The sequence below is a fragment of the Arundinibacter roseus genome (assembly GCF_004348825.1).
Classification (GTDB): Bacteria; Bacteroidota; Bacteroidia; order Cytophagales; family Spirosomataceae; genus Arundinibacter; species Arundinibacter roseus.
In genome coordinates, this window is the sequence record NZ_SMJU01000004.1 from 313,772 (window position 1) to 371,442 (window position 57,671).

Here is a 57,671-nt window from a genome sequence, read left to right on the forward strand (position 1 = left end):
CCGACGAAAAGTTTTTCAATAACTGTTTGGCAGAAATGGTAGGCGTGCCCGTGCCCAAAACCGTGTTGCTGCCTTCCAAAGAACGCCCAACGGACACGTCCGAAACCTCTTTTCGGAATCTCAAATTCCCGTTAGCCTGGGACGAAATGTTTGAGTATATCGGGTTTCCTGCCTACATGAAACCGCATTCGGGTGGTGGCTGGAAAAGTGTGTATAAGGTAAACGACGCCGAAGATCTTTGGACCAAGCACGACGAAACGGAGCAATTGGTGATGATGTTGCAGGAAGAAATTGTCTTTGACGACTATTTCCGCTGCTATTGCATTGGTCAAAAAGACGTTCGGATTATGCCTTACGAGCCCCGCAACCCACATCATCTGCGCTACGCCTCCGAAATGAAAGCAACCGGACCTGCCGCCAAAAAATTGCTGGAAACGATTCATGACTATACCATGCGGCTGAACAATGCGCTAGGTTATGATTTTAATACGGTTGAATTTGCCGTACGGGACGGTATTCCCATCGCCATCGATTTTTGCAATCCGGCTCCTGATGCTGACGTGTATTCGGTTGGCAAAGAAAATTTTGAGTGGGTGGTAGAAACAGCGGCGAATATGGCTATCGAACGGGCACAAAACCAGCAAATGGGCAAAAACAACCTGACGTGGGGATCGTTTGTACGCACATCGGCCATGAATTTGCCTTTGGGGAATCTGAGCAAAGGACCGGTTGAGAAAACCGAAAAGAAAGCGGCTGCGCCCAAAACTACCAAAAAGAAAGAACCAAAATCGTAACCTGCCGATCCTCATGCGCACCTTCACCTTAGGTATTGAAGAAGAGTTTCAAACCATCGACCCCGTTACCCGGAACCTACGCTCCCACATGTCGAAGCTTGTGGAGGGAGGTAAAATAACCCTCAAAGAGCGTGTTAAAGCAGAAATGCATCAGGCAGTGGTGGAGGTTGGCACCAACATTTGCCATAATATTCAGGAAGCGCGCGAAGAAGTAACCTACCTGCGCAAAATGATTCTGGATTTGGCAGCCGAGCAAAACCTGCAGGTGGCTGCTGCCGGAACGCACCCATTTGCCGATTGGGTAGATCAGCTCATTACGGAAGATCCGCGCTACGATGAACTCATCGACGAAATGCGGGACGTTGCGCGAGGAAATTTGATTTTTGGACTACATGTACATGTCGGAATCGAAACCCGCAACGAGGGAATTCAGATCATGAATGCGGTTCGCTATTTTTTGCCGCATATTTATGCGCTTTCGACCAATTCTCCGTTTTGGTGCGGACGCAATACCGGCTTCAAATCGTATCGTTCCAAGGTTTTTGATAAATTCCCCCGCACAGGCATTCCCGATTTTTTTGCGAGCTCCAACGAATACGACGAGTATATTAACCTGCTGGTAAAAACCAAGTGCATCGACAACGGTAAGAAAATTTGGTGGGACATTCGCCTGCATCCTTTTTTCAATACCATCGAATTTCGGATTTGCGACGTACCAATGCGCACGGACGAAACGATTTGTTTGGCAGCAATTATGCAGGCTTTGGTAGCTAAAATACATAAACTACAACAGCAAAATCTGAATTTCCGCCCCTATCGGCGCATTTTGATCAATGAGAACAAATGGCGCGCGGCTCGTTTTGGCATCCAAAGCAAATTGATTGATTTTGGAAAGCAGGAAGAAGTGGAGTTTAAACAACTAATGGATGAGTTGCTAGAATTTATTGATGATGTTCTTGATGAACTCGGCAGCCGAAAAGAGGTAGAGTACGTTCACAAAATTCTGGAAATGGGCTCCGGTGCAGACCGCCAATTGGCTGTTTTTGAAGCAACTAACGACATGAATGCCGTTGTAGATTATATCGTTTCTGAAACTAAGCTTGGCATAATATAGTTCTCTCCTATCAAGCTTTCAGATTTATACCTACTTCAATGGATCAATTACCTACCTTGCGCATTGCCATTCTCGACCTCTATAACGGGGTCGAGAATGAAGGCATGCGCTGTATAAAAAAAATAGTACACGAATTTGAGTCTCAGGAAAATTTCTCCGTCAATTGCCAGATTTTCGATGTGCGTCAACTGGCCGAAGTCCCCGATTTATCATTCGATATTTATATTTCGACCGGCGGTCCCGGCAGCCCAAAGCCCGAAGGCCACGCCTGGGAAAGAAAGTATTTCCGTTTTCTGGACTCCCTTTGGAAATACAACAAGGATCATCACAACCGGGTCAAAAAACATTTGTTTTTGATCTGTCATTCATTTCAGCTTGCCTGCGTTCACTGGCAAATCGGGTTGGTCGGCAAACGTCGCTCCAACTCTTTTGGTACTTTCCCAATTCATCAAACCCACTTTGCCGAGAACGAACCGCTTTTTAAAGGTTTGGAAGATCCTTTTTGGGCCGTAGATTCTCGTGATTATCAGGTCATTGAACCAAACAATCACGTTTTGGAGCATTTGGGAGCCAAGATTGTTTGTCTCGAAAAAATCCGTCCGCACGTACCTCTCGACCGCGCAGTGATGGGTATCCGTTTTTCCAATGAGATTTTTGGTACGCAGTTTCACCCCGAAGCCGATGCTGAGGGAATGTTGCGGTATTTTTTGAAGGATGAAAAAAAGCAGGCAATTATCAAGAATCATGGCGAAGCCAAATACTACGATATGATTGAGCACCTGAACGATCCGGATAAGATTCTGCTTACTGAAAAAACTATTTTACCCACGTTCCTCAAAATTGCCAGTCAACGAATTTACAGCGCGTCTCAGTCTGCGGTTTTTTAGAAATCAGCACCGATAGTAATCCTGAATAAGTGTAGACGGAATATGAATGAATTGATAAAGAGCAAACAACTTACTAATAGAATTTCGGTGCTTATTCAGTCCGCCAAAAGTGGCGTATTGCGTACGATCAATACAACGATGCTTCAGTTGTACTGGCAAATAGGTAAAACAATCCAGGAAGAACTCATCAGAACCGATAGAGCCGAGTATGGCAAACGAATAGTGACGACAGTGTCGTCAGAATTAGTATCTGCCTATGGCAGAGGATACGGAGATCGAAATCTTTGGCGAATCGACAGTATGCTTTTTGAGCGTACCGCTTTAAGCAAAAAAGGAGAAGATACCATTTATAATGATCTTGAAAAATTGAGAAACGAAAAAGAAATGACAGTTGAACTCTTTTTGAAGGATCCCTATATGCTTGATTTTTTGGGCTTAAACCAGATTTACAACGAACATGAATTAGAAAGTGCAATCTTGGTAGAATTACAACAGTTCATTTTAGAATTTGGAAATGATTTTGCCTTTTTGGCACGTCAAAAACGTATTACCATTGACCAGGAGGACTACTATATTGATTTACTTTTCTATCACCGAAAACTAAAAAGGTTAGTTGCTATCGAATTAAAATTAGGCAAATTCAAAGCAGAATATAAAGGGCAATTGGAATTATACTTACGTTGGTTAGACAAATACGAAAGGCAAGAAGGAGAGAATCAGCCGATTGGTTTGCTATTATGCTCCGAAAAAAGTGACAAAATGATAGAGTTGTTAGAATTAGACAAATCGGGGATTCATGTTGCTACCTATCTAACCGAAATGCTTCCAATAGAACAATTCAAGCAAAAACTGCTTCAATCAGTTGTCGTAGCACAACAACAATTAGGCACAAAAGGTAATGACACAGAAAATTAACAAAGTCCTATTCCCAATTTGCCCGTCAAAATTTTATGCATACATCAGCCCGTGCGGCCTATAATGCCGCTTTTACCAAAGAATCCTACGAATCTTTATTGGCAGAAATTGACCAGGATTTTCCGGGTCAACTCGACTTCCGACTTGCAGAAAGCCCGGTATTTGTCCCACAACCTCTCAAAGAAAAATTGGTAGAAGCCTGTGAATCATTCATTGATGTTATTACGAAAGATGATTTCAAACAACTGACCGAACGGGCGATTCCGGAAAATCAACGCGTGCCTAACGAAAATGCTCATAGCTCTTTTCTGGCAATTGATTTCGCTATCTGCAAAGATGAAACAGGCGATCTTTTTCCACAACTAATTGAACTACAAGGCTTTCCTTCCATTTTTGGCTATCAGGCCTATCTTTCGGAAAAGTATAAATCTGCGTTCCCTGTTCCCGAAGGTTTCTCATATGCCTTTGGAGTTTCTACCTATGAAGAATATGTAGAAGAATTTAGGAAGTTGATTCTGGGAAATGAAAATCTGGAGCAAGTCATTATTTTGGAGATTTTTCCTGAAAAACAAAAAACCCGAATCGATTTTGCCGTCACCGAACGTATGCTTGGCATTCAGGCGGTCTGCTATACGAAGTTAATTCGGGAAGGCAGGTCTCTTTTTTATGAGAAAGACGGACGGAAAATTCTGGTAAAAAGGATTTACAACCGCCTGATTTTTGATGAGTTGGTTCAATATCCTGAGTTGAAAACGAGCTATACATTTACGGATGAAGTCGATGTTACCTGGGTTGGTCATCCAAATTGGTTTTTCAGAATTAGTAAATTCACCCTGCCGTTTTTGACAAGCAGGTATGTACCGGAAACAAAATTTTTGAGTGATTATCAGCAGAACTTCCCCGCTGATTTAGAGAATTATGTAGTAAAACCGCTCTTCTCGTTTGCTGGTTCGGGGGTACAACTGCATGTTACTGAGCAGGATTTACGGGCAATTTCGGATCCTGAAAATTACATTTTGCAACGCAAGGTAACCTACGAACCAGTAATTGAAGCACCCGACGGCGGCGTAAAGTGTGAAATCAGAATGTTGTATATTTGGCCCGAATCCCAGGAACGCCCCCGTTTGTTGACGAGTTTGAGTCGGCTGAGCCGTGGCGAAATGATTGGGGTTCGATTCAACAAAGATTTTACGTGGGTAGGCGGCAGTGCCTGCTTTTACGAATCGTAGCCATTCTTTTTCGGTATGCATATTAGTCATCGACAACTTTTTTTTAACCATATTGCCCAAACATCAGACTTCCCCCTCGCGCTCGAAATCGAACGGGCCGAAGGGGTTTATCTTTTTGATACCGGCGGCAAAAAATATTTTGACCTCATTTCGGGTATAGCTGTCAGCAACGTCGGTCATCGTCATCCAAAAGTACTGGCAGCCATTCAGGATCAGCTGGACAAATACCTTCACCTCATGGTGTATGGCGAATACGTGCAAAGTCCACAGGTACAATTGGCTCAGGCGTTGGCCAAAACCCTCGAATTTTCGTGTAGCCTTCCGTCTCCCTTTGGGCAAATTGATCACGTCTATTTTACCAATTCGGGCACCGAAGCCGTGGAGGGTGCTATGAAACTCGCCAAACGGTTTACCAGGCGCTCAGAAATAATTTCCTGTTTTCAGGCATACCACGGCGCCACGCAGGGAGCTTTATCTCTTTCGGGAGAAGAATTTTTTAAACGAAACTTCCGGCCCCTACTTTCCGGCATTAGGCACATTCGTCATGGGCAACTGGTTGATTTAGAAAAAATTACATGCAGAACCGCAGCCGTGGTCATTGAGGTAATCGGTGGTGAAGCAGGAGTGCGCATTCCGGCAGAAGGGTATTTCAAAGCCCTGCGTCAGCGCTGCTCGGAAACTGGAACTTTGTTAATTTTTGATGAAATTCAAACCGGCTTTGGCCGCACCGGAACCTTTTGGGCTTTTGAATCTGCGGATGTATATCCTGATATACTTCTAACTGCCAAGGGTATGGGCGGCGGCATGCCGCTTGGGGCATTTATGGCTTCCTCTCAGGTCATGAGTGTTTTAAAAGAAAATCCGGTATTGGGTCATATCACAACTTTTGGCGGGCATCCGGTGTGCTGCGCAGCTTCGTTGGCGACGCTTACCATTCTTATCAACGAATCGCTCCCTGAAAAAGCAACTGCCAAAGGTGAGTTGATAAAATCTCTTTTGGTACATCCCAAAATTCACGAAGTACGCGGAAAAGGGCTGATGCTTGCTGCTGAAATGGACTCTTTTGCCGTGTTGAAACCGGCAATTGATCGCTGCATACAGGCGGGCGTTATCACCGATTGGTTTTTGTTTTGCGATAATTCCATGCGCCTTGCTCCTCCACTCACGATTTCTGAAAGCGAAATTCGGGAAGCAGTTTCCCTTTTACTCTCCGCTCTTGACTAACTTTCCCTGACCCAAACCATGCAAAAAACTACAATTCTGTCATTCGTTGGCCTTTTGGCGGTATATCTTATTGGTGCCTGGGCCATTCCTGTTATGGACATCGACGCTGCCCAATATGCAAGCATTGGCCGGGAAATGGCCCAAAACAACAATTTTCTTCAAGTACAACACCGAGGAATTGATTACTACCTTGATAAACCTCCGCTTTTGTTCTGGCTTTCGGCGCTGATGTTCAAACTTCTGGGTTTTTCTCATTTTGTATATCGAATTCTCCCGATCCTGTCTACGCTCCTTGGAATCTATGCCGTTTACAGATTCAGTAAATTGTATTATTCCCACCACACGAGTCTTGCAGCTGCGCTGATTATGGGGAGCTGTCAGGCTTTTTTTCTGATGAATCATGACGTGCGGACGGATACTTTGCTTACCAATGCGGTTATGCTTGCGATTTGGCAATTGGCGGAGTTTCGTAAAATAGGCGGTTGGCGATTTCTCGTAGGCGGTTTTTTCTGGATTGGTATTGCGATGCTAGCGAAAGGACCAATTGGCCTGATTGTTCCAGGCGCAGCGCTTTTTATTGATATAGTGTTAAAAAGAGACTGGAAAAATATTTTTCGCTGGGAATGGCTCCTGGGAATCCTCGTAACCGGACTTGTTCTACTACCCTATTGTGTAGGTCTATACCAACAGTATGGCAGTGAAGGAATCTATTTCTTTTTCTGGAAGCAGAGTTTTGGACGCATTACGGGTGAAAATAGCTGGGACAACAATGCCCCGCTCTGGTTTCAGGCGCAGAACTTCCTTTGGAGCTTTTTACCGTGGGTTTTGGTTTTTATCGCGGCGCTTTTTTCATCTTTTAAACTCCTTATCAAACAGAAATTTCTACTCAGCAACTCACAGGAAGCAATGTCTTTGGGCGGGTTCCTGCTTCCATTTCTTGCGCTGTCAACCTCACACTATCAGCTGCCACACTACACATTTGTGGTTTTTCCGCTTGCTGCCGTTCTTACCGCCCGCTTCCTGAATGAACTTGTAGCTCAGCCCGAAACCAAATCTTTTTTATGGACAAAATATGCGCTAATGTTTACAGCCACGGTTATGGGGCTAATCGTTTTGCTGCTCAGTGTTTGGGCATTTCCGTTGACACAGTTTTTGATATTACTCCCGGCAATTGCGTTGTTAATTTTTGTTGTCTTTCTTTTTCTGGAAAAACAGCCTGCATTTTCACAACTGGTTTTGGCTCCTTTTTGGGCAGCTTTGGCCTGTAATTTTGTAATGAATTCGCATATTTATCCTACCCTACTCACCTATCAAACGGGCTCAGTTTTGGGAATGGAACTTGCTCAAAAGCCGGATTTTCCTTTACAGAACTTTTACATGCTCGACCTTGATCCGCGAGGTGATTATTTTCTTTTTCCGCACGCACTTGATTTTTACACCGCTCGAAACACGCCTATTTTTACTGATACTCAGGAGATTTCCGAAGTAAAATCAACGAAAGATTCGGTTTGGGTGTATACTGATCAAAAAGGCTTAACTGCTTTAAAAACAACACCGTATAGAATTGAAACCATAAAAACGTATCAAAAATACCACGTAACGCTCTTGACTTTACCTTTCCTCAATCCAGAATTGAGGAATACCCGGACGCGGGAAGTTTTTTTACTCAAAGTCTATTGAAAAAGAATTTTTTACACACAAAAAAAGGGAACCTTGCAGTTCCCTTTTTTTGATTTCATCAGTATCTATTTCTTCGATGATTAGCCGATTTGCTCATTCAATTTCTGTTCGAGAACAGACTTGGGCACCGCGCCAACCACTTTATCAACCAATTGTCCACCTTTAAAGATCATCAGAGTTGGAATGCTGCGGATACCGAATCTTGCCGGAATCTGAGCGTTTACATCCACATCCATTTTTGCGATGACCGCTTTGCCTTCATATTCGCCGGCGAGCTGCTCCACAACAGGACCGATCATCTTACAGGGGCCACACCATTCGGCCCAAAAATCTACCAATACGGGTTTATCTCCCTGAATAAGTTCCTCAAAACTGTTGTCAGTAACTTCGAGTGCTTTTGCCATGATTCTAAATAATAAAATGTTGTATGTTTTGATAGATAAAGCCAAATTCCTGCGCAAAAGTTCCGGTATCTGTCTGTGCATATTTTAGTTGAGCCAAAACTCTACTCCATTCAATATTTTCAACCGGTCAAACAGTTCGTTGGAAGCCTCAACCCGAAACAAACGCGAAAGCAGCTGAACTTCTACCTGAGATTCCGGGTCAACGACCATGAGCGTCAGCGCACATTTGCCAGGATAATCTTTCACGGTATTGTGTAAACTCGTCACGAATTTCTGATCAATTGTTGCCAATGAACACCGCATTTTTACCTGACTACACATTTTTTCACGGATCTCTGTAAGTAACTGAATGTTCAGAATTTTAAATTCAAACTGATCTTCATTATAGTAGCGACTTTGAACTTTACCTTTGATATACAAGAAATTACCAACCTGAATATAATTTTTCATCCGAATCATATCGTCGCCGCCAAGTAGCATTTCGAGCGAACCACGGTAATCTTCCATTTTGAAAATCATAAACGGACTACCTTTCTTGGACGTCCGCTCCTGCACGCTTGTGACGATGCCCGCCACCGTAATTTCTTTTCCAAGGAATATCGGTTGTGTGCCTTCCTCCGGAACTTCGAGTACCTTATCAAGCGTACAAGTACAAAAGTTGTCCAATTCGAGTCGAAAGGTATCCAACGGATGTCCCGAGATATAAAAACCTACCACATCCTGCTCGAAACGTAATTTTTGCAAATCGTTCCAGGGTTCAATGTTCGGTGTTTTTGGTTTGGCCATTAGCGAATCATTCCCACCAAAATCGCCAAACAACGAGGATTGACTTGATGCCTGTTCGGCATGATAATTATTGGCAAACTTGATGAGTTTTTCGATGAAGTTATTATTCTCACCCGCCTCATGCTCAAAGTATTGCGCACGATGAATGTCTTCAAAGCAATCAAACCCGCCGGCATAGGCAAGGCTTTCAATCGTTTTTTTATTGACCGTTCTTAAATTTACCCGGGTAATAAAATCGAAAATATCGGTGAAAGGTCCTTTGTCATTACGTTCGGTGATGATAGACTCTACGGCCGCATCGCCGGTACCTTTGATGGCGGCTAGTCCAAACCGTATTTCTCCGCGCTTATTTACGTTAAATTGTCGGTCCGATTCATTAATATCCGGGCCAAGAACCGGTATGCCGATGCTTTTACACTCCTCCAAAAAGAACGTTATCTTTTCAATATTCCCCAGCGAACTCGTCAAAACCGCTGACATATATTCCGCCTTGTAGTGCGTTTTGAGGTAAGCCGTCTGATAAGCGACAAAAGCGTAGCAAGTGGAGTGCGATTTGTTAAACGCATAGGAAGCAAAAGCCTCCCAGTCAGTCCAGATTTTTTCCAGCTTTTTGGCATCCAAATTCCGTTCCGTTCCTCCCTTCATGAAATCGCCCTTCAATTTATTGAGCGTTTCAATCTGTTTTTTACCCATCGCCTTCCGCAGCGTATCGGCCTGTCCTTTGGTAAAACCGGCCAATTTTTGGGAAAGCAACATCACCTGCTCCTGATACACCGTAATGCCGTAGGTGTCGCCCAGGTACTCTTCCAGCTCGGGTAAGTCGTAGATAATTTCTTCGTGACCGTGTTTACGACGAATAAAGTTCGGAATATAGGCTAACGGCCCCGGCCGATAGAGGGCGTTCATGGCAATCAAATCCTCAAATCGGTCAGGAATCAGGTCGCGCATGTATTTTTTCATGCCGTCCGATTCAAACTGAAAAATCGCATTTGTTTCGCCGCGCTGAAAGAGTTCGTACACTTTCGGATCGTCGAGTGGAATGGAATCTATATCAATGACCGTCCCGTGATTTTGCTTAATCAGACGTAGCGCTTCCTTAATAATCGTCAGGTTTCGCAGGCCCAAAAAGTCCATTTTGATTACGCCCGCATCTTCAATGACTTTCCCCTGATACTGCGTGATCAGAAACTCAGATTCTTTGGAAGTACTCACCGGAATAATTTCCGTCAGATCGCTTGGCGCAATGATGATTCCCGCCGCATGTATACCCGTATTCCGGACGGTACCTTCGAGCCGCTGAGCCTCTTGCAACACCTTGGCCGACAAATCATTACCTTTGGCCAAAGCGCGCATTTTCTTTACATTGTCGAGCTCTTCGGGAGAAATTCCCTCTTTTTTTAATAAACTACCCTCTCCTTCCAGCGGCGCCGTAAAGATTCGGTTGAGCGTCATGCTGTATGAAGGTTTATCGGGCACCAATTTGGCCAGTGCATTAGCTTCTGCCAAAGGCAAATCCATTACCCGTGCCACGTCTTTTATAGACGATTTGGCGGCCATTGTACCATAGGTAACAATCTGCGCAACCTGATTATAGCCGTATTTCTTTACAACATAATCAATCACTTTTTGACGGCCTTCGTCATCAAAATCGGTATCAATATCAGGCAGTGAAATCCGGTCAGGATTCAGGAATCGCTCAAACAGCAAATCGTATTTAATGGGATCAATGTTTGTAATTCCCGTGCAGTAAGCAACCACCGAACCGGCCGCTGACCCACGGCCCGGCCCGATAAAAACGCCCATTTCGCGACCCGCTTCAATAAAATCAGCAACAATCAAAAAATAACCGGGAAAGCCCATGCTGCGGATTGTCTGCAATTCAAAGTTCAGTCGCTCTTCTATTTCAGCGGTAATGCTCCCGTATTTTTTGTGTGCACCCACAAATGTCAGGTGTTTGAGGTATTCCCACTGATTCAGAACGTCCGCAGTAAGTTCTTTTTTCCCCGACATTTCCGACAATGTATGCGTTTTAAACTCCTCTGGAATGGGAAAATTGGGAAGTAAAATATCTTTTTTCAGTTCCAGATTTTTGATTTTATCAACTATCTCGTTGGTATTGTCCAATGCCTCGGGCAGGTCATTGAACAACTGCATCATTTCTCCGGTACTTTTGAAATAAAACTGATCGCTGTAAAACGCGAAACGCGAACCTTTGGGGATCCCATTTTCGTCATCAAATTCTTTGGCCGATGGCGTGCTTTGTTTATCGCCCGTGTTGATACACAGCAAAATATCGTGCGCATTCCAATCATCGCGATCGACATAGTGCGAATCATTGGAGGCAATGATTTTCACATTGTATTTGCGGGCAAAGCGAACAAGCACCTCATTGACAACATGTTGCTCCCGCATGTCGTGGCGTTGCAGTTCAACATAATAATCTTCCCCAAACAAATCCAGCCACCACTTAAATTCCTTTTCAGCTTCCGCTTCGCCGTGTCGCAGAATGGCTTTTGGCACCGAAGCACCAATGCAGCAGGTTGTGGCGATGATTCCTTTATGATATTTTAGAATCAACTCTTTGTCAATTCTCGGATACTTGCCGTAAAGCCCCTCTATAAATCCCAGTGAACACAATTTTACCAGATTTTTATACCCGATTTCGTCCTTAGCCAGCAGTAATTGATGAAAGCGAACGTCTTTTTTCTCTTTGGTAAACTGCCGCTTGTGGCGATCTTCTACTACATAAAACTCACAGCCAACAATTGGTTTTACGCCTTGCTTGTTGCCTTCTGCCACAAATTCAAACACGCCAAACATATTTCCGTGGTCCGTAATGGCCACCGCAGGCATATGATCAGCTTTGGCTTTCTTGAAAAGTTTCTTGATATCGGCGGCTCCGTCAAGCAGCGAAAATTGGGTATGACAGTGTAAATGAGAGAATTGCATGAATTTTTTCTTAACAATATTTGAAAAAGTGGAGATTCTGAATGACTATTAATCAAGCCTATCGGCTTCATCATGAAAAATATAATTCAGAAAATCAGTGTATGGTTTTAGTAGCTGTATGCCTTTACTAACAGCCGTCACAAATTGCGGCGAAAGTACTTCTTTATCCGTAAAGGTATGCGAAAAGAATAGCTGCTTTCGGCGCAGAAGTTCAATTTCTGGATGCGAGCGATCATAACCTTTCGGCGAAGTCTTCATAGTTTCTCCATGAATTTCAGGAAAAAATTCCCGAAAAACAGGGTTTTCGATAATCTTCTTTAAATCCTGGGGATTGTAATCAATTTCCTGCCTAAACTTTGCCAAATGTTCCGGAGTCGGGCTCCACATGCCTGCCCCCAAAAACGTTTGGTTGCCCGGCTGCACGTGCAGGTAGTAATCTACCCGACCCGAATGCCGCCCGCCCGGTCCAATGCCCGCTGCAAACCACTTTTTGTAGGGCGATTTGTCTTTGGAAAAACGTACGTCCCGATTGATTCTGAAAATACAGTCCTTGGGTTTGGTAGCGCCCAAATCCTGAAACGTCTGAACCTCCTGAATGAGTTTTTCTACCAAATTTTCAAAATCACTCTTTGCGACTTCGTACCGCCTGCGGTTTTCCTGAAACCAATCCCGGCTATTGTTTTCAGCTAACTCCTGCAAAAAATGAAACGTGGTTGATGAGAGCATGTGGTGGCGTATGTTGGTTAGAAATCAACAGGTGAATGGTGAAAAAAGATTTTAAATGCAGAAAAATTTCCTTTTTCTGGTTCAATTTAGCGAATTTTGACCCCTCATTCAAACATGCCTTTACCATTTGTGTCCTGCAAATTGCGTATAATTTGGTAAAGCCCTGACAGGCAATTGCTGTCAATTGAAGGAATTTTCATTTTTTAATAATCCTGTTTTTAACTATAAAATAGCATGGCAAGAATTCTCACCGGAATTCAAAGTAGCGGGCGACCACATCTTGGCAACATCCTAGGGGCAATTGTACCAGCTATTGAACTTTCCAAAGATCCAGCCAATGAATCGTTTTTCTTCATTGCGGATTTGCATTCCCTGACTACCCTAAAAGATGGCCAAACCCGGTCGGAATACGTACGGGCAATTGCCGCAACATGGCTGGCTTTTGGATTCGATACCGCAAACAATACCTTTTGGAGGCAATCACGAGTGCAGGAACATACGGAGTTGGCCTGGTACCTCAACTGCTTCACGCCTTACCCGATGCTGGCAAATGCGCATTCGTTCAAAGATAAATCTGAAAGGCTGGCCGATGTAAACGCTGGTTTATTTACCTATCCGGTATTGCAGACCGCCGACATTCTGCTGTATGATGCCAATCTCGTGCCCGTTGGTAAAGATCAAAAGCAACACCTGGAAATGGCCAAAGATATTGCCCGAACTGTCAATGCTCAGGTTGGTGAAGAAATTCTGGTTTTGCCTGAATCCCGCATTGACGAGCGCCTGATGGTGATTCCTGGACTTGACGGGCAAAAAATGAGTAAATCCTATAATAATTACATTGATATTTTTCTTCCTGAGAAAGAATTATTGAAGGTAATTAAAAAGATTGTTTCAGATTCTACGCCACTTGAAGATCCAAAAAATCCGGATACGGACATAACTTTTCAGTTGTATTCGCTCATCGCATCGGAGGATGCAACTGCCGAGATGCGGGAAAATTATTTACGCGGCAATTACGGCTATGGGCACGCCAAAAAAGCACTTCATGAACTCATTTTGGAAAAATTCCGCGAACCCCGTGAAATTTTTGACTATTACATGAATCATGAGGAAGCTTTGGAGAAAATTTTGGTAGAAGGCGAAGAAAAAGCCCGGCAAGTAGCTCAGCAAACCATCGGACGAATGCGCCAAGCCCTTGGTTTTAGCTCATGAACGACCTGATTCAGCATAGCATCAGCCTGGATCAAACGCTATTCCTGTGGCTAAACAGCAAGCATACTGCATGGACAGATGTGGCTATGGGCTTGATTACCAATAAATTCACCTGGATTCCACTTTATGTTTTCATGATTTTTTCCTTGTGGCGGCAGTTTGGCAAAACTGCCGCTATACATGTACTTTTCCTGATTGGCGTAGTTGCGCTATCCGACCAAATTGCCTCCGGTTTTTTTAAACCTTTTTTCATGCGGCCCCGGCCCTGTCACGATCCGATGATCGGTTCGTTGGTACATTTGGTAAGCGGCTGTGGCGGTCCCTTTGGCTTTGTATCCTCGCATGCTTCAACAAGCTTTGGTTTGGCACTCGCGCTTAATTTACTACCTTCCAAACCGCTCTCATGGAGCAAATGGCTTTACCTTTGGGCGTTCATTTATTCATACAGTCGCATTTATACGGGTGTTCATTACCCGTTGGACATCGTGGGAGGCGCACTCGTTGGCGTTTTCTCCGCTTTATTTTTATATTTTCCTTTTAGTTACTTAAATAAACGAAATCAATCATTATCGGAGCGAAACCATTAATTAATTTAGGTTAACTATCGCTAATTCAATGGTTTTTTTTGTATTTTTGCGCAAATTTTACCTTTTCATGGCTGCACTTAATACCGTTAAAATATTCTCAGGAAGTTATTCCACCTATCTTGCGGATCTAATCGCCAAGGACTACGGCCGCCCACTTGGTGGCTACACCTGCCGGACGTTCAGCGATGGTGAAATTTCTCCCATTTTTGAAGAATCTGTTCGGGGATGTGATGTATTCATTATTCAGTCTACACCACCTCCGATGGACAATCTGTTGGAATTGCTCCTGATGGTGGATGCAGCCCGCCGTGCTTCTGCTCACTACGTGACGGTTGTTTTGCCCTATTTTGGGTATGCCCGTCAGGATCGGAAAGATAAGCCGCGCGTAGCAATCGCTGCAAAGTTGGTGGCCAATTTGCTATCAGCGTCAGGAGCAGATCGTTTGATGACAATTGACCTGCATGCTGGACAAATTCAGGGATTTTTTGACTTTCCGGTCGATCACCTGGAAGGTACCTCAGTTTTTGTTCCCTATCTCAAATCGTTGAATCTCGACAATTTGCTCATAGCTTCCCCGGATGTCGGCGGAGCCGCACGGGCCCGGAATTTCGCCAAATTCCTGAATGCGGATATGGTCATTTGCGACAAATACCGCAAACGCGCCAATGAAATTGCCTCTATGCAGGTCATTGGGGAAGTAGAAGGCGCAAACGTGGTATTGTTTGATGACCTGATTGATACCGGAGGTACGATGTGTAAAGCCGCTGAAATTATCCTTAAAAAAGGAGCTAAATCGGTACGGGCTATTTGTACGCACCCCGTGATGTCAGGCAATGCCTACGAAAATATTGAAAACTCGCTTCTCGAAGAACTCATCGTGACGGATACACTTCCTTTACATCGGGAAAGCGAAAAAATTAAAGTCTTATCGGTAGCGCCACTTTTTGCCAAGGCAATCGGCCGTATCCGTGATCATGAATCTATTAGTTCACTTTTTATAAATAATCAATAAGTAAATAATCATTTTTTTAAATTTTAGTACATATGAAAAAACTAGAGATTGTAGGGTATCGTAGAGCGAATCTCGGTAGAAACGAAGCGCAGGACCTCCGCGCAGAAGGCAATGTTCCGTCAGTATTATACGGTGGCAAAGATCAGGTACATTTTTATGCACCTGCCATGTTGTTTCGCCCACTGCTGACCACCCCCGATATTTTTGAAGTAACTCTCAATATAGAAGGCGAATTGTTTAAAGCTATATTGCAGGATTCTCAGTTTGATCCGGTCAATGATATGATCATTCACGCTGACTTTCTGGAAATTATAGATGGCAAGGAAATTAAAGTAGATGTACCCATTAAATTGACGGGAGCATCAACAGGAGTTTTCAAAGGTGGAAAACTTAATCAAAAATTGCGTAAATTGCGCGTAAAGGGTTTGTCAGAAAATATTCCTGACTATATTGAGGTTGATATTACAAGCCTTGATCTAGGTAAATCAGTGAAAGTTTCGGCGATTCAGGCAGAAGGATTCACTATTCTGAGCCAAATGAGTAACCCGGTTGCTTCCATCGAAATCCCACGGGCCCTTCGCGGACAGCTCAAAGCGTAGTAATAAAATATTTTTCATGGCTAATAGATACAAACGTGCCGACCATTGGTCGGCATTTTTGTTTTCAGGCATACAATTTTTGTCAGTTTCTGCGTAAATAAAATTGTCTTTTTATGCTCAAAGAGAGATTTGATCTGACATCCAGGCTTGCCCTTGTGACTGGTGCAAGCCAGGGAATTGGCCGGAGCATTGCCCTGGGATTGGCTGAATACGGTGCGGATGTGATTGTTTTATACCATTCCGGCAAAAAAAATGCGGAAAAGGTTGCCAAAGAAATCAAAGCATTAAATCAGAAAGCCTACCTTTTTCAGTCTGATTTGAGTAAAAATCAAGCGCCTGAAAAACTTTTTGCGAAATTAAAGAAGAAACATCTATTCCCGGATATTCTCGTCATTAATGCTTCGGTTCAGGTAGCCCGTCCCTGGGCTGACATGACCGAAAAGGATTTTTCGTATCAGGTCAATACCAATATTCGCGCGACGCTTCAACTGATGCAACTCTTTATGCCACACCTTTTGGAGCAACAGTGGGGGCGCATTGTAACGTTGGGTAGCGTGCAGGAATCACGGCCTCATCCAGCCATGATCGTATACGCTGCCACAAAAGCTGCCGTTGAAAATATGGTGAAAAATGTGGCGATACAAGTTGCCGACAAAGGTGTTACGGTTAATAATCTCGCACCCGGTGTAATTGGTACTCCCCGAATTGAAGAACCTGTACCGGAAATTGATGAAGAGATTCACCAGCGCATGACAATCCCGGCCGGTGGTATCGGTGAACCCGAAGATTGCGCAGCAGTGGCACTTTTGCTTTGTTCAGAAGCAGGAAGGTTTATTACCGGACAAACCATTTTTGTAGATGGTGGAATGAGTCTTTGATTCGCCGATCAGCTACATAAAAAGTCCCTGCTCGTTTTCACAAACAGGGACTCATTACATATCATTCTTAGTACTTACTTTCCTGTCACCCGAATAGAAATCCGGCGATTTTTAGCACGTCCTTCTTCGGTATCGTTACTTGCGACGGGATATTGGTCTCCATAGCCTTCTGATTCCAGACGTGACTCAGCAACACCTAAGTCTGTCAGAGCAGCTTTCACAGATTTTGCCCGATCTGCAGAAAGTTGAAGATTTTGGCTGGCGTTTCCGGTATTGTCGGTATATCCACCCAATTTAATAGTTACCTTCTCATGAGCTTTCAAAATTTCGGATACATTTTTGAGCTGCTCCTGCGACTCAGGCATAAGCGAAGCACTACCTGTTTCAAAAAGTAAACGGTCAAAGTCAAACCATGTATCCTTATCAACAGCTTTGTCGGAATTGATAAAATCGATCAAACTAACCTCAACCGGATTTCCGGAAGTGGCAATGTTCATTTTTAAACCATTTTCCAATTCCATCAGAGCAGTAGTCTGCATGCTGCCATCCAACGCTTTGTCCACGGTCACTTCAATAGTCTCGGTAGCAGTTGCAGTCGAAGCATCAGAAATTACGGCGATGTAGGGCGCAATGACCAATGAAACGATAGACATCAACTTAATTAAAATATTCATCGAAGGACCCGACGTATCTTTGAAAGGATCACCGACTGTATCACCTGTTACTGATGCTTTGTGTGGTTCAGATTTTTTGTAGTACATCTGCCCATCAATAAGTACTCCTTTCTCAAATGATTTCTTGGCATTATCCCATGCGCCACCGGCATTTGACTGGAACATTCCCATCAATACGCCTGAAACGGTCACACCCGCCAAAAGACCACCCAACACTTCGGGTCCAAGAGTAAAACCAACCAAAACAGGAACCACGAGCGCAATGGCGCCTGGAAGTATCATTTGTTTCAGTGAGGCTTCGGTAGAAATAGCCACACATTTTTCGTATTCGGGCTCCGCTTTATATTCCATAATTCCCGGAATTTCCCGGAATTGACGACGCACCTCGTTTACCATTTCCATAGCCGCTTTACCTACCGCAGAAATCGCAAGCGCACTGAAAATAAAGGGAATCATACCGCCCACAAACAAACCGGCCAATACATCAGCCTTGTAAATATCAATTGCTTTGATGCCGGCGATTCCGACAAAGGCAGCAAAAAGTGCTAATGACGTGAGTGCTGCAGAGGCAATGGCAAAGCCTTTTCCGGTTGCGGCGGTTGTGTTACCCACAGCATCAAGATTATCGGTGCGCTCGCGAACTTCGGGAGGAAGCTGAGACATTTCGGCAATACCACCGGCGTTGTCGGCGATCGGTCCGAAGGCGTCTATTGCGAGCTGCATTGCCGTGGTAGCCATCATTCCGGCAGCGGCAATAGAAACGCCGTACAGACCTGCAAATTTGTAAGACAGGATAATTCCGGCCGCAAGTACAATCGTAGGTAAAACGGTCGATTCCATACCAACGGCCAAACCACCGATAATATTGGTTGCGTGACCCGTACCTGATTTCTGAACGATTGAATCTACGGGGCGCTTGCCCATTGCAGTATAATATTCAGTGATGATTGACATTAAGGCACCAACAACCAAACCTACCACGATAGCAAAAAAGACACCATCAGAGGTAAAGGCAAATCCGCGTAAATTTAGATTTTCGGGTAAAATGTGTTTTACCAGAAAATAAGATGTTACAAACGTTATAATAATGGAAGCCCAGTTGCCAAGGTTCAAAGCATTCTGAACCGACGAAGTTTCATTTTTGATGCGAACGAAGAAGGTCGATACCAACGAGGCAAGCAAACCAACGGCAGCAATGATCATGGGAAGCAGTACCGGAGAAAAACCACCGAAGTTGTCTGTCACGTCAATTTCCTGACCAAGTACCATTGTCGCCAAAATTGTGGCCACATACGAACCAAACAAGTCGGCACCCATACCGGCCACATCACCCACGTTGTCACCCACATTGTCGGCAATCGTTGCAGGGTTGCGGACGTCGTCTTCCGGAATTCCGGCTTCTACCTTTCCTACAAGGTCAGCGCCAACGTCGGCAGCCTTGGTATAAATACCGCCACCCACACGGGCAAAAAGAGCGATAGATTCGGCGCCAAGAGAAAAACCAGCCAATACTTCAATGGCCTTTCTCATTTCCATAGACGTAAGCGGTTGACCAAACGCAAATAGGTGGTAAAAAATAATAAACAAACCACCCAAACCAAGTACCGCCAAACCGGCTACGCCCATACCCATAACAGAACCGCCGGTAAACGAAACCTGTAAGGCTTTGGCAAGCGATGTACGCGCTGCCTCTGCTGTACGTACGTTAGCTTTGGTAGCGATTTTCATCCCGATGTATCCGGCAGTTGCCGAGAATACAGCTCCAATTAAAAACGCAATTGCAATCAGGGGAGAAGAGTGAATCGGGCGTTCGGGTGTTCCTTCATCGGAGCCTAGCCAAAATAAAAGAATAGCCGTTGGAATAGCGAAATACGCAAGAATTTTCCATTCGGCTTTAAGAAAGGCAATTGCCCCATCGGCTATATAACCGGATAATTTTTGCATATTGGCTGTTCCGGCCGGTTGTTTTACAACCCAGCTAAAACGCCATGCGGTGTAGAGTAATCCTACCAAACCAAAGGCAGGAACCAGGTAAATGATACTATCCATGCGTTGTTTATTTTTGTTTTTTATAGTAAAAAATCGGGCAAATATAGTGCTTTGGTACACACTTGCCCAATCAATTTTCCAAAGAAATAATTATTTATATAGTTTGTTGGATATTTTAAGGCTTGATGTTTGAACAAACCCGCTTAGGACGTATTTTGCTACCTTTTACTTTTCCCTAATGGCTATGAAAAACCAGATTTACCACTTTTTACTTATTATCTTCATCAGTACGTCGGGATTAGCCCAACAGGCCACACCTCCTTCGGGAGAAATTTTGCTTCAACTTAAAAAACTTCATGTATTGGGAAGTGCCATGCACGTGGCCGCGCATCCCGACGATGAAAATAGTTTGCTCCTGGCTTATTTGGCCAAAGATCGCCTTTTGGAAACCTACTACCTTTCGTTGACTCGGGGAGATGGCGGACAAAATCTTATCGGGTCGGAACAAAGTGAATATATTGGAATTATTCGCACGCAGGAATTACTTGCCGCCCGTCGCATTGACGGCGCTCAGCAGCTGTTTAGCCGGGCGTATGACTTTGGTTTTTCAAAAACCCGGGAAGAAACGCTTGAATTCTGGGGTAAAGACAAGATTCTGGCTGATGTAGTGTACCTGATCCGAAAACATCGCCCCGATGTGCTCATTACCCGGTTTCCTCCCGATGAACGGGCGGGGCACGGGCATCATAATTCGTCGGCCTACCTGGCACTGGAAGCCTTTAAAATTGCCGGCGATGCGACAAAATTTCCCGAACAACTCTCCACCGTGCAGCCCTGGCAACCGCTTCGAATCGTTTGGAATTCGTATTCTCCCGGTTTTCAAAACAATCAGCCTACCGACCAAGGCAGTTTTATTTCCATTGATCTGAGTGGCTACAACGCACTTTGGGGGAAATCTTATTCCGAAATTGCCGCTGAAAGCCGGAGTATGCACAAAACGCAGGGGTTCGGCTCAGCGCCTTCGCGCACCATTCGGAAGGATTACCTATTGCACAAGGATGGTGAACCCGCAAAGGAAGATTTGTTTGATGGGGTTGACATTAGCTGGAACCGGGTAGCGGGAGGTGCCGAGGTAAAACGAATGATTGAATCTACAATCGAAACCTTTCAGGCAGAAAATCCGGCTAAATCAGTGCCTGCACTTTTGGCTATTTATAAAGAACTGGAAAAACTCGACGGAAAGAATTTTTATGTAAAGAAAAAGAAAGAGGATGTTAAAACTTTGATTCAGCAATGTTTAGGTCTTTGGATAGAAACCACAGCCACCGAATACTCTACCACTGCCGGAGGTAACGCGTCTCTGTTGGTGCAGGCCGTCAATCGAACGTCCACTATTCCAGTAATTCTGCAAAAAGTTTCAATGCCCGGACTTACGTTTGACAGCACACTACGGGCAAGGCTTGATCCTTTCAATGGTTTTAAATTACCGGTACAGGCAACTATTCCGAAACAAGTCCCTGTCACTCAACCGTATTGGTTAAAAAATCCAATTAAGGATAAAATTTTTCAATACGAAGGTCAAGAGTATATTGGCCTGCCCGAAAATACACCAACGCTACAAACGAGCTTTACTTTTCTGATTGATGGTCAATCACTTACCTATACCTATCCCTGGAAATTTAAGTACGTAGATCCTTCTATTGGTGAAATTTATCGCCCCTTTGAAGTTAGGCCTGCTGTAACGGTTAATCTTTCTGAAAAAGTATTGGTCTTTCCCGATCAGACACCCAAGCCACTTTCTTTGCTGGTAAAGGCTCATGACATCGGCCTTTCGGGAACGCTAACATTCAACCTACCTACGGGCTGGAAGGCAGAACCATCCGAAATTGCCTTTTCGTTTCAGAACAAATACGAGGAAAAAACCTTCCAGATTAATCTATTGCCGCCTGCTTCCAATAGTTCCGGCAAAATGACCGTAGTTGCCAAAACCAACCGGGGAACATTTTCAAATAGCCTCAGAACTGTGGCGTATAGCCACATCCCCACACAATCCATTTTCCCTCCCGCGGATGCCGAAATCGTGAGGGTAAATGTAAGAAATCTGGCCAAAGAAATTGGGTATCTCGCAGGTGCGGGTGACGAAGTTCCGGCGGCTTTGGTGCAGCTGGGTTGTCACGTAACTTTCCTGGGCGAAGCTGAATTAAGCGGAGATTTGAGTCGTTTTGATGCGATTATTGCCGGGGTTCGCGCTTACAATACCAATGAGCGTCTGGCTTTTTATCAAAATCGCCTGATGGATTATGTAAAAAATGGCGGAACGTTCCTGATCCAATATGTTACACCTCGCAACGGATTTTTGAGTAATGATCTAAAAGTAAATCAATTAGGACCTTATCCATTCACAATTAGCCGTGACCGGGTCACTGACGAAACAGCAGCGATGCGCTTTCTGACTCCTGAACATTTACTGCTTACGAAACCAAACAAAATCAGCTCAGAAGATTTTGAAGGCTGGATACAGGAAAGAGGATTGTACTTTGCCACAGATTTTGCCCCACAGTATATCCCGCTTTTTGCCAGCAAAGATCCGGGTGAGGAGGAAAAAACCGGAAGCCTGATCTATTGTTCGTATGGTAAAGGACATTTTATTTATACCGGACTTTCGTTTTTCAGAGAACTCCCCGCGGGAGTTCCAGGGGCCTATCGGCTTTTTGCCAATCTGATTTCTGCTGGGAAATAGTTGATCAATTTTTATTCAAATAAAATCCTCCCCTTGTGACACCAACCAATTCGTGGCAGATTCTGATTGATACCGGCGGCACCTTTACCGATTGCCTTGGCTTAGATCCGGCAGGTAAAAAGCATCGCATCAAGGTTCTGAGCAGCAGCTCGCTCCGTGGGAAAATTACTCGAAAGATCAACCCCTACGTTTACTCGTTTGAAGCTCCGTGGTCCTATGATTCCCGGTTATTGGAAGGGTATACCTTACAAATACCCTCCCGGAATATTCAAACAAAAGTGTTGTCAATTGACTATAAAAATCAAATTCTAACACTGGAAGAAAATATACCGGCGCTTGTAAACCAGGATTTTGACCTTACTACGCATGAAGAGGCCCCAGTGCTAGCCATTCGGTTACTTACAGCAACTCCCCTGGGTAGCACCTTTCCACCCATCGACTTGCGCCTCGGAACTACGATTGGCACCAACGCTTTGCTGGAAAGAAAAGGTGCGAAAACGTTGCTGATTACCACCAAAGGTTTCAAGGATATTTTACCCATCGGAACACAGCAACGACCCCATCTTTTTCAACTAGATATTCCGACAATTCCTGCGTTGCAAGAAGAGGTTTTTGAAATTAACGAGCGCATAGATGCCCTGGGAAATGTATTGATTCCTTTAAACGAAAGGGAATTGCTTAGGCTCCGTGATTTTTTAATCCAAAACTCATTTCAGTCGATTGCTATTTCATTGCTCAACGCCTACAAAAACCCGTCGCATGAGCAGGCCGTAGCTGATTATTTAAGTAAAGAACTGACATGTCCTCTATCTGTTTCTACGTCACTTTCTCCCAATATTCATTTTCTAAGGCGTACCCAAACCACCGTTGTCGATGCTTATTTGGCTCCGGTAATTAAATCGTACCTCCATAATATTGAATCAAGTTTAGGTTCTGCGGCTATACAAGTCATGACGAGTGCGGGTGGATTGCTGGGCAGCGAAAAGTACTTGGCCAAAGACAGCCTGCTCAGTGGCCCGGCCGGTGGCATGACCGCCGCTCTTTCTCTGGCAAAGCAACTCGGATACCGACAACTCCTAACCTTTGACATGGGCGGTACGAGCACGGACACGGCACGCTTTGATGACAGCCTGCCACTCACCTACCTGACCCGAATCAACGGCATGGAAATCGCCAATCCGGCGTTGGCCATCGAAACCGTGGCGGCAGGTGGCGGCTCGGTCTGTTGGTTCGATGGATTTACACTACAAGTCGGTCCGCAAAGTGCAGGCGCCAAACCCGGTCCTGCCTGCTACGGCGCCGGCGGACCGCTCACCATTACGGATGTAAATCTTTTGTTATCCAAACTTGATACCAGTCAGTTTGAAATTCCGATCCAACCCACGCTCGCCTGGAAAGCGCTGAATGATTTATTGGAATTGATGGAAGAACTTACCGGTAATAGGCTCACCGAACTGGAAGTATTGCAGGGTTTTGAACGCATTGCCAATGAAAAAATGGCTGAGGCAATTCGCAAAATATCCGTCGCACAGGGCGAAGATCCTTCCGAATATGCACTCATGACCTTTGGCGGCGCGGGCGGGCTTCATGGCTGTCAGTTGGCCGAACTTTTGGGCTGTACCGAAGTGATTATTCCTTTTGAAGCCGGACTTTTTAGTGCCGCCGGAATGGGTGTTGCCGCACTGAACAGATTGGCTACAAGGCAAATACTTATGCCCTGGAATACAGTTGAGCCAAAGCTTTCTTCCTGGCTTAAAGAAATGAAGCTGGAAGTTACAGAATTGCTAAATCAGGATGGGGTTTGGGAAACAGAAACTGCTTTTTGCAGCATTTTTCTACGCTTTCAAGGTCAGGAAACGCCGCTGGAAGTAGCCTATTCAGGACCCCAAACTCTTGATCGTTTTTATGAAGACTACAAAAAACTATATGGCTATTTGCCTGAAAATAAACAAATTGAAGTAGAAAGCATTCGGCTGATGGGTCGAGAGAAAAAGCGTCTGCCTGAAAAAATACAAAGGATTTCTTATTCTTCCTCACCACCTGCACCCCGACGCACGCTGACGAATTCGGTCTTTTCAACAATCCACCCGGTCTATCAATGGTCAGACCTGGACCCTGCCAAAGGAGCTTCGGGCCCCTGCATCATTACCGGCGAGCACTCAACAACTTTTGTGCCGGAGAGCTGGGCTTTTTGCGTGCAACCTTCCCTCGATATTATTTTAAAACAAGAGAGGGATTTAACTTCAAATAAAGTAGTTGATTCTCATGCGGAAGAAATTGAATTAGAGTTATTTACCAATCGATTCAAAGGTATCGCCGAAGAAATGGGCGTTCATTTGCAGCGCACGGCATTTTCAGTAAATGTAAAAGAGCGGTTGGATTTCTCCTGCGCCCTGCTTGATCCTGAAGGCGAATTACTCGTCAACGCGCCTCATATTCCTGTGCATTTGGGAAGTTTAGGAGTTTGCGCGCGCCTCATTCTGGAACGCCTACCCATCGGTCCGGGCGATGTTGTCCTTACGAATCATCCAAAATACGGTGGATCTCATTTACCTGACGTCACGATGCTGGCTGGGGTTTTTACTGATTCAGGGCAGCTTGTGGGTTACGTGATCAACCGCGCGCATCATGCAGAGATTGGTGGAACCCGGCCGGGTTCCATGCCTCCCAACGCTCACACGCTCCAAGAAGAAGGCGTTGTAATTTTGCCTCAATATTTGGTAAAGGTAGGAAAATTGGAGTGGGAAAATATACGATCACTATTTCTAAATGGTCCCTATCCATCCCGCATGTGGGCTGAAAATGAGGCAGATATTGTGGCGGCTCTTTCGTCGCTCCGAAAAGGTCAGGCTGGATTACTCAACTTAGTGGGGCAGTTTGGTGAGGAAAAAATACTTTCTTTCATGAAAAAATTGAAGGAGAACGCCTATTTACGATTACAGCAGGCACTGGATAGCTGGGAAGGAAAAACTTTATCAGCCACTGAGTTTCTGGATGATGGTCATCGGATTTCGGTAAAAATCTCCCTAAAAAAAGATGCTCTCACCTTTGATTTTACCAATACATCCAAAGTTCACCCGAATAATCTAAATGCCAATCTTTCGATTATTCACAGTGCTTTGCTTTATGTCCTTCGATTGCTGGTCAATCGGGAAATTCCACTGAACGATGGGTTAATGAAAAATGTGACTATCATTTTACCAGAAAACACACTTCTCCATCCTGATTTTCAGGACGATCCCGCCGCTTGTCCGGCAGTGGTCGGTGGAAATACCGAAGTAAGTCAGCGGTTGGTTGACACACTTTTGAAAGCTTTTGGCCTGGCGGCATGCAGTCAGGGAACGATGAATAATTTTCTTTTTGGCAATGAAACGCTTGGCTACTACGAAACCATTGGAGGTGGCTGTGGGGCCGGGCCGGGTTTTCATGGTCATGCGGGCATTCATCAGCACATGACCAACACACGCATTACAGACGTGGAGGAACTGGAAAGACGGTATCCGGTGCAAATGGTACATTTTGGCATTCGTGAAAATTCGGGTGGATCCGGGCAGTGGAAAGGTGGTGACGGATTAATTCGTGAATTTGAATTTCTGGAAACACTCGACATTACTATCTTGGGGCAGCATCGACATTTTGCACCCTATGGGTTGGCGGGAGGCAGCAACGGAAAGTCGGCTGATCAAACGATTTTTAGAAAATCAGGCTCCATTGAAAAATGTCCGGGAATTTGCAGCACAACCGTACAACCCGGCGACCGCATCAGACTTGAAACGCCCGGTGGTGGTGGCTACGGCGATCCAGCATTATCTATATGAAAACACTTTCCTTTTCCAGGGGACTATCAAGAGTTCTGTTTTGGTCCGTAATTTCAGCCGCTTTCATCGGTCCGGGTACGGTCACGACCTGCGCTTTGGCAGGTTTAAATTTTGGCACTTCTCTTCTGTGGGCATTAAGCTTTTCTATCCTTGCCACCTACGTTTTGCAGGAAGCAGCCGCCCGAATCACCTTGGGGTCGGGTAAAAGTCTTGGTGAAATTATGATCATGCGTCACGGGAAAAATGGGCTCTGGATCAGCCGGTTAATGGCTGGCGGAATTATTCTGGGTTGCGCAGCCTACGAAGCCGGAAATATTCTGGGAGCAGTTTCCGGTATTTCGCTACTTTGGTCCGGCCCTACATGGCTCATAAGCCTGCTGATAGGCCTGGGAGGATTTATATTGTTGCAAATACGTACCATTTCTGTACTGACCAAAGTACTCGGACTATTGGTTTTTGTGCTTGGTTTTTCCTTTCTGATTGTCAGTTTGCCGCAAGTACAAAATCCGGCTCAGCTGCTTCAACATAGCCTGATTCCCAGCTTCCCGCCCGAATCTGCCCTTGTGATTGCAGGCCTGATTGGCACAACAATTGTTCCCTACAACCTTTTTTTGGGTTCAGGCATCGGACAAGGACAGACAATTCGGGAAATGCGTCAGGGGATTTTTCCGGCTATTTTAATCGGGGGAATCATTTCAATGGCTATTCTTTTTTCGGGTACGCTAATGGAAGGTGCATTTAGCTTTCAAAATGCCGCCTCAGTACTCACCCGAAAAATGGGAACCTGGGGCGGCATTTTGTATGCAGTGGGTTTGTTTGGTGCAGGTTTTACGTCTGTCGTTACGGCACCTTTGGCGGCATCGCTCACAGCCAAAACCCTTTTGGCGACGACTCCCGCTCAAACAAGTTGGGTCTGGAAAGGGGTATTGGCGACGGGGCTTGTCTTTGGTTTACTTGCCTTCAAACCCATTCCGGTTATTTTGGCCGCACAAATTGCCAACGCACTTTTGTTACCATTTGTTAGCTGGCAACTTTTTCGTTGTGTCAATGATACGAAGCTTTTATCCACTGAATTATTAAATACCCGGTCTCAGAATCTGCTTTTACTTTTAATACTATTGGTTACTATACTTTTGGGTGTAAATAGTTTGTTAAAAGCGTTTCAAATACTGTAATAAATTTAGTACATCGTATTGATATTCAGTTCTTTAAAAAACATAGTTAACTTTCAAGCCTGACCAATAATTCTGTTTGGGAGCCGCATTGTAGTACCGATTTCCAAAGGCGTTCAAGTCAAACCCTAAACTATAAATATCGGCTGCCGCCCAATCGGCAGAAGCTGAAAGTTCGGTACTGAGATGTTTCGTCCAGGCTTTATTCCAAATAAGCCGCGCAGCTAATTGATTAAATCCAGGTGCTTCTACGGTATTAGCATCGTTTAAAAATACTTTACTCAACGATTGGTAGGAAACAAAGGCCGATATTCCATTTTTCAAAATCACATCAAGGCCTGTCATTTGAAAAGTTGAAGGAATGCCGGGCAATTTATTTCCACTAAAATTAACATCTCCTTGCTGATAGGTATCATATCGATACGAAACAAAATTCCCGGAATGTCTGATTTTCACTTCTTCCATCAGTCCCAGATTTCTAATCAAACCATACTCAAACATCCATTCGAGTCCTTTTTGATTAGTTTTTCCGGCATTTACAAAAAATTCCGCTCCGGCTTCATCTGAGCGACGCACGATGGTTTCGTTGAGATTAAACAAATACCCGATAATTTCCATGCGAAGTCTTTCGCCCACACGGCGAACAGCGATTTCGCGATTCAGGCCACGTTCAGGCGCTAAATCTGTACGAAAACCTCCTGCTGAGGGGCGAACTTCCTGCAAAGTAGGCGGAGAAAAACCAGAGCTTAAAGAGGCGGTAACTGCCCAGGTATCGCCTATTTTCTTGGTGGCTGCAAGTCTGGGATTTGCAATTACTCCAAAGGATCGGGAATCCTCGGCGTAGGGTGCGGGAAAAAAGCGTTCGTATCCATACCGAAAAGAATTCAAACTAGCACCGGCGTTTATAATCAAATTTTCAAGTGGGGTTAATTCTATTTGACTAAAAACCGACCAATTGGTACTTCGGATATCTTCGGAAGTTAAAAAATTACCGGGAACACCCGCATTGTTCTGATAGTTTCGTTGACTTGATTTGCCGTATTGCCATTCAAAGCCACTGGTCCACTGCACATCAATTTTACTTCCAGGCCTGGTATAATTCCAGACATTACGACCGCCAAAACCCTGTTCGTCTCTCTTTTCAAAATTAGTAATGAACGGATTGGCAAAATCATTGGCATTAACATAAAGCGAAATCGACTGATTCCAGTGCGAACTCAAATCCAATGAATGTTGTAGTCCCAGCAAAGTATATCGTGTATAAATTCCAGCATTCTGAGTGACACTTCCAGGAATCGTGGGCGTTGGCTGCCGGGCAAGCGTAGGATCTTTGGTATATTGATCCAAATTAATGCCACCCGGTGTTTTATAGTGCAAATCTGAATACAGGCCAAGAATGGAAAGACTAGATTTTTCGGAAAGTGCAGTAGTTGAATTTACCTGCAACGCATCGCGTACCATGCCACTATGCTGCCGGAATCCATCCTGTTGTTGATGTCCGTACCGAACGGAAACATCGCCCAATCGCAGCTCAGTATTTCTACTCTGAAATCCATACGATCCAACTCCTACGGCTTGCGAAAAACCATACTGACCGGCACCGGAAGGCGTGTTTAACAAAACTACTCCGCCCGTTCCGGCTCCGTACAGACTACTTCCCGGGCCTTTGATAACTTCCATTCGCCCGATCGAACCATAATCCAGAGAGTTAAGCGGAGTATTTCCGCTTGCATCTGTAAACGGAATTCCATTCCAGTAGAACTTGACATTACGCACCCCAAAAGGAGAACGCAACAAACTACCCCGAACCGAAAACCGGTAGCTTCCCGGCGAGCGCTCTTCCATGCGAACGCCGGGAAGGGAATTTACCGCATTGGTGAAGGTAGTTGGCGCATAGCGTTGAAAGGACTTGGGAGTAACTAATCCAACAGATGCCGTTGTTTCCAGAAGCGTCCGCCGCGACTCAAATGCCTGAACCGTGACTTCTTCCAGCTGTGTAGCTGTGAGTGTATCCTTCTGAGCAAAACCGTCCAATGAATTTCCTATGCACCAAAACAAACCCACAGCCGCAGGAATCAAATTTCTTTTTTTCATAACTTTTTACTCCTGATCATTGATTAATTCACTCATTTAACTCAAAAAGAGACAGAAAAATCTGTATTATACAAAAGACCCTGATAACTTTTACAGTATCAGGGTCTTTTAGTAATTTATTCATTGAAGTTAAAGCAGCTCAACCGCTTTACCTATTCCTCAATATAGGAGAACGTGAATTAGGCACCTACCGATTTGCGGATAATGTTCAGGGCTGATCCTGCCTGAAACCATTTGATCTGCTGCTCATTGTAGGTATGGTTCACCGTAATTTCGTCCTTTGTTCCATCAGAGTGATGCAACACGACGGTCAGCGAACGACCAGGTTCAAATGAATTCAGACCAACGATATCAATCGTGTCATCTTCCTGAACTTTTTCGTAGTCAGACGGATCTGCAAAGGTAAGCGCCAGCATTCCCTGTTTTTTCAGGTTTGTTTCGTGAATCCGGGCAAAAGATTTTACCAAAATAGCCCGAACACCCAAATGACGAGGCTCCATTGCGGCATGCTCGCGGGAAGAACCTTCGCCGTAGTTTTCATCACCTACGACAATTGAGCCAATGCCTTCGGCTTTATAAATACGCTGCGTGGCAGGTACTTCGCCGTACGCACCCGACAGTTGGTTTTTAACGAGATTTGATTTTTCGTTAAAATAATTCACGGCACCAATCAACATATTATTTGAAATGTTGTCGAGGTGACCACGGTATTTCAACCACGGACCTGCCATAGAAATGTGGTCAGTAGTACATTTACCTTTGGCTTTAATCAGAAGTTTAAGACCTTTCAAATCAGTACCTTCCCATTCTTTGAAAGGATCGAGCAATTGCAAACGATCCGACTCAGGATCAACAAGCACCTGCACCTGACTTCCATCAGCAGCGGGAGCCTGATAGCCTGCATCCTCCACGTCAAACCCTTTCAGTGGCAGTTCGATGCCCTGCGGTTCGTCGAGCATGACATCCTGACCATCCTCGTTTTTCAGGGTGTCGGTCATTGGGTTAAAGGTCAAATCGCCCGCAATGGCAAATGCTGTCACGATTTCGGGGGAAGCTACAAACGCGTGAGTACTCAGGTTTCCGTCGTTACGCTTGGCAAAATTCCGGTTAAACGACGTGATGATTGAGTTTTTGCGAGTCGGATCATCCATGTGACGCGCCCACTGACCGATGCAAGGTCCACAAGCATTCGCAAGTACAACCCCGCCAATTTTCTCAAAAGTATCCAGGATTCCGTCACGCTCTGCTGTGAAGCGAACCATTTCGGAACCGGGCGTAATGGTAAATTCAGCTTTTGCTTTAATATTTTTCAACGAAGCCTGTCCTGCTACCGACGCTGCACGGGTCATATCTTCGTAGGACGAGTTGGTACAGGAGCCAATCAAACCCACTTCCAGACGCTCGGGCCAGTTATTTTCTTTAACTGCTTGTGCAAACTTGGAAAGCGGCCATGCCAAATCAGGCGTGAAAGGTCCGTTTACGTGCGGTTCCAGCGTAGAAAGATCAAGTTCTATCATTTGATCGTAGTACAACGCAGGATTTTCATACACTTCATCATCCGAACGAAGATTTGCTTTGGCAGCTTCGGCAGCTTCGGCTACATCGGCCCGGTCGGTTGAGCGCAGGTAATCTGCCATTTTATCGTCATAGGCAAAAATCGAGGTTGTTGCTCCGATTTCGGCACCCATGTTACAGATTGTGCCTTTTCCAGTACAGGAAAGACTTTCGGCTCCTTCGCCAAAATATTCAACTACATACCCTGTACCTCCTTTAACAGTCAACTGACCGGCTACCCACAAAATAACGTCTTTGGCAGAAGCCCATCCTGATAGTTTTCCAGTCAATTTTACACCAATCAACCGCGGCATTTTCAGTTCCCACGCAAGGCCCGACATAACATCGCTCGCATCGGCACCACCTACACCAATCGCAATCATGCCCAAACCACCTGCATTGGGTGTATGAGAATCCGTTCCGATCATCATCCCCCCCGGAAATGCGTAGTTTTCAAGCACTACCTGATGGATAATACCCGCGCCGGGTTTCCAGAAACCAATTCCGTATTTATTTGATACTGAGGCAAGAAAATCGTATACTTCTTTATTTTTTGTTTTGGCAATCTGTAAATCCTCAGCGGCTCCAACTTCTGCCTGAATCAAGTGATCGCAGTGAACAGTTGAAGGTACTGCAACCTGCGGACGGCCGGCCTGCATAAATTGCAACAGCGCCATTTGGGCAGTAGCATCCTGCATTGCTACGCGGTCGGGAGCAAAATCCACGTAGGCTTTTCCGCGTTCGTAAGCAGCCGAAGCCGAACCTTCCCAAAGGTGAGAATACAGGATTTTTTCTGCGAGTGTTAAAGGACGACCTACTACGTTGCGTGCGGTATCAATTCGTTCTTCCATGCGGGTATATACACCCTTGATCATGTCTAAGTCAAATGCCATAATTGAGTTTTGATTCTGTTTTATTGTAAATTTTCAAAAACGCCTAAAAGTACATAATTTCAACGATTTTTGCCTTGAACGATTTTCTATTTATTCCAGTTTGGCAATCTTTTTTCTTAATTTTGTTCAAAATTGCAGAATTCAATTAAAGTATCTGATGTGATTATCAGTCAAAAAGTACAATTTTGCCGGTCTCAAAAAAACTGTTGAAGTAAATTCACATTAACAATACATTTATCACAGCAGTTTATCTTTTCATAGAATCTACTCTATATTTGAAGCGGGCAAAGCACCATTTTATCAAATACCAAACACCTATCTTATGTCAAAAAACCTGGTGATCGTTGAGTCACCGGCCAAGGCCAAGACGATTGAAAAATACTTAGGATCCGATTTTACGGTCATGTCAAGCTATGGTCACGTACGTGATTTACCTGAGCATGACATGGGCGTAGATACCGAAAATGGCTACACGCCGGTGTATGAAGTTTCGGCTGATAAAGTCAAAGTTATAAATGAGCTAAAAAAACTTGCCAAAGATTCCGAAGTGTGGCTCGCAACGGACGATGACCGCGAAGGAGAGGCAATCTCCTGGCACTTGAAAGAAGCCCTTGGTCTCCCCGATTCTACCAAACGCATTGTGTTTAGGGAAATCACCAAAACTGCTTTGCAGAATGCCATTGGTAAACCCCGGACTATTGATATTGATTTGGTGAATGCCCAACAGGCTCGCCGGATTTTGGATCGTTTGGTAGGGTATGAACTCTCGCCTATCCTTTGGAAAAAGATACGAATCGGAAAATCCTCGCTTTCTGCCGGGCGAGTGCAGTCGGTGGCGGTTCGTGTAATCGTAGACCGTGAACGCGAAATTGAGGCTTTTCAGACCAAAAGCAGCTACAAAATTACCGCTCGTTTTGATTTGGGTGCAGGAAAAGTTCTGAATGCCGAGCTCCCTAAGAATTTTGAAACAGAAGAGTTGGCACTTCAATTTGTAGAAAAATGCGTAGGAGCCGATTTCCATATCAAAAATCTGGAAACCAAACCGGCCAAGAAAACACCCGCAGCGCCGTTTACAACTTCTACCCTGCAACAGGAAGCTTCCCGTAAGCTGAGTTTTTCGGTTTCACAAACCATGACCGTTGCTCAGAAACTATACGAAGCAGGGAAAATTTCCTACATGCGTACGGACTCAACTAACTTGTCGGAGGAAGCGTTGCAAAAGGCTAAAACGCAGATTGAAACCGAATACGGGACAGATTTTTACTTCCGTCGGATATTTAAAACTAAGTCAGAATCAGCGCAGGAAGCACACGAGGCTATTCGGCCAACGGATTTTTCAACACTTGTCGGAAGTAAAGACCGAAACGAACAGCGGTTGTACGAATTGATCTGGAAACGTGCAATTGCCTCCCAAATGGCTGACGCCCGTCTCGAACGTACAACGGCAACGATTTCGATTTCAAAAACAAAAGAAGAACTGATTGCACAGGGAGAAGTCATCAAATTTGAAGGTTTTCTGAAAGTTTATCTGGAATCAAGTGATGAGGAGGACGAAGAGCAAAAAGGCATGCTGCCACCGTTGAATATTGATCAAAAACTTAATCTCGATCACTTGAAGGCGATTGAGCGTTTTACTCGAAATCCACCCCGGTATACGGAAGCAAGTCTGGTAAAAAAGCTGGAAGAAATGGGCATAGGCCGTCCTTCAACCTACGCTCCGACTATATCGACGATCATCCGACGGGAGTATGTGGTAAAAGAAGACCGTACGGGTCAGGAACGGAAGTTTAAGGAAATCACCCTGAAAGACGATACGATTAGGCAGCAGGTCAATACCGAAGTTTTTGGCACTGAGAAATCAAAGCTTTTCCCCACAAGCGCGGGTATGATTGTCAATGATTTTCTGGTCAATCATTTTCAGGATATTGTGGATTTTTCTTTTACGGCTAATGTCGAAAAAGATTTTGATAATATCGCCGAAGGTAAAGTACGCTGGCAGGATATGATTGACGGTTTTTATCAGAATTTCCATAAACGGGTATCTGATGCAGCCGGCGAAAAAATAGATAAAAGCCTGACAACCCGGGAGATTGGGGAAGACCCGGAAACGGGTAAAAAAGTCAGCGTACGGGTGGGAAAATATGGCCCCTACGTGCAGATTGGCGATGTAGAAGACGAAGAAAAACCACGCTTTGCCAGCCTTCTGAAAGGACAACTCATGGAAACTATCACGTTCCATGACGCCATGGAGTTGTTCAAACTTCCGCGTGAAGTCGGTTTTTATGAGGATAAAAGTCTGGTGGTAAATATTGGCAAATATGGCCCGTATGTAAAACACGACGACAAATTTTATTCCCTTGCTCCTACCGACGACCCGATGGCCGTAACGACCGAGCGATTGGTAGAAATTATTACTGCCAAACGTGTGCTTGAAAGCAATCGGCTGATCCGGGAATATGACGAAAATCCAAATGTGAAAGTCATCAATGGCAGATATGGTCCCTACATCGCTTTTGGCAAACGAAATTTAAAAATTCCGAAAGGCACCGAACCTGCTTCGCTAACCTACGAAGATGTGGTAAAAATAGCCGAATTAACCGAAGAAAAAGCTCCGGCCAAAGCCAAGGCAGCACCGAAAGCCAAGGCAGCCACAAAAACTAAGGCAGCGGCCAAAACCAAAGCAGCGGCTCCAAAGGCGAAGAAAACGAAGGAATAAAGCGACTTTATCCAATGAAAAAACTCGTGGTTTTGTCGGGAGCTGGTATAAGTGCCGAAAGTGGTATTCGCACATTTCGGGACAGTGGAGGCTTGTGGGAAAACCATCGGGTGGAAGAGGTCGCTACGCCGGAGGGGTTCCGCAAAAACCCGGCTTTGGTGCTCGAATTTTATAATCAGAGGCGAAAACAGGCGCTGACCGTTGAGCCCAACGACGCTCATAAGATTCTGGTCAAGCTGGAAGAATATTTTGACGTAAGCATTATTACTCAAAATGTGGACAATTTGCACGAACGGGCCGGATCTACTCAGGTGCTGCATCTGCACGGGGAATTATTCAAAGTCCGCAGTACAAAAAACCCTGACCTGATTTATGAACTGGATGGTTGGGAATTAGGTCTGGGCGACCTTGGCGAAGATGGCAGCCAATTAAGGCCTCACATTGTGTGGTTTGGAGAGGAAGTACCAATGATGGATGATGCCATTCGCATTACTGAGCAAGCGGATATTTTTCTGGTAATAGGCACATCCTTAGCGGTTTATCCTGCGGCAGGTCTTGTTCATTTTGTTTCTCCAAAGGTCCCGGTTTTCCTGATCGACCCTTCACTTCCGGACCTGAGACAACAAAAGAATATGACTTTCATCCAGGAAAAAGCAACCGTGGGAGCCGCAAAAGTTTTTGATTTACTGGTGAATAATTACACAACAGGATGAACAAAACCGTCACTTTACAGAATGGCATAGAGATGCCTTTGCTCGGTCTTGGCATTTATGCACCGGGCACACTTGATGAAGTAAGCAATGCGGTAGCTTACGCACTCGCAGCGGGCTATCGTATGATTGATACGGCTAGTATTTATAAAAATGAAGAAGAAGTAGGAAAAGGAATTCTTAAAAGCGGAATTGACCGAAAAGAAATTTTCATTACGTCAAAAGTCTATAATGACGAACAAGGCTACGAAGAAACCTTCAAAGCATTTGACCGAAGCCTGAACCGCCTGCAAACAGACTATCTGGATTTGTACCTGATTCATTGGCCGGTGCGAGAACACCGGGAAGCAACCTGGAAAGCGCTGGAAAAGTTGTACACAGAAGGTCGGGTTCGGGCTATTGGTGTGTCAAACTACTATGAACCTCACCTCGAAGAATTGCAAACCTATGCCGAGATTATGCCTATGGTCAATCAGTTTGAGTTTAATCCATTCCTTTTTTTACCTGATTTATTGACTTATTGTAAAAACCTGGGAATACAACCCGAAGGATATGCACCGTTGGTTCGGGGAAAAGCCGAAGATAATGAGGTTTTGAATGCGGTGGCCCAGCGTTGCGGAAAATCTACCTATCAGGTATTAATTCGTTGGTCCATGCAGCATGGAGTGGTAACAATTCCTAAATCGGTAAAAAAAGACCGAATTGAACAAAATTTTGACGTGTGGGATTTTGAAATTTCGGAGGAAGACATGCACTTGCTTAATAGCTTTGAAACACAGATTCGGGTCGCAGAAGATCCGATGTCGTATTTATAATAATATTTTTACCTGTACAATACAATTCTTTATTTATGCAACTCCTTGACGGAAAGGCGCTTTCCACAATTATAAAATCCGAAATAAAACAACAAGTTGAAGAGTGGACAGCCACCGGAGGCAAAAAACCACATTTGGCCGCTATTTTGGTAGGCAACGACGGCGCGAGTGAGACCTACGTTGCATCCAAAATCAGAAGTTGTGAAGAAATTGGTTTTTCATCAACACTCGTTCGTTTAAACCCGGACGTTACCGAAACCGAAGTCCTTGCAGCCGTTCAGACACTCAATAACGATGCTGATGTGGATGGATTTATTGTGCAGCTACCTCTTCCCAAACACATTTCCGAAAACACCATTATGGAAGCCATTCACCCGGCTAAAGATGTCGATGGTTTTCATCCAATCAACGTGGGAAGAATGTGCAAAGGCTTACCTGCTTACCTGTCTGCAACGCCGTTTGGTATATTGGAAATGCTGCAACGGGCCACTATCGAAACATCGGGCAAGCACTGTGTAGTAATCGGACGAAGTCAGATTGTAGGGCTTCCGATGAGTATTTTGATGCAGCGGAATGCTAATCCGGGCAATTGCACAGTTACGATTTGCCACAGCAAAACGCAAAATCTGAAAGAAATTTGTCAAACTGCCGATATTTTGATCGTAGCCTTAGGACGACCCGAGTTTGTTACCGCTGACTATGTCAAAGAAGGCGCTGTGGTAGTTGATGTTGGTATTACACGCGTAGCTGATCCTTCCAAAAAGAGTGGATTTGCGATCAAGGGCGACGTAAATTTTGCGGATGTAGCACCAAAAACCAGCTACATCACGCCAGTTCCCGGTGGAGTTGGGCTCATGACGATCTGTGGATTGCTTACCAATACGTTGAAAGCAACCCGGAAGGAGATTTATTCATAGTTTTTTTAAATGCAAAAAAGTCGGGACTCTTCAAAACGAGCCCCGACTTTTTTGTTCACACGTATTTTACTGCCCAATTAAGGAGTTTATTAATTCGTTCGGAATAAGGAGGATACAAAAATTTCATAGTTCCAAACCTTCGCTTCATGACCCCTTTTCGGTTGGAAAATTCTTCAAATCCGAAAAAACCATTCGATTTTCCGATTCCACTATTATTAACTCCGCCAAAAGGAATTTCATGATTACCAAATTGTAGTAAAAATTCGTTTACCAATGCATCTCCGGCTGTGGTGCTGTTCAGAAGTGTTTCAACAGTTTTTGCATTTCGGCTATTGATATACAACGCCAAAGGTTTTTCTCCCTGATTGATATAGTCAATGACTTCGTCCAGCGTTTCGTAGGTACGAAGAGGTAGTAAAGGACCAAAAATTTCTTCCTGCATTAGCAGCATCTCATCCGTTACGTGCGAAATAAGCGTGGGTTCAATAAAATTTTCTTGGGCAGTTGTCTTTCCACCAACTTCCAGTTTGGCACCTTTCCCAACCGCATCGTGCAGGTAATTGTCCAGCCGTTGAAAGTGTTTTTCATTCACGATTCGGCAATAGCTTTCAGACGTTTCGGCGGTAGTTCCATTAGAAAAGTACATTTCCTGAATAGCCTTCCCAAACTCTTTGACGAATGAATCTTTCACCGAACGATGTACCAGCACATAGTCGGGAGCAATGCAGGTTTGGCCATTATTCAGAAATTTAGCCCAGGCTACCTTGCGGGCCGTATCGGCCATTTGTACTGTTTCGTCAATAATGCAGGGAGATTTTCCACCCAATTCGAGTGTTACAGAGGCGAGATGCTGAGCCGCAGCCTTCATCACAACTTTCCCAATTGCGGGACTGCCCGTAAAAAATATATGATTAAACGGCAATTCAAGAAGTGCCTGAGACAGAGTAGCATCTCCTTCAAAAACAGCAACTTCTGAGGGTGAAAAGGTATCTTCAATTACTTTTTTGATAAAAGCCGACGAATGCGGGGTAAGTTCGGAGGGTTTTATGATAACCGTACATCCCGCCGCCAAAGCAGAAACCAAAGGTTTTAAGGCCAAACTGATCGGGTAATTCCAGGGAGAAATAATAAGCGCATTTCCTTTGGCTTCGTATTGAATATAACTATCTGTTCCAATGGCACTTAGTGGAGTTGACACTTGTTTGGGTTTCATCCACCTTTTCAGGTTTTTGATGGTATAGTTTAACTCTCCCAGGACACCAAACATCTCCCCCAACATTGTTTCCGCTTCGGGTTTTCTGAAATCTTTGTACGTAGCATCCTTGGCTTCCTCCATATGCGAGAGTAGATACGTACGTAGTTTTTTCAATTGTCCGATCCTCTCCGCAGCACTTGCCGTTTTAAGGCGTTGAGTTGCTTGTTGTTGCAGCAAAAACACTTTTTTAACTGCCTGAATTGTTGTTGTTGTTATTTCTGAGGTATGTGTTGCGAGCATGATTTATTGAGATTTGAACTGAAATACAGCTTTGCTAAAATTTGTGAAGGTTTACGTTCTGTATATCAGGATAAACAACAATTTTACCTTTTGTTCTTGAATAATCACAAGTATTTTATTAAATATTTCAAAAAAAGTAAATCAATTGAAGAGTGTCTTGCTTTTTACTAAAATTTTTATCAATTAGCCTGAAAAAGAAATTGGAGCGTGCAAAATGAGTATCGTCAGCAACAACATAAAATACCTTCGGCGGTTAAACGGCTTAACGCAGGAGCAATTTGCCCGCAAAATTGGAATCAAGCGCTCGCTTTTGGGTGCTTACGAAGAAGCCCGTGCAAATCCAAACCTGATCAACCTGAAAAACATGGCTCATGCCTTTGGAATTTCGGTCGATCAGTTGCTTAAAAATGACCTGAGGAAAATTCGCGAAACCCCAAATTTAGGCCTTCCATACAATCAGGATTCCTATTCTCCGCAATCACCTTTACTGAACGATACTGCAATTCAACAGCCTCCACAACCATTGGCAGCCGTAATTGCGAGATTTCAGCCGCCTCGTCCGACGCTCCGGACAGTGGCCCGGCCCATTGCCCTAAAACCTATTCATCAACCAAATCCGACACTTCCTTCGCCCCACTCACAATCTGTGTCCTCGGCAACGATGGAACCGATGCGGTTTAATAATCATTTTGAAAGCCCTCCAATAGCCACGCAAACAGCAGCCAAAGATTCGCCGACAAATCATCAGACCATTCAGTGGGTGCGCCAATCGCAAACTGAGCAGTATTTGAATAATCATCAAAATACCTCTTTTCTAGCTAGTTTGCCTGTTTTTCAGTTACCAAATCTACCTTCCGGGCATTACCGTGCCTTCGAGGCAGGCCTGGATTTTACCTTTCCCGGTGCGTTGCTTGTTGGTACATTTATCCGCAATTGGTATGACATTAAAGACAATGTTTTATACGTTTTTATCTTGCGCAAACACGGAATTGTATGTAGACGCGCTTTAAATTTGGTAAAAACCAAAGGGATTTTGGTGCTGAATTCTGATGTTGCCTCAGCCCTACCCATCGAAATTTCTATTAAGGAAGTGCTGGAAGTTTGGGAAATCAACGCCTTTATTAGTCAAACACTACCTGTACCTACTCCCTCGGCTCCCAAACTTAAGAGTCTGCTGGAAGACCTGCGCGAAGAGTTAAATCGTACCGATTTTGGTCAGAATCTCCTGATGTAGTCGATCAAAAAGTTGTTGCATTTTTGGTAAAATCTTACTTTTTGGCGCAGGTTCAACGATTCCTTCCCCAAAGGCATACCATAAGTCATCGCCAATGTACAGGTAATTGCCTGGCTGCGTGGGTTTGCGTTGGTAAGCTTCTTCGGGAATAAACTCGGCGGTAAAGACGGTTGCCATTAGCTCATTTACAGACTCCCAGGGAAGCAAAACAGTCGGATGTTGATCCAGCGTTGCCTGAAACGTACAGTGTAAAAAGCTGGCCTGAAAATTCAGTAGCGAACTTTCCATTTTCTCAATGTGCAAATAGCGAAGTTCAAAAGGACGCTCCTTACCGGAAGCTTCATAAATCGCCTGAATTATTTCCTGCAAAAAATAATCCCAAAGTTCGGTGTCTGCCGGAAACTGAATTTTTTGTTGTTCCTCTTCATCCTGAAATTCAATTTCGATCAAGGAATCATTTTCAGAAATATAGCTATTCAACACCAGTTGTTTAGGCTGTACCATTTGTTGCAGCCTTGTTTTCCAGACAAAGGGAAGTGTGCCTTTCCAGGCATAATCGTCATTTTCGGTAAAGCCTTCATCAAGGATAGTTTCCAAATCCAGTTCGTCCCGATCGAGGTAGTTTAATACAAAGTCCACAGCCAATGACCCATGGGCTGTATCAAAAGAAAGTGAGTACTCGTGTGCATACGGAGACGGAAGATAAGCGGCTGTCTGAAAGCGAATTATAAATTTTTCGGGGAGATTATTGGATTTGTTTGCCATAATTTATTTTGTAAAAAACAAGTCTGCGGTAGCTGGTTTATTCAATTTTCCCGTGGGAGTTTTTATTATTTCATGTATAAAATAAAATGCCTTCGGAACTTCAAAAGGCTTTACTTTTTGTGAAAGAGTATGCAATATTTTCTTCTCAATCACGCTGTTTTTTTCGCCTTCGACAAAAACAATCAATTTTTGACCTAGGCGGTCGTCGGGTTCAAACCAACTGAAAAATGGCAGCAAAGGTGTATCATTTGGCCAACATTCCTCCATTTTTTGATCAATTTTATCTAACTGTATTTTCAAGCCACCTGAATTGATAATTGAATCCAGGCGCCCAATCCATTTGAAGGTGCGTTCGGAAGTGATTTCTACAAGATCATTTGTCTGAACCAATTGAAAATCAGTAACCTCTCCTCGCACAAACAGGCATTGGCGATCATCAGTGCCAAAGTCGATTTCGGGTAAAAATGTATAATCCTCCTCCAAAACCGGCGCATTCAGCCGTCGCAGGGCCACGTGCGACACCGTTTCGGTCATACCATAGCTTTGGTACACCGGCACCGACAATTTTCTCGTTTCGGTCAGCAGGGTTTGGGAAACAGGCGCTCCACCGACAAGTACTTTCCCGCATGCTTCCAGCCTTGCACGCGAAGTTTCATTGCCACATATTGCTGAAAGTTGCAAAGGCACAAGTGCCAGAAAGTCAAAAGGTTTACTCAATTCAGGAATTAGAAGCGGGTTACTGGACGGCTCAACAAAGGTCATTTCCCAATCCATAACCAAAGATCGCACGACCATCATCAGGCCGGCAATATACTCCACATTGAGGCAAATCAGGCAGCGCGAGCCCCCTGGCAAATCTAGCGCGGTGGCAGTCATTCGGGCAGAGACTGCTAATTGATTTCTTCGAATCGTAATTATTTTGGGGATACCCGTTGAACCGGAGGTTTTTAGGGAAAACTCTTCGGCCCCATTCAGCCATTTCTGAGCGAAATGATAAGCCACCAAAAATTCCGGATGCTCGGGTGGCGGTTCGGTCAGTATACTATTTTTGGTGGTAATCCAGATTTTCATGGGCAATGTTTCAAAACCCAAAGTTCGAGAAATGGTTTTGAACCTACGACAAACAATCCGTAATTTCGGAAGTTAATTGCAAGTATGGAGAATCAAGAACTAGTAAACGAGAAAATTGCCCAAAATCCGGGTCTCATGGAATATGCCCACACGGCAGGTGGCGCGGTCATTCGCCCCGAGGACATGGGAAAAGTCAAAAGTCGCTCTTTGTTGGCGATGCGTCAGCAAACCGATATTCAGCTGGCTCAATTGTACAAACAAATGCAGCTTTTGGCTGAACAGGCCAACCATATCAAAAACCGGGTGGAGGTGTCTGAGCGCATTTATTCGGCGCAGATGAGTTTTGAACCTGTGGTTGGTGAGTCTTATTTTTTATATGAAAAACACGATGGCTGCGATGTGCTTTCGCTGGTCGCACCCGCAGAATGGGGACGCAAACGTCCGTTCAAAACCTGCCTTGCCCGCGTACGAATGCTGGCAGATCATACCTGGGAGGTGGAGAATCTGGAAGATTTCGCCCCGGCGGATGCCTGATTGAGATTCAGAATTTTGTTACTTGCAGGAAAATTACCCCTATACAAACCCGCCGATTGAGTCAAATGAACTACTGGATTGTAAAATCTGAACCCTTCAAATATTCGTGGGATCACTTCGTTAAGGAAAAGCGCAGCGTTTGGGATGGCGTTCGGAACTATCAGGCCCGCAACAATCTGATGGCTATGAAAGAAAATGATCTCGTCCTTTTTTACCACAGCAATGAAGGTAAAGAGGTTGTAGGATTGGCCAAAGTGGTTCGGGAACATTATCCGGATCCTACCACAGACGATAGCCGATGGGTCGTTGTAGAGCTTGAACCCGTCGAGAAATTTCCTAAAACTGTACCGTTGGCCCGTCTGAAAACGGATGAGCGCTTCCAGAATCTCTCCCTGATTCGTCAGTCACGCTTGTCAGTCCTTCCAATTCGGCCCGAAGAATTTGATTTAATCGTAGGATTAGCCCATGACTAACAAGGTAATTCGAAGAGCATTCATTTTGCTAATGATGCTTCCTTATTTTTGCACCACTACTTTTGCCCAAAAACCTACCCGAGTTGAACTCGCGTTGCCTGCCAATAGCGAAACTTATCAGGCTGTACCTATGGGTAACAAAGGCGTGTTGCTCATTTCACAAACAAGCCGCAGCTCTTACAATGTACAACGCTTTGATACCAATCTCGAACGTGTGTGGTCTATTGATGGCACGATTGAGGCAGGTTTGGACTATGTGACTTCTACCTACGATGGCCGTTCAGTATTTTTACTGTTTAGCCGCTACCGTAGTTCGACCTACCAAATCGTGAAAGTAAATATAGGTCCGGGTTTTGTGGAGACCTTTACCATTAATACCCTTGATCGGTTTCAGATTACGGATTTCAAGACCCTTGGCTATTCTATGTTTATGGCCGGGACGGTTCGGGAGGAGCCTATTTTGATTCATACCAATCTTTCTACGCTTCAAACCAAGGTTTTACCTTCCGCCATCAAGGGCTCCAATGCAATTCAATCCATCGAAATTGACACGACTCATCAGCTGGTCAATGTTAGCTTTGCGGTTAAAAGAGGAAAACAAATCCGCATTGTGGCCCATTCCTATGACGAAAGCGGTCAGCTTTTTTCACAAATCATGGTTGAACCCGAAGACGACTACACGTTGCTAAACGGTCGATTGCAGGTACTGAACGAGACTACGAAATTAATGATCGGGACCTACGGCTATCGCAACATGCAGTCCTCCACCAACACGGCTTCGCAGGGGTTGTTCATTACAAAAATTGTGGATGATGAAGTTGTTTTTACGCGCTATCATAGCTTTACTGATTTCGCAAATTTCTTCACCTTTATGAATGACCGTCAGCAGGAAAAAATGGAACGTCGGATCAAAAAGAAAAAAGAAACCGGAGGTGACCTTAAATTAAATTACCGATTGCTGGTTCACGATATAATTCAAAAAGACAATCAGTTTATCCTGGTCTCCGAAGCTTTTTATCCCGAATACAGGACCAATAACTCCAACCTGATGGGGGTGAATTCTTTTTACGGCAATCCCTTTCTTTTCGGTTCTCCTTTTATCGGCGGGCTATATAACCCCTGGCTTTGGAATCCGCTGTATGGCTCACGAGGTGGATTTAATAATCAGATTTTTGACGGTTTCGTATATACTCATGCTATTGTCGTAGGATTTGATCAGGAAGGTCAGCTAATTTGGGATAACAGCATTAATTTTGAGAATGTAAAGAGCATGGAGTTGAAAGAAAAAGTGAACGTACAACTTTCTGAACAAGGCCGTACTCAACTTGTTTACAGCCACGAGGGAGCTATTCGAACCAAGATCATAAAAGAAAACTCCGTAGTTGATGTCGACCGAAAGGTAGATTTACCAACAGGTTTTCAGGGAGATAAAGTCAGGAAAACGAGTACTGACGACGTAGAATATTGGTACAATAACTACTACCTGGCCTGGGGAACCCAAAAAATTGTAAATGCTGCCACCGGAGATGACCAAAGCCGTGGCCGCAGAAATGTCTTTTATTTGAACAAAATCACTTTCTGAACTTGATTCTTCTAACCCCTACCCAACATTCCGAATACGAACTTATTGATTCAGGAGCCTACGAAAAATTAGAGCGGTTTGGTCCCTATATTCTTGCCCGCCCTGAACCACAGGCTATTTGGGACAAAACTCTCACGGACAGCGAATGGGACAAAAGAGCGCATGCTGTGTTTCGACGAGACAAAGGCTCTCAGGAAAAAGGACAATGGATTGTAAAGAAAGAAATTCCTGATCGGTGGAATTTTCACTATAAAACCTCAGAATTGAACCTAACCGCAAGACTGGCCTTGTCTTCGTTCAAGCATGTGGGTTTGTTTCCTGAGCAAGCAGTCAACTGGGATTTTATTGCGACAAAACTACGGGCTATGCCGGTAGAAAAACCAACAGTACTTAATTTGTTTGCGTATACCGGCATGGCGTCATTGGCTGCCAAAGCGAGTGGCGCTGACATTACCCACGTTGATTCGGTCAAACAAGTGATCAGCTGGTCACGGGATAATATGGAGTTGAGTGGCCTGAAAGACGTTCGTTGGGTGGTTGAAGATGCCATGAAATTTGTTAAAAGAGAAGTTCGTCGAGGAAAAAAATACAATGGGCTGATTCTTGATCCACCGGCGTACGGACGTGGCCCCGATGGCGAAAAATGGTTATTGGAAGAACAACTCAATGAACTCCTGAGCCTGTGTGCATTGCTGCTCGAAAAAGACAATTATTTTTTGGTCATCAATTTATATTCACTGGGATTCTCTTCTTTGATTGTCGATAATCTCATGAATAGCCACTTCAAGGGAGCAAAGAACTACGAGTCCGGCGAATTATATCTTTCTGATTCTTTTCAGAAAAAGCTCCCACTTGGAGTATTTTCACGATTTTCGGACGTGGATGTACAATAAATTCGAGATATATGTCCAATTTTGTGTACCCGAAAGGTTGAAGAATTAAATACCTTTCCCGGAACAATGTTAAGAATCACAAACAACCGTATACTTACTTCTCTTGGCCTGCTACTGCTCGTTACCTGCATAGCCTGTCAGAACGACCTCCGAACCGAAACACGGATTCCGCCCGTTCCGACAGCTATTGATCCAGAAAAGTGGCAGAATACGGCCATAGAGGCCCTTACAAATCTTATTCGCAGACGTATAGATACCGACAATAATTTATACAAAAGGGCAAAAATTTATTTGGCACAGGAAAAATATTCACAGGCAGAAACAGATATTAATCAGGCCATAAGCCTGAAAGATAATACGGCAGACTACTACCTGCTCCGCGGTAAGATTCTTATGGAGCTGGACAAAACTGATTTGGCACTTGCCGACGCTCAGCGCGCCGAAGGTTTGCAGAAAGATACGCCCGAACTGTACATATTGCTTGCTGACATCCTTCAGGAAAAAAAGCAATACAAGGAATCTATTCAATATTTAAAAACTGCCATGCAAATGGCTCCTTACGAAAGCAATGCCTATTTTGTACAGGGTATGCTTCAAAGCCGCATGGCCGATACTACAGCGGGAATTCAAAGCCTGCGGTATGCACTGGTATTAAACCCTAAACTACTGAGAGCCTACAACCAATTGAGCAATGTTTATACTCGGCTTGGGGATATTCAGAACGCATTGTACTTTAATGAATTAGCTATAAAAAGATATCCTTCCAAAGCCATTTTGCACCTGGATCGCGGGAAGATTTATCAAAAAACAATGCACCTTGATAGTGCAGTTTATAGCTTTAAAAAGGCGGTTGCACTGGAACCAACCCTTGTTGAAGCACAGGCCGAAATTGGCCATATTTACTTCAAATGGAAAAGTTATTATACTTCCCTGAAGGCCTACGAAAATGTCCTGAAATATCAGCCTGACTATCCGCAAATTCAGTACCTGATAGGATTAAGCTATGAAAAATTGGGTAATGACGAAAAAGCTACGGAGTTTTACACCCTGGAAAGTCAGCGAAATCCGGAGAATCGACTGGCAATGGCGGGCCTTTGGCGCATTGAAAACCGAAAATTGAATCGCTATAATCCTGGCAGTATTTTTGCCAAGAGTCCAGAGGTTCAGGCAGTTCCGAGAACATTAGATACTTCCAGAATTACGATAAAAACCATACAGCCCCGACGAACCATTCAGCTTGGGTCTGATTCAACCAGAAAAATTACCATAAAATAGACCATACACGTGTCAAAAATTATTTACCGATTGCATGAGTGACCAACCAATAATCAAAATTAGCCTGCCTGATGGCTCGGTTAGAGAATATCCCAAAGGAGTTACCGGACATCAAATCGCTTTCAGTATCAGCGAGGGCCTTGCCCGAAATGTATTAGCAGCCAAAGTGAACGGCGAGGTATGGGACTCTTCCCGCCCGATTGAAGCCGATGCCACCGTTACGCTTCTTACCTGGAATGACCCCGAGGGAAAAGCAACCTTCTGGCACTCGTCTGCACACTTATTGGCCGAGGCGCTCGAAGCGCTGTATCCTGGGGTAAAATTTGGTACGGGACCTTCGCTCGAAAAAGGGTTTTACTACGATGTAGATTTAGGTGGTCAGGCTTTATCAATGGAAGATTTTGCCGCAATTGAAGCCAAAATGCAGGAACTCGCCCGCGGGAAAAATCAGTACCTTCGGCAACCGATCAGCAAGGCTGATGCCATCTCTTTTTTTACGGAAAAAGGTGATGAATATAAACTTGAATTGATTGATGGCCTGGAAGATGGTCAGATCACGTTTTATACCCAAGGCAACTTTACAGATTTGTGCCGGGGACCGCATATTCCCAATACAGGGATAATTAAAGCCATAAAACTCACCAATATTGCAGGTGCCTATTGGAGAAACAATCAGGAAAACAAAATGCTTACCCGGATTTACGGGATCACTTTTCCAAAGCAAAAAGAACTGGAAGAGCACCTGCATCAGGTGGAAGAAGCAAAAAAACGCGACCACCGAAAATTGGGCAAAGAACTTGAACTCTTTGCTTTTTCTGAAAAAGTAGGGCAAGGCTTGCCCTTATGGCTACCCAAAGGTGCAATGCTTCGCGAGCGCCTGGAAAGTTTTCTTAAAAAAGCTCAGTTGAAAGCAGGGTACCTGCCCGTTGTTACGCCGCATATTGGAAGTAAGGCGCTTTATGTCACGTCCGGACACTGGGAGAAATATGGCAAGGACTCATTTCAGCCTATAAAAACCCCCGATGAGGATGAGGAATTTATGCTTAAACCCATGAACTGTCCGCATCACTGCGAAATTTATAAGACCAAACCCCGATCCTATCGGGATTTACCACTTCGCCTTGCTGAATTTGGTACAGTGTACCGCTACGAGCAAAGTGGAGAATTGCACGGATTAACCCGAGTGCGAGGATTTACACAGGATGACGCCCATATTTTTTGTCGGACCGATCAGGTAAAGGAAGAATTTCTGCGGGTAATTGACCTCGTTTTGTATGTATTCAAAACCCTGGGCTTTAACGATTACAGTGCGCAAATATCCCTGCGTGACCCTGAAAACAAAGCCAAGTATATCGGTACGGATGAAGATTGGGAAAAAGCAGAAAGCGCAATCATCGAAGCCTCTGCCGAACGAGGCCTGGCAACCGTAACCGAATTGGGTGAAGCTGCATTTTACGGTCCAAAACTGGACTTCATGGTTCGTGATGCGTTGGGTCGAAAATGGCAGTTAGGAACGATTCAGGTTGATTATCAACTTCCTCAGCGCTTTAATCTCGAATATATCGGTTCGGACAATCAGAAACACCAACCGGTCATGATTCACCGGGCCCCTTTTGGTTCTATGGAACGGTTTATTGCTATTCTGATAGAAAATACCGCCGGTCAGTTCCCGCTTTGGCTATCACCGGATCAAATTGTGATCCTGCCGATTTCTGAAAAATATGCAGATTATGCCGAAGAAGTCTTCTTTACTTTGCAGGATCAGGACATTCGGGGTTTTGTGGATCATCGGGATGAAAAAATTGGCCGGAAGATTCGGGATGCCGAAGTAACTAAGGTACCTTTCATGCTTATTGTTGGAGAAAAAGAGCAAAGTGAGCAACTCGTGTCGATTCGCCGGAAAGGTGAAGGAGATCTGGGTTCTATGAAAGTGGAAGATTTTATTGTCTTTTTTCAGAAAGAAATAAAAAATAATTTGACAAGTTTCTAATTTCTTACTATAATTATTGGAAACAGGCACTATTCTTTTATTAATCCTGTTTCTTTTACTAGCTTTTTAGCTTTAAACCTCATTGTTTTACAAATTAACACCATATGGCATTAAGACCCCCGCGCGGCAGATTTAAAGTACCCGAAGAACCTTATCGTATTAATGAACGGATAACCGCCCGGCAGGTCCGGTTGGTTGGGGAAAATGTAGAACCTGGCATTTTTGATATTAACAAAGCCCGGGCAATTGCAGAATCCCAAAGTCTTGACCTTGTTGAGATTGCACCGACCGCTACACCGCCCGTGTGTAAAGTAGTCGATTACTCGAAATTCAAGTATGAGCAAAAGAAAAAGCAGAAGGAAATAAAAGCCAAAGCTCAGAAGGTTGTCATCAAAGAAATTCGATTCGGCCCCAATACTGATGATCATGATTTTGACTTTAAGTTAAAACATGCCATTAGTTTTCTTAAAGAAGGCGCCAAAGTAAAAGCCTATGTTCACTTCGTGGGTAGAACAATCGTCTTTAAAGAAAGAGGAGTAAACCTGTTGAAGAAATTTTCTGAAGCCCTTGCTGATTATGGCAAGCTGGAAATGGAACCAAAACTCGAAGGCAAGCGAATGACCATCATTTTGGCTCCGCTTCCTCCTAAAAAATAAATAATAACCTATCCTGAAATCCTGTGTAGATGGAAAGCATCCGCACAGGATTTTTATTTTTACCCAAATCATCGTATTTTTGCGGGCTGTTCAATTTTTTAACTAATTATAGACATTCAATCATGCCTAAAATGAAGACAAATTCGGGCGCCAAAAAGCGATTCAAGCTTACCGGCACCGGAAAAATCAAACGGAAGCACGCATTTCATAGCCACATCCTGACCAAAAAATCAACCAAGCGCAAACGCAATCTGGTGAAAACAGGTCTGGTAGATGTGACCAACGAAACCCGCATTCTTTCCCTGCTGGCAATGAATTAATTGCCACATGAGTACCCTTGGTTCAAGTTTCAACCCGATTGTCGGTTTATAAAGTCTGTACCGCTAAGGAAAGCACCGACCGTCAAAAAACAACAAAATTATGCCTCGTTCAGTAAATCACGTTGCGTCGCGTGCAAGACGTAAAAAAATGTTAAAGATGGCCAAAGGATACTTTGGACGTCGCAAGAATGTTTGGACCGTAGCCAAAAATGCGGTAGAAAAAGCGCTTGGCTATTCGTACATCGGTCGTAAACAGAAGAAAAGAAATTTCCGTGCCCTGTGGATTCAGCGTATCAACGCCGGTGCCCGTCAACACGGATTATCCTATTCTGCCTTTATGGGCAAAATTCATACGAGTGGAGTTGAGCTCAATCGGAAAGTTTTAGCCGATTTGGCCATGAACCACCCGGAAGCTTTTAAGGCAATTGTCGAAAAAGTTAAATAAGAACAGCAACCCTCACTTCGGTGAGGGTTTTTTTTTGACTGATTTTTGTGTGGGTGACTTTTGCATTAATTTGTAGTCAAAAATTATAAAACTTCAACACTTAACCATTCTCTATCATGCTAGAACAATTAATGGGGCTTATTCAGGATAATTCACAGGAAGCCATCGTAAAAAATCCTGCCGTCCCAAACGAAAATAACAATGATGTCATGCAAACACTCCTGGGTTCTATTACCGGCGGTTTGCAGCAGGAAGCACAATCCGGAAATATGGGTGGGCTAATGGGACTGCTTTCCGGCAATGCTGTGAAAAATAACAGCGCCGGGCTGTTGAGCAATCCAATTGTATCAGGTATTGCAACAAATGCCATTTCAAGCATCATGTCAAAATTCGGAATTTCAAACTCTGCGGCAAGCGGAATCGTGGCGTCCGTTTTACCAGGCGTTTTGAGCGGACTTATCAGCAAAACCAGCAATCCAAACGATCAAAGTATAGATTTCAACGGAATTCTGGGAAGTCTCATGGGCGGAGGCGCCTCATCAGCTGCGCCTTCCTCAGGTTTTGATTTTAACCAAATTGGCTACGCAATGGCTGATGGAAAGCTGGACATGAATGACCTCATGCGCATTGGCGGTAGCCTCATGGGCGGTGGCTCACAGGCACCGTCTCAACAACAAAGCGGCGGCGGACTGGATCTCGGAGGCCTGCTCGGTGGGCTTTTTGGAGGAAAATAAGTAGGCTACATATTTTTTAAGTAAAAAAGTCAGGGATAGCGATCACATGTGATCGCTATCCCTGACTTTTTTTGATGGACTTCTATAAAAAATGACATTTCTTGTACACAATCACGCATACAACAAAAAGTAACGAGTCTGGTGAACCTCTACGTACAATATCTCTGTCAATTTGTCAGAAGTGGATCATAATTAAGAAACTGGTACAGGCTTTTTGACCAAAGGTATTATCTAATATAAAGTAACAAACGATTAATAAAAATGGGAAAAATTATTGGCATTGACTTAGGAACAACTAACTCATGTGTAGCCGTCATGGAAGGAAACGAGCCCGTAGTTATAGCAAATAGCGAAGGAGCAAGAACAACCCCATCGGTGGTGGCTTTTATGGACAACGGCAATGGCGAACGCAAGGTAGGTGCTCCTGCCAAACGTCAGGCGATTACCAACCCGAAACACACCATTAGTTCCATCAAACGTTTTATGGGCAAGCGCCATGATGACGTTTCAGGTGAAATGAAAACCGTGGCCTATGATGTAGAAAAAGGCCCTAACAATACACCTAGGGTTCGTATTGGTGAAAGACTATATACCCCGCAGGAAATTTCGGCATTGATTCTTCAAAAAATGAAACAAACTGCCGAAGATTATCTGGGACAGGAAGTAACAGAGGCCGTGATTACGGTTCCTGCCTACTTCAATGATGCCGAGCGTCAGGCGACCAAAGAAGCCGGACAAATTGCCGGTTTGGATGTGAAGCGTATCATCAACGAGCCTACCGCCGCTGCTCTTGCCTATGGTCTTGACAAGCAGGATCAGGATATGAAAATTGCCGTATTTGACCTCGGTGGTGGTACCTTCGATATTTCTATTCTCGAATTGGGCGACGGTATTTTTGAAGTAAAATCTACCGATGGCGATACACACCTCGGTGGCGACGACTTTGACCAGGTAATTATCAACTGGCTCGCCGATGAGTTTAAAAAAGACGAAGGTGTAGACCTGACGCAGGATGCGATGGCGTTGCAACGCTTGAAAGAAGCCGCAGAAAAAGCCAAAGTTGAGTTATCAAGCTCTACCCAAACAGAGATTAATCTACCATATATTTTCCCGATCAACGGAATACCCAAGCACCTTGTTCGTACGCTCACCAAGGCGAAATTTGAGCAATTGGCCGATACGCTGTTTCAACGGATGATGGAGCCCTGCCGCCGTGCCATGAAAAATGCCAACATGAGCAACAGCGAAATAAACGAGGTAATTTTGGTGGGTGGTTCTACCCGTATTCCCCGAGTTCAGGAAGAAGTTGAGAAATTTTTTGGCAGAAAACCTTCCAAAAGCGTGAATCCCGACGAAGCCGTAGCCGTAGGTGCTGCTATTCAGGGAGGTGTGTTGACGGGCGAAGTAAAAGACGTACTGCTGCTGGACGTTATTCCCCTTTCACTGGGAATCGAAACGATGGGCAGTGTTTTCACCAAGCTGGTTGAATCAAACACAACAATTCCATCTAAAAAGACCGAGACATTTTCTACGGCAGCTGATAATCAGCCTTCGGTAGAAATCCATATTTTGCAGGGCGAGCGGCCATTGGCCAATCAAAACCGGACTTTGGGACGTTTCCACCTTGACGGTATTCCACCAGCACCACGCGGTGTTCCTCAAATTGAAGTAACCTTCGACGTGGATGCCAACGGTATTCTGAACGTTTCGGCACGCGACAAAGGAACCGGAAAAGAGCAGCGCATCCGAATTGAAGCTTCGAGCGGATTGACCGATGCAGAAATCGAAAAAATGCGGCAGGAAGCCAAAGCCAATGAAGCTTCTGATAAAGCAGAGCGTGAGAAGATTGATAAAATCAATGCGGCAGATACGCTGATTTTCTCTACCGAAAAGCAACTGACCGAATACGGCGAAAAACTTTCTGCACCGAGCAAATCTGCCATTGAGGCAGCTTTGGCCGAACTTCGTACCGCCCATCAAAACAAAGATGTAGCCGGTATAGACGCTGCCATGGAAAAACTAAATGGTGCCTGGCAGGCGGCTTCGCAGGAAATGTACGCTGCCGGCCCCGAAGCGGGTGGCCCCGGTGCTGCTTCGCAGCCTAACGCAGGTGGCGCAGGCGCTACTGCCAACGGTGCAAGCGAAGATGTAACGGATGTTAATTTTGAAGAAGTAAAATAATCGAACTCGTATAAATCCCCATTTCTCATGAAATGGGGATTTTTTATCCATTCCAATCATGAATGGGAATTTTCATTTACAATCCACACGACTATCTACAAAACAAGTACTGGTATCATTTTTTGACTCTTTTAAATCAATTGTCTAAAAACGAAAATCACCTATGAACAAATCCATCCATTCACCCGAATTAGCGTACTTATCACCTACCACCCGCGAAAGGGCAATTTTGCTTGCACAGCAATTGATGCTTTCAAAGAACCTTTCACCCGCTGATGCCATCAAACTGGCCATTTTGCAGGCCAAAGACTGGGCCGTTAAGAACATCAACCGGAATGTGTGGAAACGTTTGAAAACTGTTGAGAAAGAGGCCCTATGAGTACTGATTCCAGGAATTTCAAAGGACAGGTCGTGCTCGTCACGGGTGCGTCCTCCGGGATTGGTCAGGCGTGTGCGATTCACTTTGGGAGCTTAGGCGCCACGGTAATCGTAAACTATTATAGTGGAGAAGAAAAAGCCAACCAAACGTTGGCTCAAATCAAAGAAAAAGGCGGAGACGGAATCGCTATTAAGGCAGACGTAAGCGTGGAAGCGGACGTACTAAGCATGTACGAACAAATCCTGACTAATTTTGGACGTCTTGATGTATTGGTCAGCAATGCGGGAATGCAGGTAGATGCTCCATTTCTGGAAATGACCCTGGACCAATGGCAGAAAGTAATTGACGTGAATTTAACGGGTATGTTTTTGTGCACACGCGAAGCTGCAAAGCAGTTTATAAAGCAAGCCAAAGAGCAACCTGTGGAAGGTGATGGTGCACTTGGGAAAATTATTCTCATGAGCTCCGTACACGACATCATTCCCTGGGCAGGGCATGTCAACTATGCCGCCTCCAAAGGTGGAGTACTGATGTTTATGAAATCTATTTCACAGGAGCTTGCTCCAAAAAAAATACGCATAAACGCAATTAGTCCGGGGGCTGTTAAAACCACAATCAACAAAGAGGTGTGGCAGGATGAAAAAAAATTGAAAGAGTTGATGACGCTTATTCCCTATAAGCGAATTGGTACACCGGAAGATGTCGCTCGTGCCGTAGCGTGGCTTGCTTCTGATGATTCTGATTATGTCAATGGCGAAACCATGTATATTGACGGTGGAATGACGCTCTATCCTGAATTTATGGATAATGGCTGAGTACATAATTTTCATTAAAAGATCATTAAAAAAGCTGCGAAGGATAATCCTTCACAGCTTTTTTAATGAATTGAACCCAAACTATCGGCCTGCGGCTTCTTTGGATACCTCTTTCTTTACATTCTTTTTTAGTTTTTCACTTGCCGTAATCACAATCTCCACGCGGCGGTTTTGGTCCTGTCCACGTTTCGTGTCATTCGACACAATCGGCTGATTTTCTCCGTAGCCTTCGGTTCTCAGGCGCGAACGCGTTACCTTTTTATCCCGCAAATAATCCGCAACGGCTTTGGCCCGGCGCTCCGAAAGTTGCCTGTTGTAGTCTTCGGCACCCACATCGTCAGTATGCCCTTCGATCAAAATATCGGTGTCATCATATTCTTTGACTACCTCCGCCAAATTATCAAGGTTTGTGCGGGTTTCGGCAGTCAGGTCGTAGGAGTCAAAACCAAACAGCAAACCTGAATCGAAGGTCATTTTTATACCTTCACCAATTCGCTCAACCTTTGCATTTTCAACTTTTTGTTCCAGCTCACGGGCTTGTTTATCCATGTATACGCCAATCAGCGTGCCTGCGGTACCACCCACTGCCGCACCAATGATGGCGCCAACGGCCGTATTGCCCGACTTTCGGCCAATGACCGCACCGGCAGCAGCACCGCTCCCTACGCCAATGATTGCCCCTTTTTCCTGTCGCGACAACTTACTGTTTTTACATCCACTTATACCAACAGTCAGCATAAGGCCGGCTGCGGCTATGATCAGTATTTTCTTCATAAAATAAAGGTTGTGTGAGAAATTAGTTGATTAAAAAATGGCAAAACTCACCGTGGCTTGCCACAAATTTCCCTTGCGGCGAAGCTGAGAATTGAGGGTAGAATTGTCTGTATTGACGTCTACAATATTTGTAAAATTACCTTCGTAGCGCAGGTCAAGGCTCAGATTCCCAATATCAAACCCAACACCCGCCTGATAGCCGAGTGCTGCCCGATTGAAATTGTCCTGCACGCTGTTGGCACCAATTTCATTGAGCGCCTGACGCAAGCCACCGTTTTCGGACATACGCAACGAAGCAATCGGCCCGGCGTTGATCCGCAGCACATCTCCTACCCTAAATCCAATTAATACCGGAACATCAATATTTGTAAAGCGCACATCCACTTTATTTTCTTCATTGGTGGCACCGTCGCGAAAAACATTGAACATACCGCCTTTCTGTGAAAGAAGAAGCTCCGGCTGAATGAAAATTGTACTGCCAAAGCGAACAAAAGCACCGCCCACAAAACCCGTCAGGCGGGTACTCGTATTTCCAATGCGGATGGAAGGATCATTTGTAACAAAGACATCATCTCCGCGCAGGTTTGACAAATTAGCTCCGCCTTTCACACCAAATTTAAAGTTTCTACTCTGAGCCATCGAAAAACTTGTGGCGGTTAAAAAGAATAGTGACGCCAGAAAAAATAATTTCGTTTTCATAAAAAATAATTTTAGTACTTCACCTGCCACTAAAATTGTTGTACCGCATACCAGCATTTATACCTGACATCAATCATGTTTTGCATTATTACCAGCTAACGTTAAGATTGTCAATCGTTTTATATAAGATAATTTAGAAATCATGATGATTTAACCACCGATTTCCAGCCTTTACGATTTACTTTTATGAATGGGAAGAAGTAGAATAAAATCCCCAGTTTTCAGAATTTTGGAAGAAATATCGAAGGAATTACGTTGGAATATTATTTGGTGGCACTAAATGACCATGAAACCTAACTTTACCAGGCACTATGAAAACATACATTCCTGAATCGCATCCTGACGCAACAACCAAAGGGTTGCAAATTGCCAATATCATTTGCCTTGTGGTGATGATTACCGCAAATTTCCTGGCCAATTGGCTGCCTATCAATGGAAACACTACGGGCGAACTTTCGGCCAAATACCCTAACGTGTTCGTTCCAGCAGGACTGACATTTTCTATTTGGTCAATAATTTATTTACTGCTTATTGCCTTTACAATCTATCAGTCCGGTAGCCTTTTTTCATCAAAACCATCGGCAAGAAACACCATTGTGCGTTACGTTGGCGTTTGGTTTTGGGCCTCTTCTCTGCTCAATGCTCTTTGGATCGTTGTGTGGCATTATGAAATAATTCCGGCATCGCTTGGAGTTATGTTACTATTGCTTATGTGTCTAATATTTGCAAATTCGGGCTTTTACAATCTCAATGATTTTCTTTCTCCCAAAGAGCGTTTTCTCACCAAAGCACCTTTTGGAGTGTACCTCGGCTGGATTAGCGTAGCCACGATTGCAAATGCAACAGCATGGCTCGTGGGCCTGCGCTGGACAAGCGGCTTTGAGCAGGATACCTGGGCAATAATCATGATCTTAATAGGATTTTTCATCACCATCTTTGCTGCTACCCGATTAGTCAATGGCTACATTTCGCTGGCCGTTGCGTGGGCATTTACCGGGATCGTTATCAAACGTTTGCAGTCTGATCCGCTATTTTATACCGTTGCTTTGGTGGCAGGCTTGGGTGCGGTGCTGTTGCTGATTTATTCCATTTTCCTGATTCGAAAAGATCAGCATATCCCACAACGACAAACCGAGCCCAAAGCCTCGGATTTGTACAGTTAAGCTAAAAAGTGGAAATAGTTTAGGAATCTTCAAAAAACCGGACACTTGGTTCCTCTTCGATTGCCCCGGCGTTTCAATCGTACTTTTTGTGATTTGTAGGGTTGTTTTTTCGTCTTTACTACCGGGGTTTTCTTTTCAGAATACGGAAGAAGTTTAAAATCATATTCCGGAATAAAATAGTCTTCGTTGAACTCTGCGACAGGAAGTGGCAGGTAGTGGCGACCCGGAAAATGAAGCGTATCGTATTCATAATCATACAAATAAATTGTCACAAAACCATCCCGGCTATATTTGATTCCGATGTCGGAAAACGGACCATCATCTCCGGCAGACGCTACGGCACGAGCCAGTTCTTTTTGTTTTCCTTTGACCAGCAGGTTCATGTTGAACTGAAAAACATGATGTGCTGAATCAAGCTGTAAAGCCACTCCCAGATAATATTTGGCATCTTTCAATTGTTCTTGTCCGGCGTACAGAACAGCCGTATTGTTCAGCGCGCTTTTGTCCTGATAGGTCTGATAACTAAGTTTTGCTTCATCGTATTTTTCCCAATACCGATATACATTTCCCTGATTTACGTTATAAAATTTACGCAAAGGAGCCGATTGCATGGCATTGGAAAAATCAGAAAAAGCACGTTCGTAACTTGCGTCTGCTTCGGGCAATTGACGCTTTTGTTCAGAACGGTTGCCATGATACGCATTTACAATTCCCCGGTTATTGAGCAAATAAGGAATCGTTGGATTGGCCGCAACGAGACTATCAAAACGTGCCAGCGACTGATCCAATTGATCATTTTCCAGCAACACAATTCCCCAGCCATTTTGGGCTTTTATGTTTTCAGGATTGAGTGCAATTGCCTTTTGAAAAACCTGATATCCTTTTTTAAACATATCAAAATGAAGCAATAAGTTTCCATAATTACTCCACATTTGATCGTAGTTTTTCTCATAATTCAACGCCCGACTCAGATACTGTCCGGCCTGTGAGTAATTTTTTTGATCAATCAACACACCGCTTATTCCACCCATTGCCTCATAGCGCGCACCATCAAGCCGTAGGGCGGTTTCAAAATCGACCATCGCCTCTCCTGCCTTTCGGGTAT

General features: G+C 44.4%; 46 protein-coding genes (2 of these 46 running past the window's edge). 34 read left to right on the forward strand and 12 right to left on the reverse strand.

The window, feature by feature from the left end; genetic code table 11:
- The 7 genes in view from EZE20_RS07875 to EZE20_RS07905 are tightly spaced (at most 42 nt apart) and all read left to right on the forward strand, a layout consistent with a single transcriptional unit that may run on beyond the window.
- On the forward strand, positions 1-794 hold the 3' portion of the coding sequence (locus tag EZE20_RS07875; RefSeq protein WP_132116251.1) for an ATP-grasp domain-containing protein. 253 nt of this gene lie to the left of the window's left edge; 794 of the gene's 1,047 nt are visible here — the last part of the coding sequence; its start codon lies beyond the left edge, outside the window; its stop codon occupies positions 792-794.
- A 13-nt stretch (positions 795-807) separates the two neighbouring features.
- Positions 808-1,908: a carboxylate-amine ligase gene (locus tag EZE20_RS07880; RefSeq protein ID WP_132116253.1), complete on the forward strand. Its 1,101-nt coding sequence runs from the start codon at positions 808-810 to the stop codon at positions 1,906-1,908.
- 38 nt (positions 1,909-1,946) lie between these two features.
- The gene (locus EZE20_RS07885) at positions 1,947-2,795 is read left to right on the forward strand and encodes a type 1 glutamine amidotransferase (RefSeq protein WP_132116255.1); all 849 of its coding nucleotides are present in this window, start codon (positions 1,947-1,949) and stop codon (positions 2,793-2,795) included.
- Between the two features lie 42 nt (positions 2,796-2,837).
- Entirely contained in the window at positions 2,838-3,710 is an 873-nt protein-coding gene (locus EZE20_RS07890) for a PDDEXK nuclease domain-containing protein (RefSeq protein ID WP_132116257.1), read from the forward strand.
- 35 nt (positions 3,711-3,745) lie between these two features.
- Entirely contained in the window at positions 3,746-4,939 is a 1,194-nt protein-coding gene (locus tag EZE20_RS07895; RefSeq protein ID WP_132116259.1) for an ATP-grasp domain-containing protein, read from the forward strand.
- 15 nt (positions 4,940-4,954) lie between these two features.
- The gene (locus tag EZE20_RS07900; protein WP_132116261.1) at positions 4,955-6,163 is read left to right on the forward strand and encodes an aspartate aminotransferase family protein; all 1,209 of its coding nucleotides are present in this window, start codon (positions 4,955-4,957) and stop codon (positions 6,161-6,163) included.
- A gap of 18 nt (positions 6,164-6,181) precedes the next feature.
- Entirely contained in the window at positions 6,182-7,843 is a 1,662-nt protein-coding gene (locus EZE20_RS07905; protein ID WP_132116263.1) for an ArnT family glycosyltransferase, read from the forward strand.
- Between the two features lie 80 nt (positions 7,844-7,923).
- On the opposite strand, the gene trxA is transcribed toward EZE20_RS07905, so the two are convergent.
- From trxA to EZE20_RS07920, 3 genes are all read right to left on the reverse strand, one after another.
- Positions 7,924-8,247 (reverse strand): thioredoxin, encoded by a 324-nt coding sequence (gene trxA, locus EZE20_RS07910; protein WP_132116265.1) that lies wholly within the window; start codon positions 8,245-8,247, stop codon positions 7,924-7,926.
- Between the two features lie 84 nt (positions 8,248-8,331).
- Positions 8,332-11,982 carry a DNA polymerase III subunit alpha gene (gene dnaE, locus EZE20_RS07915; RefSeq protein WP_132116267.1) on the reverse strand — a complete coding sequence of 1,217 codons (3,651 nt, stop codon included), beginning with the start codon at positions 11,980-11,982 and terminating at the stop codon, positions 8,332-8,334.
- A gap of 48 nt (positions 11,983-12,030) precedes the next feature.
- Positions 12,031-12,708: a DUF2461 domain-containing protein gene (locus EZE20_RS07920; RefSeq protein ID WP_132116269.1), complete on the reverse strand. Its 678-nt coding sequence runs from the start codon at positions 12,706-12,708 to the stop codon at positions 12,031-12,033.
- 234 nt (positions 12,709-12,942) lie between these two features.
- Between EZE20_RS07920 and trpS the strand changes: the two genes are divergently transcribed.
- The 5 genes from trpS to EZE20_RS07945 all read left to right on the forward strand — a co-directional run bounded on the left by trpS (position 12,943) and on the right by EZE20_RS07945 (position 16,996).
- A complete protein-coding gene (gene trpS, locus EZE20_RS07925) occupies positions 12,943-13,920 on the forward strand; it encodes a tryptophan--tRNA ligase (protein ID WP_132116271.1) in 978 nt (325 codons plus the stop codon).
- Positions 13,917-14,507 (forward strand): phosphatase PAP2 family protein, encoded by a 591-nt coding sequence (locus tag EZE20_RS07930; RefSeq protein WP_132116273.1) that lies wholly within the window; start codon positions 13,917-13,919, stop codon positions 14,505-14,507. Before trpS ends, EZE20_RS07930 begins: the two co-directional genes overlap by 4 nt.
- Positions 14,508-14,574: 67 nt before the next feature.
- On the forward strand, positions 14,575-15,519 hold the full coding sequence (locus EZE20_RS07935; RefSeq protein WP_132116275.1) for a ribose-phosphate pyrophosphokinase: 945 nt from the start codon (positions 14,575-14,577) through the stop codon (positions 15,517-15,519).
- A gap of 32 nt (positions 15,520-15,551) precedes the next feature.
- The gene (locus tag EZE20_RS07940; protein WP_132116277.1) at positions 15,552-16,118 is read left to right on the forward strand and encodes a 50S ribosomal protein L25/general stress protein Ctc; all 567 of its coding nucleotides are present in this window, start codon (positions 15,552-15,554) and stop codon (positions 16,116-16,118) included.
- Positions 16,119-16,231: 113 nt separating this feature from the next.
- Positions 16,232-16,996 carry an SDR family NAD(P)-dependent oxidoreductase gene (locus EZE20_RS07945; protein WP_132116279.1) on the forward strand — a complete coding sequence of 255 codons (765 nt, stop codon included), beginning with the start codon at positions 16,232-16,234 and terminating at the stop codon, positions 16,994-16,996.
- Positions 16,997-17,070: 74 nt separating this feature from the next.
- On the opposite strand, the gene EZE20_RS07950 is transcribed toward EZE20_RS07945, so the two are convergent.
- A complete protein-coding gene (locus EZE20_RS07950; RefSeq protein WP_132116281.1) occupies positions 17,071-19,719 on the reverse strand; it encodes a sodium-translocating pyrophosphatase in 2,649 nt (882 codons plus the stop codon).
- A gap of 184 nt (positions 19,720-19,903) precedes the next feature.
- On the opposite strand from EZE20_RS07950, the gene EZE20_RS07955 reads away from it, so the two are divergent.
- The 3 genes from EZE20_RS07955 to EZE20_RS07965 are packed head-to-tail and all read left to right on the forward strand — an operon-like array spanning position 19,904 to position 27,392.
- Positions 19,904-22,399, forward strand: coding sequence for a PIG-L family deacetylase (locus EZE20_RS07955; protein WP_228713635.1), 2,496 nt, complete (start codon positions 19,904-19,906; stop codon positions 22,397-22,399).
- Between the two features lie 35 nt (positions 22,400-22,434).
- Positions 22,435-26,217 carry a hydantoinase B/oxoprolinase family protein gene (locus tag EZE20_RS07960; protein ID WP_132116285.1) on the forward strand — a complete coding sequence of 1,261 codons (3,783 nt, stop codon included), beginning with the start codon at positions 22,435-22,437 and terminating at the stop codon, positions 26,215-26,217.
- Positions 26,214-27,392: an Nramp family divalent metal transporter gene (locus tag EZE20_RS07965; protein ID WP_132116287.1), complete on the forward strand. Its 1,179-nt coding sequence runs from the start codon at positions 26,214-26,216 to the stop codon at positions 27,390-27,392. Before EZE20_RS07960 ends, EZE20_RS07965 begins: the two co-directional genes overlap by 4 nt.
- Positions 27,393-27,425: 33 nt before the next feature.
- Here the strand turns inward: EZE20_RS07965 and EZE20_RS07970 are convergent, their stop codons facing one another.
- Together EZE20_RS07970 and EZE20_RS07975 are read right to left on the reverse strand one after the other, a co-directional pair.
- Positions 27,426-29,483, reverse strand: coding sequence for a TonB-dependent receptor (locus tag EZE20_RS07970; protein ID WP_132116289.1), 2,058 nt, complete (start codon positions 29,481-29,483; stop codon positions 27,426-27,428).
- Positions 29,484-29,662: 179 nt separating this feature from the next.
- On the reverse strand, positions 29,663-31,930 hold the full coding sequence (locus EZE20_RS07975; protein ID WP_132116291.1) for an aconitate hydratase: 2,268 nt from the start codon (positions 31,928-31,930) through the stop codon (positions 29,663-29,665).
- A gap of 322 nt (positions 31,931-32,252) precedes the next feature.
- Here EZE20_RS07975 and topA point away from each other — a divergent pair, with 322 nt between their 5' ends.
- From topA to EZE20_RS07995, 4 genes are read left to right on the forward strand one after another with little or no spacing between them, the layout of a single operon-like run.
- Positions 32,253-34,646, forward strand: coding sequence for a type I DNA topoisomerase (gene topA / locus EZE20_RS07980; RefSeq protein WP_132116293.1), 2,394 nt, complete (start codon positions 32,253-32,255; stop codon positions 34,644-34,646).
- 14 nt (positions 34,647-34,660) lie between these two features.
- Positions 34,661-35,359, forward strand: a complete 699-nt coding sequence (locus EZE20_RS07985; RefSeq protein ID WP_132116295.1) for an SIR2 family NAD-dependent protein deacylase — start codon at positions 34,661-34,663, stop codon at positions 35,357-35,359.
- On the forward strand, positions 35,356-36,171 hold the full coding sequence (locus EZE20_RS07990; RefSeq protein ID WP_132116297.1) for an aldo/keto reductase: 816 nt from the start codon (positions 35,356-35,358) through the stop codon (positions 36,169-36,171). The genes EZE20_RS07985 and EZE20_RS07990 overlap by 4 nt, the downstream gene beginning before the upstream one ends.
- A gap of 35 nt (positions 36,172-36,206) precedes the next feature.
- Positions 36,207-37,088, forward strand: coding sequence for a bifunctional 5,10-methylenetetrahydrofolate dehydrogenase/5,10-methenyltetrahydrofolate cyclohydrolase (locus EZE20_RS07995; protein ID WP_132116299.1), 882 nt, complete (start codon positions 36,207-36,209; stop codon positions 37,086-37,088).
- Between the two features lie 55 nt (positions 37,089-37,143).
- Here the strand turns inward: EZE20_RS07995 and EZE20_RS08000 are convergent, their stop codons facing one another.
- Positions 37,144-38,583, reverse strand: coding sequence for an aldehyde dehydrogenase family protein (locus EZE20_RS08000; RefSeq protein ID WP_132116301.1), 1,440 nt, complete (start codon positions 38,581-38,583; stop codon positions 37,144-37,146).
- 214 nt (positions 38,584-38,797) lie between these two features.
- On the opposite strand from EZE20_RS08000, the gene EZE20_RS08005 reads away from it, so the two are divergent.
- A complete protein-coding gene (locus EZE20_RS08005; RefSeq protein ID WP_132116303.1) occupies positions 38,798-39,817 on the forward strand; it encodes a helix-turn-helix transcriptional regulator in 1,020 nt (339 codons plus the stop codon).
- Here EZE20_RS08005 and EZE20_RS08010 read toward each other — a convergent pair.
- Together EZE20_RS08010 and EZE20_RS08015 are read right to left on the reverse strand one after the other, a co-directional pair.
- Entirely contained in the window at positions 39,779-40,582 is an 804-nt protein-coding gene (locus tag EZE20_RS08010) for a hypothetical protein (protein ID WP_132116305.1), read from the reverse strand. The genes EZE20_RS08005 and EZE20_RS08010 overlap by 39 nt on opposite strands.
- 3 nt (positions 40,583-40,585) lie before the next feature.
- The gene (locus EZE20_RS08015) at positions 40,586-41,653 is read right to left on the reverse strand and encodes an AMP-binding protein (protein WP_132116307.1); all 1,068 of its coding nucleotides are present in this window, start codon (positions 41,651-41,653) and stop codon (positions 40,586-40,588) included.
- 84 nt (positions 41,654-41,737) lie between these two features.
- On the opposite strand from EZE20_RS08015, the gene EZE20_RS08020 reads away from it, so the two are divergent.
- From EZE20_RS08020 to EZE20_RS08080, 13 genes are all read left to right on the forward strand, one after another.
- The gene (locus tag EZE20_RS08020; RefSeq protein ID WP_132116309.1) at positions 41,738-42,187 is read left to right on the forward strand and encodes a DUF2452 domain-containing protein; all 450 of its coding nucleotides are present in this window, start codon (positions 41,738-41,740) and stop codon (positions 42,185-42,187) included.
- 65 nt (positions 42,188-42,252) lie between these two features.
- A complete protein-coding gene (locus tag EZE20_RS08025) occupies positions 42,253-42,660 on the forward strand; it encodes an EVE domain-containing protein (RefSeq protein WP_132116311.1) in 408 nt (135 codons plus the stop codon).
- A complete protein-coding gene (locus tag EZE20_RS08030) occupies positions 42,653-44,242 on the forward strand; it encodes a hypothetical protein (protein ID WP_132116313.1) in 1,590 nt (529 codons plus the stop codon). The genes EZE20_RS08025 and EZE20_RS08030 overlap by 8 nt, the downstream gene beginning before the upstream one ends.
- Positions 44,243-44,244: 2 nt before the next feature.
- On the forward strand, positions 44,245-45,135 hold the full coding sequence (locus tag EZE20_RS08035) for a class I SAM-dependent methyltransferase (RefSeq protein WP_132116315.1): 891 nt from the start codon (positions 44,245-44,247) through the stop codon (positions 45,133-45,135).
- A 66-nt stretch (positions 45,136-45,201) separates the two neighbouring features.
- Complete coding sequence (locus EZE20_RS08040) at positions 45,202-46,410, forward strand: tetratricopeptide repeat protein (protein ID WP_132116317.1); 1,209 nt, start codon at positions 45,202-45,204, stop codon at positions 46,408-46,410.
- A gap of 34 nt (positions 46,411-46,444) precedes the next feature.
- Positions 46,445-48,400: a threonine--tRNA ligase gene (thrS, locus tag EZE20_RS08045; RefSeq protein WP_132116319.1), complete on the forward strand. Its 1,956-nt coding sequence runs from the start codon at positions 46,445-46,447 to the stop codon at positions 48,398-48,400.
- A 104-nt stretch (positions 48,401-48,504) separates the two neighbouring features.
- Positions 48,505-49,056, forward strand: a complete 552-nt coding sequence (gene infC, locus EZE20_RS08050) for a translation initiation factor IF-3 (protein WP_132116321.1) — start codon at positions 48,505-48,507, stop codon at positions 49,054-49,056.
- A gap of 122 nt (positions 49,057-49,178) precedes the next feature.
- On the forward strand, positions 49,179-49,376 hold the full coding sequence (gene rpmI, locus EZE20_RS08055) for a 50S ribosomal protein L35 (RefSeq protein ID WP_132116323.1): 198 nt from the start codon (positions 49,179-49,181) through the stop codon (positions 49,374-49,376).
- A 100-nt stretch (positions 49,377-49,476) separates the two neighbouring features.
- Complete coding sequence (rplT, locus tag EZE20_RS08060) at positions 49,477-49,821, forward strand: 50S ribosomal protein L20 (protein ID WP_132116325.1); 345 nt, start codon at positions 49,477-49,479, stop codon at positions 49,819-49,821.
- Positions 49,822-49,937: 116 nt separating this feature from the next.
- On the forward strand, positions 49,938-50,555 hold the full coding sequence (locus EZE20_RS08065; protein WP_132116327.1) for a DUF937 domain-containing protein: 618 nt from the start codon (positions 49,938-49,940) through the stop codon (positions 50,553-50,555).
- Between the two features lie 261 nt (positions 50,556-50,816).
- Positions 50,817-52,736, forward strand: a complete 1,920-nt coding sequence (gene dnaK, locus EZE20_RS08070) for a molecular chaperone DnaK (protein ID WP_132116329.1) — start codon at positions 50,817-50,819, stop codon at positions 52,734-52,736.
- Between the two features lie 163 nt (positions 52,737-52,899).
- On the forward strand, positions 52,900-53,115 hold the full coding sequence (locus EZE20_RS08075; protein WP_132116331.1) for a hypothetical protein: 216 nt from the start codon (positions 52,900-52,902) through the stop codon (positions 53,113-53,115).
- Positions 53,112-53,930 (forward strand): glucose 1-dehydrogenase, encoded by an 819-nt coding sequence (locus tag EZE20_RS08080; RefSeq protein WP_132116333.1) that lies wholly within the window; start codon positions 53,112-53,114, stop codon positions 53,928-53,930. Before EZE20_RS08075 ends, EZE20_RS08080 begins: the two co-directional genes overlap by 4 nt.
- An 81-nt stretch (positions 53,931-54,011) precedes the next feature.
- Here the strand turns inward: EZE20_RS08080 and EZE20_RS08085 are convergent, their stop codons facing one another.
- The gene (locus tag EZE20_RS08085) at positions 54,012-54,704 is read right to left on the reverse strand and encodes an OmpA family protein (RefSeq protein ID WP_132116335.1); all 693 of its coding nucleotides are present in this window, start codon (positions 54,702-54,704) and stop codon (positions 54,012-54,014) included.
- Between the two features lie 30 nt (positions 54,705-54,734).
- Positions 54,735-55,403 (reverse strand): porin family protein, encoded by a 669-nt coding sequence (locus EZE20_RS08090; RefSeq protein ID WP_165933436.1) that lies wholly within the window; start codon positions 55,401-55,403, stop codon positions 54,735-54,737.
- Between the two features lie 311 nt (positions 55,404-55,714).
- On the opposite strand from EZE20_RS08090, the gene EZE20_RS08095 reads away from it, so the two are divergent.
- Complete coding sequence (locus EZE20_RS08095; protein WP_132116339.1) at positions 55,715-56,566, forward strand: tryptophan-rich sensory protein; 852 nt, start codon at positions 55,715-55,717, stop codon at positions 56,564-56,566.
- 29 nt (positions 56,567-56,595) lie between these two features.
- Here the strand turns inward: EZE20_RS08095 and EZE20_RS08100 are convergent, their stop codons facing one another.
- Positions 56,596-57,671 carry the 3' portion of a tetratricopeptide repeat protein gene (locus EZE20_RS08100; protein ID WP_132116341.1) on the reverse strand. The gene runs 1,183 nt beyond the window's last position, so 1,076 of the gene's 2,259 nt are visible here — the last part of the coding sequence; its start codon lies beyond the right edge, outside the window — the gene reads right to left on this strand; the stop codon is at positions 56,596-56,598.

Coding starts and splice junctions, on each gene's coding strand:
- EZE20_RS07880 (WP_132116253.1), top strand. CDS start 808: ATGCGCACCTTCACCTTAGGTATTGAAGAAGAGTTTCAAACCATCGAC.
- EZE20_RS07885 (WP_132116255.1), top strand. CDS start 1,947: ATGGATCAATTACCTACCTTGCGCATTGCCATTCTCGACCTCTATAAC.
- EZE20_RS07890 (WP_132116257.1), top strand. CDS start 2,838: ATGAATGAATTGATAAAGAGCAAACAACTTACTAATAGAATTTCGGTG.
- EZE20_RS07895 (WP_132116259.1), top strand. CDS start 3,746: ATGCATACATCAGCCCGTGCGGCCTATAATGCCGCTTTTACCAAAGAA.
- EZE20_RS07900 (WP_132116261.1), top strand. CDS start 4,955: ATGCATATTAGTCATCGACAACTTTTTTTTAACCATATTGCCCAAACA.
- EZE20_RS07905 (WP_132116263.1), top strand. CDS start 6,182: ATGCAAAAAACTACAATTCTGTCATTCGTTGGCCTTTTGGCGGTATAT.
- trxA (WP_132116265.1), bottom strand. CDS start 8,247: ATGGCAAAAGCACTCGAAGTTACTGACAACAGTTTTGAGGAACTTATT.
- dnaE (WP_132116267.1), bottom strand. CDS start 11,982: ATGCAATTCTCTCATTTACACTGTCATACCCAATTTTCGCTGCTTGAC.
- EZE20_RS07920 (WP_132116269.1), bottom strand. CDS start 12,708: ATGCTCTCATCAACCACGTTTCATTTTTTGCAGGAGTTAGCTGAAAAC.
- trpS (WP_132116271.1), top strand. CDS start 12,943: ATGGCAAGAATTCTCACCGGAATTCAAAGTAGCGGGCGACCACATCTT.
- EZE20_RS07930 (WP_132116273.1), top strand. CDS start 13,917: ATGAACGACCTGATTCAGCATAGCATCAGCCTGGATCAAACGCTATTC.
- EZE20_RS07935 (WP_132116275.1), top strand. CDS start 14,575: ATGGCTGCACTTAATACCGTTAAAATATTCTCAGGAAGTTATTCCACC.
- EZE20_RS07940 (WP_132116277.1), top strand. CDS start 15,552: ATGAAAAAACTAGAGATTGTAGGGTATCGTAGAGCGAATCTCGGTAGA.
- EZE20_RS07945 (WP_132116279.1), top strand. CDS start 16,232: ATGCTCAAAGAGAGATTTGATCTGACATCCAGGCTTGCCCTTGTGACT.
- EZE20_RS07950 (WP_132116281.1), bottom strand. CDS start 19,719: ATGGATAGTATCATTTACCTGGTTCCTGCCTTTGGTTTGGTAGGATTA.
- EZE20_RS07955 (WP_228713635.1), top strand. CDS start 19,904: ATGAAAAACCAGATTTACCACTTTTTACTTATTATCTTCATCAGTACG.
- EZE20_RS07965 (WP_132116287.1), top strand. CDS start 26,214: ATGAAAACACTTTCCTTTTCCAGGGGACTATCAAGAGTTCTGTTTTGG.
- EZE20_RS07970 (WP_132116289.1), bottom strand. CDS start 29,483: ATGAAAAAAAGAAATTTGATTCCTGCGGCTGTGGGTTTGTTTTGGTGC.
- EZE20_RS07975 (WP_132116291.1), bottom strand. CDS start 31,930: ATGGCATTTGACTTAGACATGATCAAGGGTGTATATACCCGCATGGAA.
- topA (WP_132116293.1), top strand. CDS start 32,253: ATGTCAAAAAACCTGGTGATCGTTGAGTCACCGGCCAAGGCCAAGACG.
- EZE20_RS07985 (WP_132116295.1), top strand. CDS start 34,661: ATGAAAAAACTCGTGGTTTTGTCGGGAGCTGGTATAAGTGCCGAAAGT.
- EZE20_RS07990 (WP_132116297.1), top strand. CDS start 35,356: ATGAACAAAACCGTCACTTTACAGAATGGCATAGAGATGCCTTTGCTC.
- EZE20_RS07995 (WP_132116299.1), top strand. CDS start 36,207: ATGCAACTCCTTGACGGAAAGGCGCTTTCCACAATTATAAAATCCGAA.
- EZE20_RS08000 (WP_132116301.1), bottom strand. CDS start 38,583: ATGCTCGCAACACATACCTCAGAAATAACAACAACAACAATTCAGGCA.
- EZE20_RS08005 (WP_132116303.1), top strand. CDS start 38,798: ATGAGTATCGTCAGCAACAACATAAAATACCTTCGGCGGTTAAACGGC.
- EZE20_RS08010 (WP_132116305.1), bottom strand. CDS start 40,582: ATGGCAAACAAATCCAATAATCTCCCCGAAAAATTTATAATTCGCTTT.
- EZE20_RS08015 (WP_132116307.1), bottom strand. CDS start 41,653: ATGAAAATCTGGATTACCACCAAAAATAGTATACTGACCGAACCGCCA.
- EZE20_RS08020 (WP_132116309.1), top strand. CDS start 41,738: ATGGAGAATCAAGAACTAGTAAACGAGAAAATTGCCCAAAATCCGGGT.
- EZE20_RS08025 (WP_132116311.1), top strand. CDS start 42,253: ATGAACTACTGGATTGTAAAATCTGAACCCTTCAAATATTCGTGGGAT.
- EZE20_RS08030 (WP_132116313.1), top strand. CDS start 42,653: ATGACTAACAAGGTAATTCGAAGAGCATTCATTTTGCTAATGATGCTT.
- EZE20_RS08040 (WP_132116317.1), top strand. CDS start 45,202: ATGTTAAGAATCACAAACAACCGTATACTTACTTCTCTTGGCCTGCTA.
- thrS (WP_132116319.1), top strand. CDS start 46,445: ATGAGTGACCAACCAATAATCAAAATTAGCCTGCCTGATGGCTCGGTT.
- infC (WP_132116321.1), top strand. CDS start 48,505: ATGGCATTAAGACCCCCGCGCGGCAGATTTAAAGTACCCGAAGAACCT.
- rpmI (WP_132116323.1), top strand. CDS start 49,179: ATGCCTAAAATGAAGACAAATTCGGGCGCCAAAAAGCGATTCAAGCTT.
- rplT (WP_132116325.1), top strand. CDS start 49,477: ATGCCTCGTTCAGTAAATCACGTTGCGTCGCGTGCAAGACGTAAAAAA.
- EZE20_RS08065 (WP_132116327.1), top strand. CDS start 49,938: ATGCTAGAACAATTAATGGGGCTTATTCAGGATAATTCACAGGAAGCC.
- dnaK (WP_132116329.1), top strand. CDS start 50,817: ATGGGAAAAATTATTGGCATTGACTTAGGAACAACTAACTCATGTGTA.
- EZE20_RS08075 (WP_132116331.1), top strand. CDS start 52,900: ATGAACAAATCCATCCATTCACCCGAATTAGCGTACTTATCACCTACC.
- EZE20_RS08080 (WP_132116333.1), top strand. CDS start 53,112: ATGAGTACTGATTCCAGGAATTTCAAAGGACAGGTCGTGCTCGTCACG.
- EZE20_RS08085 (WP_132116335.1), bottom strand. CDS start 54,704: ATGAAGAAAATACTGATCATAGCCGCAGCCGGCCTTATGCTGACTGTT.
- EZE20_RS08090 (WP_165933436.1), bottom strand. CDS start 55,403: ATGAAAACGAAATTATTTTTTCTGGCGTCACTATTCTTTTTAACCGCC.
- EZE20_RS08095 (WP_132116339.1), top strand. CDS start 55,715: ATGAAAACATACATTCCTGAATCGCATCCTGACGCAACAACCAAAGGG.